Here is a 57186-nt window from a genome sequence, read left to right on the forward strand (position 1 = left end):
CCATCAACCACCTCAACGAGGAGACCTCCGGGGCAACCCTTCAAACTTACCCGCCACACCCCACCGAGTCAAACCCGCGAACCGTCCTCCAGGACGACCGGATCCGACCCGCTTGGTGTCAGCGGTCCTGCTCTCCGAAGCTACCCGATCAGGTCGAGCACTTCAGACGTTCGGTCACCCCCGGGGCCGGCCTGCTTCGCGTCGCGATGACTCGCTCGGCGGTGGTGTCCGGTGCTCCCTGTCGGGCTGACGAAGAGAACAGTAACCCGGCCCTCCGGAGAAACACAAATCCGCTGGCCCACGGGTGTCCGCTCCATGACGAAGGGGCGGATCACGTTGTCGCCCAATGGGATCCGCCCCGCCACGCACGTGCGGACACGTCGTTCGAGCCGAGCTCGAGCACCGCCCGGCCCCGACCCGCGCAGGGTCTCAGGTGCGTCGCGCCGCCGCCAGGTTGCGGCGACCCCGCTTGATGACGGCGACGCTGCCGTGCAGGAAGTCGCCCTCACCCAGGACCCGCTCCGGGTCGGTCAGCTTGACGTTGTTGAGCGAGGCTCCGCCGTCACCGATCGCCCGCCGCGCCGCGTTGCGCGAGTCGACGAGCCCGACCGCCACGAGGGCGTCGACGACCGACGTCCCCACGGACACGGTAGCGCCGGGCAGCTCGGCCGTGGCGTCCCTCAGGGTCGACGCGTCCAGACCGGTCAGGTCGCCCTTGCCGAAGAGTGCCTCGGAGGCCGCCTGGACCGAGGCCGTGGCGTCGGCTCCGTGGACGAGCGTCGTGACGTCCGCGGCGAGTGCCTTCTGCGCCGCACGGCGGAACGGCTCCTGCGCCACCTGCCGCTCGAGCTCGGTGATCTCGTCGCGGGACCGGTCCGACAGCGCCTTGAGCATGCTGATGACCGATGCGTCCTCGACGTTGAGGAAGTACTGGTAGAAGACGTAGGGGCTCGTCATGTCGGCGCTCAGCCACACCGCGTTGCCCTCCGACTTGCCGAACTTGCGGCCCGTCGAGTCGACGAGCAACGGCGTCGCGAGGGCGTGCACCGACGTGCCCTCGACCCGGTGGACCAGGTCGACGCCGGCCGTGATGTTGCCCCACTGGTCGCTGCCACCGATCTGGAGGGTGCAGCCTCGGCTCCGGTACAGCTCGAGGTAGTCGAGCGCCTGGAGCATCTGGTAGCTGAACTCCGTGTAGGAGATCCCCTGGTCGCTCTCGAGCCGGCGCGCCACCGCCTCCTTGCGGATCATCTGGTTGACGCGGAAGTGCCGCCCGACGTCGCGCAGGAAGTCGAGGGCGCTCATCGGCGCCGTCCAGTCGAGGTTGTTGACGAGCACCGCGGCGTTCTCGCCCTCGAAGTCGAGCAGCGGCCCGACGAGCTGCTGGATCCGGCTCACCGCGGACGCGATGGTGTCCTTGTCCTGCAGCACGCGCTCCGCGTCGGGCTTCGGGTCACCGATGAGTCCTGTGGACCCGCCGACGAGACAGATGACGTGGTGCCCGGCAACCTGCATCCGTCGCATGACCGAGAGCTGGACGAAGTTGCCGAAGTGCAACGACGGCGCGCTCGGGTCGAAGCCGCAATACAGCGTGAGGGGCCCCTCCGCGAGTGCTTCGCGCAGCGCCGCCTCGTCGGTGGTCTGTGCCACCAGGCCGCGCCACTGCAGCTCGTCGAAGATATCCGTCACGGGTATCGGTGTCCTCTCGTCCCGATGGGCTCCCTGCCCACCGGCACACAGCCTGCCGTATGCCGCCGCACCCCGGCCACCGAGTACCACCGGGTCCCGCACGGCAAGTGTCACGAGCGGTGGCCGGCGACCTCCGGACGGTACGGCGAGACGGTCGTCGCTCCGCGTCGATCCAGTAGCGCCACGGGTGGGATCTGCCGTCGCCACCGGAGCCGCTCACGCCCACAGGTCGCCGGGCGCGCACGACCGTCCCGTCCGGCATACGCCTCCGTCTCGGTGACGCGCACCGTGACCCCGCCGTACGTGCGGCCGGAGCAGGTCGGCGGCCACGTCGAGAACCGGCCTCGCGAAGAACCACCTCGACACGGGCCTCACCCTCGTCGGCGCCGGACGACGCCCGGCCGGTAGGTCGAGACGTTCGGGTCACCGTCGACCCAGAAGCGCCACGGGTAGACCGTGCCGTCACCACCCGGGCCGCTGACGCCGACGCGGGGGCCGACGCCGACGCGCTCCGGAGGAGTCGGCTCACCCTCGGACACGACGAGGTCGATCGGCTCCCCCACCGGGGGTCGGCAGAAGTCGAGGCCGGTGTGCTCCTTCGTCATCGCGAGCGCCTGCCCGAGCCGGCCCGGACCACGTGCCCAGTCGCGCTCGCGCACCGGCCCTCGCCGGGACCGGACGAGGTCATGGCCGGCGACGACCTCACCGGCCCGCACGAGCACGGCCGATGCCGCTCCCTGCTCGCCGACGACGAGGTTGACGCACCAGTGGTGGCCGTAGGTGAAGTACACGTAGGTGAACCCGGGTGGTCCGAACATCGGCTGCGTGCGCGGCGTCTCACCGCGATAGGCGTGCGACCCGGGGTCGAGTGCGCCGGCATACGCCTCGAGCTCGGTCAGGCGCAGCACGACGCCGCCGAACGCCAGGTGCCGCCCGAGCAGGTCGGGCGCGACCTCGACGGACGGCCTGGCGAAGAACGAACGCGGCAGGCGGGTGTCCTCGGGGCTCACCGACGACACGCTAACGGCAGGGTCAGACGGTCGCCCACGTCCACGTCCGGGCCTCGGCGAGACGCTCGCGCGCGAGCACCAGCTGCTCGGTGACCCGGACCGGCGCGGTCCCGCCCAGAGCGTCCCGCGAAGCCAGGGAACCCTCGACCGAGAGGACCGACCGCACGTCGGGCGTCAGGTGCTCGCTGATCCGGGCGAAGTCCTCGTCGGTGAGGTCCCACAGCTCGATGCCGCGCGGCTCGCACTCGCGGACGCACGCGCCGGCCACCTCGTGAGCGACGCGGAACGGGACGCCCTGGCGCACGAGCCACTCGGCGATGTCGGTGGCCAGGGCGAAACCCTGCGGCGCGAGGGACCCGAGGCGCTCGGTGTCGAAGACGAGGGTGTCGACCATGCCCGAGAACGCGGGGAGCAGGACCTCGAGCGTGTCGACGGCGTCGAAGACCGGCTCCTTGTCCTCCTGGAGGTCACGGTTGTAGGCGAGCGGCAGCGCCTTGAGGGTCGTCAGCAGCCCGGCGAGGTCGCCCACGAGACGGCCGGCCTTGCCGCGCGCCAGCTCGGCCACGTCGGGGTTCTTCTTCTGCGGCATGATGCTCGACCCCGTCGAGTACGAGTCGTGCAGCGTGACGAAGGAGAACTCCTTCGTCGCCCAGATGACGACCTCCTCGGCGATCCGGGAGATGTCGACAGCGGTCATCGCGGAGACGAAGGAGAACTCGGCCACGAAGTCGCGCGAGGCGGTGCCGTCGATGGAGTTCTCGACGGCGTGGGCGAAACCGAGGTCGTGAGCCACGGCCTCGGGGTCCAGACCGAGCGAGGACCCGGCGAGGGCGCCGGACCCGTAGGGCGAGGCGTTCGCGCGGACGTCCCAGTCGCGCAGCCGGTCGACGTCGCGCAGCAGCGCCCAGGCGTGGGCCAGGAGGTGGTGCGACAGGAGGACCGGCTGGGCGTGCTGCAGGTGCGTGCGCCCCGGCATGGCGACGCCGAGGTGGCGGTCGGCCTGCGACACGAGGGCGTCGACGACGTCGAGGACGAGGCCTCCGACGACGCGAGCGTGCTCACGCAGGTACATCCGGAAGAGCGTGGCCACCTGGTCGTTGCGGGACCGGCCGGCGCGCAGCCGCCCGCCGACGTCGGTGCCGACGCGCTCGATGAGGCCGCGCTCGAGCGCCGTGTGGACGTCCTCGTCGTCCTCCGCGGGCGTGAAGGCGCCCGACACGACGTCGGCCTCGAGCCGGTCCAGACCGTCGAGCATCGCCCGGAGGTGCTCGTCGGAGAGCAGCCCGGCAGAAAAGAGCACCCGGGCGTGGGCGCGGGACCCGGCGATGTCGTGCGGCGCGAGCCGCCAGTCGAAGTGGGTGCTCTTGGACAACGCGGCCAGGGCCTGGTCGGGACCGCCGGCGAAACGCCCGCCCCACAGGCTCACGCGTTCGGCCGGCGCGGTCGCGGAGCCCGGCGCACCCTCCACCCCCTCGGGACCGTCGGTGGAGCTCGGGTGGGTGGGCTCGGTCATCGCGGGGTTCTCCTCGTGGGTGGGGTGCGTCAGGCGTCGGCAGCTGCCGTGGGTCTCAGTCTCGCGTGCCGGCGAGGGCCTGTAGCCGTTCGGCCACGGCGCTCGCTCGCTCGGCGCTGCCGGTGACGAGCAGGATGGTGTCGTCGCCGGCGATCGTGCCGACCACCTCGGGGTCGCGGGTCTGGTCGATGGCCGACGCGAGGTAGTTGGCCGCGCCCGGAGGGGTGCGCAGCACGACGAGGTTGACGGCCGCCGCGGCCGACACGAGCAGCTCCTCGCACGTGCGGCGAAGGCGCGCCGAGGCGGGGTCACCGATGGACCCGACGGCAGCCACCTCACCTCCCTCCCCGGGGACGGCATACGCGAGGGCGCGACCGCGCCTCACCTTGACGGCGCCGAGCTCGACGAGGTCACGGGAGAGCGTCGCTTGCGTCACCTCGGTGCCCTCGGCGGCGAGGAGGTCGGACAGCTCGCCCTGGCTGTGCACCTCGTGGGCGCCGAGCAGAGCGGCGATGCGGCGCTGGCGCTGGGTCCGACTCACGGCGTCGACTCCCCCGCCGCTCGAGCGGCCTCGAGGATCGCCGGCAGGGCGTCGAGGAAGCTCTGGAGCTCGTCAGCCGAGATGACGAGCGGCGGCGCCAGGCGCAGCGCGGTCGGAGTCACGGCGTTGACGATGAAGCCCGCGTCGCGGGCGGCGGCCATGACGGCCGGAGCAGGTATGCCGTCCAGCTCGATCGCCCGCAGCAGGCCGCGTCCGCGCGTGCCGCTCACGCCCTCGATCTCGACGTCGTCCAGCAGCGCGGCGACGTCGCGGACGTGGTCGAGCAGGTGGTCGCGCTCGATCGTGTCGAGGACGGCGAGGCCCGCCGCGCACGCGAGCGGGTTGCCGCCGAAGGTCGTGCCGTGCTGGCCCGCGGAGAGCAGGGCGGTGACGTCGGGACCGAAGGTGACGAGCGCGCCGATCGGCACGCCACCGCCGAGGCCCTTGGCCAGCGTCATGGCGTCCGGGACGATGCCTGACTGCTGGTGAGCGAACCAGCCGCCGGTGCGGCCGATGCCGGTCTGGATCTCGTCGACGACGAGGAGTGCACCGTGGGCCGAGGTCGCCTCGCGGGCGAGGCGGAGGTAGTCGGACGACAGCTCGCGGACGCCTGCCTCGCCCTGGAGCGGCTCGACGAAGACCGCTGCCGTCGTGTCGTCGACGGCCGCACGCAGGGCGTCACCGTCGTTCGGCGGGACGAACACGACCTCGGGGATCAGCGGCTCGAAGGGCTCGCGGTAGGCGGCCTTGTGGGTCAGGGCCAGCGCCCCGGTGGACCGGCCGTGAAAGGACCCCTCGAGCGCGACCATCCGGGTCCGACCCGTGCGCCGGGACAGCTTGATCGCGGCCTCGGTGGCCTCGGTGCCGGAGTTGGCGAAGAAGACGCCGGAGCCCTCGGGCGCCGCTGCGACCCCGAGGATGCGCTCGGCGAGCGCGATCGCCGGCTCGGACGTGAAGAAGTTCGACACGTGGATGGCCGACTCGGCCTGCTTCGTCACCGCCTGCACGAGCGCCGGGTGGCCGTGGCCGAGGGCGTTGACGGCGATGCCGGACAGCAGGTCGAGGTAGCGCTTGCCGTCGACGTCGGTCACCCAGCAGCCGTGCCCGGAGGCGAGGACGAGCTGGGGCGTGCCGAAGACCTGGACCATCGAGCCGGCGTAGCGGCCGAGCAGGTCGCTCCCCGCAGTCATGAGTCCTCCTCGGTCGCGGGCGGTCCGGGTGTGCGCGGTGGCGTCGGCTCGGAGCCGGTGATGTCGGGCAGGACCATGGTGCCGATCCCTTCGTCGGTGAAGATCTCGAGCAGGATCGAGTGCGGCTTGCGGCCGTCGACGACGTGGGTCTGGGGCACGCCGCCCTCGACCGCACGGATGCAGGCCTCGAGCTTGGGCACCATGCCGTGGTCGACGCGCGAGAGCAGCTCCCGGGCCGCGCTGACCGTGATGGTCGAGAGCAGCGACCCCCGGTCGGGCCAGTCGGCGTAGATGCCCTCGACGTCGGTCAGGACGACGAGCTTCTCGGCCCCGAGAGCGATCGCGATCGCCGCAGCGGCGGTGTCGGCGTTGACGTTGAGCACCTGCCCCTCGACGTCGAGGTCGGGGGCCACGGTGGAGACCACGGGCACGCGGCCGGCGTCGAGGATGTCGATGATGGCGGACGGGTTGACGCTCTCGACGTCGCCGACGAGGCCCAGGTCGACCTCCTCGCCGTCGACGACCGTGCCGCGGCGCCGCGCGCCGAGCAGGGCCGCGTCCTCGCCGGACAGGCCCACCGCGATGGGACCGTGCTGGTTGAGCAGGCCGACGAGCTCGCGCCCGACCTGACCGGTCAGCACCATCCGCACGACGTCCATGACCTCGGGCGTCGTGACGCGCAGGCCTCCCCTGAACTCGCTCTCGAGCCCGACCCGCTCGAGCATCGCCTTGATCTGGGGGCCGCCGCCGTGCACGACGACGGGGCGCAGGCCGGCGTACCGGAGGAACGCGACGTCCTCGGCGAAGGCGGCCTTGAGATCGTCGTCGACCATGGCGTTGCCGCCGTACTTGACGACGACGAGCGCCCCGCGGAACCGCTCGAGCCAGGGCAGGGCCTCGACGAGCGTGGCGGCCTTGCCCGCGGCGACGCGGATGGCCGCCGCGTCGATGAGGCCCCGGAGGTCAGCGGGCTGTTCCGGGCGGGTGCTCGTGGTGCTCATGTGCTGTAGGCCGAGTTCTCGTGGACGTAGTCGTGGGTCAGGTCGTTCGTCCAGATCGTCGCGGTCTCGGGGCCTGCGTGCAGGTCGACGAGGACGTGGACCTCACGCGGGGCGAGGTCGACGAGGGTGCGATCCTCCCCGACGCCACCGCCGCGGCACACCTGGACGCCGTTCATCGACACGTCGAGAGTCGCCGGGTCGAAGGCGGCCTGCGTCGTGCCGACGGCCGCGAGCACACGGCCCCAGTTGGGGTCGTTGCCGAAGATCGCGCACTTGAAGAGGTTGTTGCGGGCCACCGACCGCCCCACCTCGAGGGCGTCGGCGACGCTCGCCGCGCCGACGACCTCGATGGCGATGTCGTGCGCCGCGCCCTCGGCGTCGGCGATGAGCTGGCGGGCGAGGTCCGAGCAGACGGCCCCGAGGCCCTCGGTCAGCTCGTCCCGCTCCACGGCGGTGCCGGAGGCCCCCGATGCGAGGACGACGACGGTGTCGTTGGTCGACATGCACGCGTCGGAGTCGATGCGGTCGAAAGAGACGGACGTCGCGGCCCGCAGGGCGGCGTCGAGGTCTCCCTGGTCGACGACGGCATCGGTCGTCACGACGACGAGCATCGTCGCCAGCGCCGGGGCGAGCATGCCGGCGCCCTTGGCCATGCCGGACACCGACCAGCCGGCGCCCCGGTGCGTCGACACCTTGTGCACCGTGTCGGTCGTCTTGATGGCGACGGCGGCCGCCTCGTGGCCCTCCGTGGACAGGGCGCTGGCGGCGGCCTCGACACCGCCGAGGACCTTGTCCATCGGGAGCAGCTCGCCGATGAGGCCCGTCGAGCAGACGACGACGTCGCCCGCCGAGACACCGAGCACCTCCGCCACGTGCTCGGCCGTGCGGTGGGTGTCGAGGAAGCCCGGGGCGCCGGTGCAGGCGTTGGCGCCCCCGGAGTTGAGGACGACGGCGTCGACCCGGCCGTCGGCGACGACCTGGCGCGACCACGTGACCGGCGCGGCCTCGACGCGGTTGGTCGTGAAGACGGCCGCCGCGTGGCGGTCCGGACCGTCGTTGACGACGAGGGCGAGGTCGGGGGTGCCGCTCGCCTTGAGGCCCGCGGTGACGCCGGCCGCGCGGAAGCCCGCGGGCAGGTGGACGGGCGGGGGGCCACTCACGGGGCGACTCCTGCGATCGGGAGGCCCAGGGTCTCCTCGAGACCCAGGGCGAGGTTGGCGCACTGCACGGCGGCGCCGGCAGTGCCCTTGGTGAGGTTGTCGATGGCCGACACCACGACGACACGGCCGAGCCGCTCGTCGACGGTCACCTGCAGCTGCACGTGGTTGCTGCCCACGACCGAGGCCGTGGCGGGCCAGGCGCCCTCGGGCAGGAGGTGGACGAAGGGCTCGTCGGCGTAGGCCGTCTCCCAGGCCGCGCGCACGGACGACGCATCGGTGCCGGGCCGCAGCCGTGCCGTGCACGTCGCGAGGATGCCGCGTGGCATCGGTGCCAGGGTCGGCGTGAAGGAGACCGTGACGGGCTCGCCCGCTGCCCGGGAGAGGTTCTGCTCGATCTCCGGCGTGTGCCGGTGGCCGCCTCCGACGCCGTACGGGGTCATCGAACCCATCACCTCGCTGCCGAGCAGGTGGGGCTTGAGCGACTTGCCGGCACCGGACGTCCCGGAGGCGGCCACGACGACGACGTCCTCGGGGTCGAGGAGCCCGGCCGCGAAGCCGGGCGCCAGCGCGAGCGAGATGCCCGTCGGGTAGCAGCCCGGCACGGCGATGCGGCGCGCGCCGGCGAGCCGTTCGCGTTGCACGGAGCCCGCCGGTCCGGGGAGCTCCGGGAGACCGTACGGCCACGAGCCGGCATACGCCGTGTCGTAGAAGGTGGTCCACGCCGACTCGGACTCGAGCCGGAAGTCGGCCCCGCAGTCGATGACGACGACCGAGTCGGGAAGCTCCGCGGCCAGCGCGCCCGAGTGACCGTGCGGCAGCGCGAGGAAGACGACGTCGTGGCCGGAGAGCGTCTCGAGGCTGGTCGCCTCGAGCACGCGGTCCGCGAGGGGGACCAGGTGCGGGTGGACGCCCCCGAGTCGTTCACCCGCACTGCTGGCCGCCGTGACGGCGCCGACCTCGAACTGCGGGTGGGCGAGCAGCAGCCGGAGGATCTCTCCTCCGGCGTAGCCGCTCGCCCCCGCCACTGCTGCCCTGATCACGATGCATGACTATACACGCTCATGCATATTCGTGCATGCAGGCTCTCAACGCTGGACGGCTCCCGTGGCTGCGGCTGCCGCCGCGACGGCCGCGTCGCGGAAGTCGTTGACCTCGTCGGTCGTCAGCGTGCGGTCGGGTGCCCGGAAGGTGAGGCGGTAGGCCAGCGAACGGTGCCCGGCCTCGATGCGCTCACCCTCGTAGACGTCGAACAGCGTGACCGACTCGAGTGACTCCCCCGCGCCGGAGCGCAGGGCCGTCTCGACATCGGCAGCAGCGACGTCGACCCCGACGAGCAGCGCGATGTCGGTCATCGCCGGCGGGAACGTCGAGAACGGCCGCGCCTGGACGGGCTCGGAGCTGGCGGCGACGAGCACGTCGACATCGAACTCGGCGGCCACCGTGCGCGCCGGCAGCTCGAGGGCGGCGACCACCTTGGGGTGCAGCTCGCCCGCGTGACCCACGAGCGTGCCGTCGGCGAGCGTGATCCGGGCGCAGCGGCCAGGGTGCCACGGGGCGTGACCGGGGTCGTTGGCGACTGACACCGGCACGGCGAGCGCGGCGGCGACCGTCTGCACGGCGGCGACCATGTCGCTCCAGTCCGCGGCTCGGCCGGGACCCCACCAGCCGGCCTGCTCCGCCTGTCCGGTCGCGAGGATGCCCGCGCGACGGGGCTGGGCGGGGACGGCGGCATACAGCTGCTCGAGCGTCTCGGCATCCGGTCGCGCAGCGACTCCCGGGATCGGTGCGGTGCCGATGGCACCGCCCGGGCGGAAGACGAGACCGAGCTCGTAGATCGCGACGTCCTTGCGCCCGCGGGCGACGTTGCGTCGCAGCGTGTCGACGAGGCTCGCGAGGACCGAGGTGCGCAGCAGCGGCCGCTCCTCCGACAGCGGGTTGGCCAGTCGGACGGCGTGACGACGGTCGTCGTCTGCCGGCAGCATCAGCTGGTCGGCGAGCTCCTCGGAGACGAAGGGATAGCTGAGGACCTCGGTGAGCCCGGCACCCGCGAGCGCGTCGGCGACCACCCGGCGCGCCTTCTGCGCGTGGGTCAGGCCGCGGCCGTCGCTCGGAGTCGGCGTGATCGACGGGATGTTGTTGTAGCCGTCGATCCGAGCGACCTCCTCGGCGTAGTCGGGCGCGTCGACGAGGTCGGGGCGCCACGACGGCGGGGTCACGAGGACGTGGGTGTCGTCGGTGCCCTCGCCGGACTCCTCGACCACACAGCCGAGGTCGCGCAGGATGCCGACGACCCGCTCGCGCGGGTAGTCGACACCCACGATGCGCGCCGGCTCCGTGACGTCGAGACGGTATGCCGTCCGCTCGCTCCTGCGATCGACGTCGGTGACGGCGTCGTCGACGGTGCCGCCCCCGTGCTCGACGAGCAGGTCGACGGCGAGCTGGGCGGCGGCCGCGGTCACCTTCGGGTCGACGCCGCGCTCGAAGCGCTTGGACGCCTCGGTGATGAGGCGGTGCCGGCGCGATGAGCGCGCCACGGTCGTCGGGTCGAAGTGTGCCGCCTCGATGAGCACGTCTGTCGTCGTGTCGGACACCTCGGAGGAGGCCCCACCCATGACGCCGGCGATGGCGAGCGGCTGCTCGCCACCGTCGGTGATGAGCAGGTCGTCGGTGTGCAGGGTGCGCTCGACGTCGTCGAGGGTCGTCAGCATCTCGCCCGCGCGAGCCCGGCGCACGACCACCGAGCCGGAGAGCCGGTCGACGTCGAAGGCGTGGAGCGGCTGGCCGACCGCCAGCATGACGTAGTTGGTGACGTCGACGGCGAGCGAGATGGGACGCATGCCCATCTGGGTCAGGCGCTTGCTCATCCAGGGCGGCGACGGCCGGGTCGGGTCGATGCCGCGCACGATCCGGGCGACGTAACGGTCGCACCCGTCGTTGCCGTCGATGGGCGAGTCGTCCTTGAGCTCGACCGCGTAGCCGCCTGCGGTGGCGGCCGGCGTCGCGACGTCGGCCGGGTCGCGGTAGCCGCCCTCGGGGCTGCCCTGCGCGTGCCAGTACTCCCGGGCGAGGCCACGCACCGAGAAGCAGTAGCCGCGGTCGGGCGTCACGTTCGTCTCGACGGTCTCGTCAGCGAGCCCGAGGAGGGTGATCGCGTCGTCGCCGGGGCTCAGGGTCGCCGCGCGCTCCTCGCCCAGCAGCCGGCTGAGCACGATGATGCCCTCGTGGTCGTGTCCCAGACCGATCTCGTCCTCGGCGCAGATCATCCCGTTGGAGACGTGGCCGTACGTCTTGCGCGCGGCGATCGCGAAGCCCCCGGGCAGCACGGCACCGGGCAGCACGCAGACCACGAGGTCGCCGACCTCGAAGTTGTGGGCACCGCAGACGATCTCCTGGTGCTTGCCCTCGGTCAGCATCTGGCCGTTCTGGCCGACGTCGACGGTGCACCAGCGGATCGTCTTGCCGTTCTTCTGCGGCTCGAGCTCGAAGGACAGGACCCGGCCGACGACGAGCGGACCGGTGATGTCGCCGCCGTGGAGGTCCTCCTCCTCGAGACCCACGCGGACGAGGCTGGCGGCCACGTCGGCACCCCGGGCCCCGGGCGCGAGGTCGGTGTACTCCGCGAGCCAGCTCAGTGGCATACGCATGTCAGACCCCCATCCCGAACTGCTGCGAGAAGCGGACGTCGCCCTCGACGATGTCGTGCATCCCCTGGACCCCGTGGCGCAGCTGGAGCGCCCGCTCGATGCCGAGCCCGAAGGCGAAGCCGGAGTACACGTCCGGGTCGATGCCGCAGGTGCGCAGCACCTTGCGGTTGACCATGCCGGAGCCGCCCAGCTCGATCCAGCCTGAGCCGCCGCAGGTGCGGCACGGCTCCGCACTGCCCCAGGTCTCCTCGCCGTGGCAGGCGAAGCAGAGGAAGTCGGTCTCCATGCTCGGCTCGGTGAACGGGAAGTAGTTGGCGCGGACGCGAGTGCGCGTCTCTTCGCCGAACATGATGCGCACGAACGCGTCGAGCGCGCCGCGCAGGTGGGCCATCGTCAGGCCCTTGTCGATGGCGAGGCACTCGATCTGGTGGAAGACCGGGGTGTGCGTGGCGTCGAGGTCGTCGGTGCGGAAGACCTTGCCGGGCGCCACGACGTAGATCGGCGGCTCCTGCTCGAGCATCGTGCGGATCTGGACCGGTGACGTCTGGGTCCGCAGCACGAGACCCGAGTCGACGGGGTCGAGGAAGAAGGTGTCCTGCATCTGCCGGGCAGGATGGTCGGGCCCGAGGTTGAGCGCGTCGAAGTTGAGCCACTCGCTCTCGAGCTCGGGGCCTTCGGCGACCTCCCATCCCATGCCGACGAAGGCGTCGACGAGTCGCTGGGCGACGAGCTCGATGGGGTGTCGCGCGCCGGTCGGGCGGCGCAGGGCCGGGACGGTGACGTCGACGCGCTCCTCCACGAGGATGCGCTCGTCGCGCTCGGCCTCGAGCTCGGCCTGTCGGACGGTCAGCGCCTGGCCGACGCGGCCTCGGGCCTGCCCGACGCGCTTGCCCGCCTCTGCCTTGGCGCTCGGCGGCAGGGCGCCGATCTCGCGGTTGGCGAGCGCCAGCGGGCTCTTCTCACCCTGGTGCGCGATGCGGGCGGCCTTGAGGTCGTCGAGCGACGTGGCTGCTGCGATGGCCGCGACGGCGTCCTCCACCGCTGCGTCGAGATTCGCCGGGTCGAGCGCGGAGACCTCGACCGGGTCGTAGTTCGTGTTGGGTCCGGACATCGGCGTGCGTTCGCTGCTCTCGCTCGGGTTCACGGGTGGCTGTTCGTGCGGGTGCCCAGTCTAGGGGCGGCGTCGAACCGGTTTGCCGCGCCATCCGCGCAGCGGAGGGTCAGCTGCCGACGACGTCGGGCAGGCCGGCCGGCAGCGTCACGACGAAGCGCGCGCCGCCGGCGTCGTTGTCGCCGACGAGCACGGAGCCGCCGTGGGCCTCGACGAGGCCCCGCACGACGTAGAGTCCGAGGCCCGTGCTCGCGTTGGAGGGGCCGTGCCAGAAGCGCCCGAAGATCTTCTCGCGGTCGGACGGGGGTATGCCGTCCCCCTCGTCGTCGACCTCGACGACCACCGACTCCGGCGCCTCGCCGAGGGCGCCGCCGCGATCGAGGGTCACCGTGACCTTGCCGGCCCCGTGCAGCAGCCCGTTCTCGATGAGGTTGAAGAAGATCTGCTCGAGACGGTCGGTGTCGGCCCACATCTCCGGCAGTCCGTCCGTGAGGGCGGCCTTCCCCAGCCCGAGCTGGACGACTCCGGACGACCGACCGAGCTCGTAGCGCACGACGTGGGTCGTGAGCAGGGCATGCAGGTCGACGGGCCCGCGGCGCAGGTTGAGGCTGTCGGAGTCGAGCCGCGAGATGTCGAGCAGCTCGGTGATGAGGCGGGTCAGGCGGGTGGCGTCGGCCTCGATCGTCTCGATCATGAGGCGCTTCTGCTCGTCGGTGAACCGGTCCCACCGGCGCAGCAGGCTGCTCGTGAAGCCGGTCACCGACGTCAGCGGCGCCCGCAGCTCGTGCGCCACGGTCGACAGGACGGTCGCCTGGTCCCGCTCGGCTCGCTGGCGGGCCTCGGCGTCACGCAGGCCGAGCATGACCCGCTCGACCGTGCCGCCCGGTCGGGTCCGCACGTAGCGCGCGGTGACGAGGACGTCCTGGCCCCGGGGCGCGACGAGCAGCTTCTCGCGGTGGCCGTCGCGGCTGGCGAGGCCGTCCCACGGGTCGGTGTGGGCCCACCAGTTCCGGCCGTACTTGTCGGTGAACGGGAGCCCCGCCTCGAGCGTGCGGCCGACGAGGTCGGCACGGTCGCAGTCGAGGATGCGCAACGCCTCGGCGTTGGCGAACCGGATGCGCTGGTCGGCTCCGACGACGACGAGCCCGTCGGGGAGCAGCTCGCCCATCATCGCGACGGGAGCCATCTCGGCCGCCGAGCCGGGCAGCCGAGCGCCGTTCCCGTCGACGGAGGTCATGGCCCGAGGATAGTCACGCAGACACCGGACGGGCCCGGTCAGCGGCGCGTGCGGCGTGCCTCGGCCGAGGCGTAGAGACAGATCGTCGCGGCCATGGCGAGGTTGAGCGACTCCGCGTGCCCGTGGATGGGGACGCGGACGACGTCGTCGCAGGCGTCGCGCACGGCCTGCGGCAGCCCCCAGGCCTCGTTGCCCATGACCCAGGCGTGGGCCCCGGAGAGGTCGGCGTCGTGGAGCAGCGTCGTGCCCGCGCCGTCCGCCGCGAGCAGCCTGACCCCGCGCTCGCGCAGGGCCGCGAGGATGTCGGGGACGGACGCGCCGAGGCTGAGCGGCAGGTGCCACAGGGACCCGACGGTCGAGCGGACGACCTTGCTGTTGTAGACGTCGACGCTGGCGTCGCTGACGATGACCGCGTCGGCACCGGCCGCGTCGGCGCCTCGGATGACGGTGCCGGCGTTGCCGGGGTCGCGGACGTTCGTCAACACGCACACGAGCGCGTCGGGCGGCAGGGCCGCGAGGAGGGTGTCCAGCGGCACGTCGAGGACACGGCACACCGCGGCGATCCCCTGCGGCGACTCCGTGTCGCACATCGCTGCGAGCACCTCGGAGGTCACCTCGTGCACCCAGAGCTCGGCGGACCGGGCGGCCTCGACGATGGCTGGATGCCGGTCGGCCGCCTCCGGCGTCACGTAGACGTCGCGGACGAGCTCGGGACGGAAGGCGACCGCCTCACGGACCGCCTGGGGTCCCTCGGCGAGGAACCCGCCCGTGCGGGAACGCACCGAGCGCCGGGACAGCGCCCGCACCGCCTTGACCCGATCCGATCGGGGGTTGGTCAGCACGGGGGTGTCCCGACGCTCGAGATGCTGGTGTGACGTCGGACGACGTCGCTCAGGCGGCGTCGCCGGCGACCTTCGCCTCGGCTGCATTGACAGCGGCCGGGACGTTGGCGCGGGAGAGCTCCACGAGCGCGGCGAAGGCCGGGGCGTCGTTGACGGCGAGGTCCGCGAGGATCTTGCGGTCGACCTCGACACCGGCGGCCTTGAGGCCCTGCATGAACCGGTTGTACGTCATGCCGTTGGCGCGAGCCGCGGCGTTGATGCGCTGGATCCAGAGGCGACGGAAGTCACCCTTCTTCGCGCGACGGTCACGGTAGGCGTAACCCAGCGAGTGGGTGACCTGCTCCTTGGCCTTGCGGTAGAGGCGCGACCGCTGACCGCGGTAGCCGCTGGCGCGCTCGAGAACGACTCGACGCTTCTTCTGGGCGTTGACCGCCCGCTTCACGCGTGCCACGTGAATACTCCTTCTCTGCTTGACGCAGTGCTTGCTGCTGCTGGCTTACCGGAGACCCGGCTGCTCAGCGAATCGCTGATGGGTGGGGGTCCCGGCTCACTTGCCGAGGAGCTTCTTGGCCTTCTTGGCGTCCGGCTTGGCGAGCTCGACGTCGCTCGCGATGGAACGCATCTTCTTGCTCGACTTGTGCTCGAGCAGGTGGCGACCGCCGGCCTGCTCGCGCATGACCTTGCCGGTGCCGGTGAGGCGGAAACGCTTCTTCGCACCGCTGTGCGTCTTCATCTTCGGCATGGGGGCCGATCTCCTTCGTGTTGCGTGCGCCAGTGGGCGCACGTGGTGTGTCGTGCCGGGGGCTCTCGCCTCCGGCGGGTCACCGCCCGCCGATCACTCGGCGGCGGCGGTGGCCTCGTCGGTCTGCGGGGCCTGGGCCTCCGGGTGCTCGCCGGCTGCGGCCGGCTCGCCGGTGGCGCGCTGGTCGTGCTGCTCGCGGGAGCGACGCTGCTCGGCCTTGGCCTCCGCCTTCTTCTTGGTCGGGCCGATCACCATGATCATGTTTCGGCCGTCCTGCTTCGGGGCCGACTCGACGAAGCCGAGCTCGGCGATGTCCTCGGCGAGGCGCTCGAGCAGACGACGACCGAGCTCGGGGCGCGACTGCTCGCGACCGCGGAACATGATCGTCACCTTGACCTTGTCGCCGGCCTTGAGGAACCGCTCGACGTGGCCCTTCTTCGTGCCGTAGTCGTGCGGGTCGATCTTCGGACGGAGCTTGATCTCCTTGATGACCGTGTTGACCTGGTTCTTGCGCGCTTCCCGTGCCTTCATGGCGGCTTCGTACTTGAACTTGCCGAAGTCCATGAGCTTGGCGACCGGCGGCTTGGCCATGGGGGCCACCTCGACGAGGTCGAGGTTCGCCTCCTCGGCCAGACGCAGCGCGTCCTCGACGCGGACGATGCCGACCTGCTCGCCGTTGGGGCCAACCAAGCGCACTTCCGGGACCCGGATGCGCTCGTTGATGCGAGGCTCGCTGATGTGGTGCTCCTAAGTTCGATGAATGATGTGACCAGACGGGGTGCTGTCTGTCCTGCTGCGACCACAACGAGAAAAGGGCTCCCCGTGTGTGCACGAGGAGCCCAAGGGTCGCGTATGCCGGACGGTCGCCGTCGCGTCACACGGCTCGACACTGGTGCCACGTAGGACACCGGGCCGAGCAGACCTTGACCCGGCGACCGTGAGGTCGGCGCGGGTGGAAGCGAGCTTCTCTTGCACGTCGTCACCCGCTTCCGCCGGAGCGGGAGCATGGGTGACGGCTGGTCAGTGCTCCATGCTAGCAGCCGAGACGCCGTGCTCCGAATCGGCGGAGGGCCCCCCGGCACTGGGCCGGTCCTGCGCCCTGCGGCTGGCCCCCGACCCGAGCAGGCCGACGAGTGCGATGAGGACGCCGAGGGCGGAGACGACGACGAAGCCCCACTGCCAGCCGCCTCGGTCGATGGCCAACCCGGCGAGCGGCGCACCGAAGGCCGAGCCCGCCGTCATGGCCGAGCCGTGCCACCCCATCATCTCGCCGCGGAACCGCTCCGGGACCTGTCGGCTCAGCTGCTCGACGGTGGCGGTGATCGTGGGGGCGCACAGGAAGCCGGACATCGTGATGAGGACGGCGAAGCTCGGCACGCCCGCGGCGAGGGCGACCGGGGCGGTCGTGGCAGCGAGGCCGCCGAGCAGCCAGAAGACGGAGAAGGAGCGGTGCCAGGCGCCGTAGAGGATGCCGCCGACGAGGGACCCGGCACCCCAGAGCGCGAGGACCCACCCGATCGAGCCGGTGGCCCCGAAGGACCTCAGGGCAGCGACGATGCCCACGTCGGTGCCGCTGAGGACGAGCGTCGAGCAGGCGGCGGCGAGGTAGACCGCCGCAACCGGCACGGTGATGAAGCCGCGGACGGCACGGCTCGGGGCGGCGGCGTCGTCGGGGACGGACGAGGCGGCGATGGCGTCCGCACGGGCGGCCTCGCCCTGCTCGTCGTGCGTCGTTGCCTCCCCGGCCGAGTCGCCGTGCGAGTGACCTTCGCCGGAGTCCGAGGTGAGGCGTGGGTTGACGACCCACAGCACGAACCCTGCTGCGACGGATGCGAGCTCGCACACGAGCAGGGCCCACGACGTGTCCCACGACGTCGCCAGCCACACCCCGATGGCAGGGCCTGCCATGAACGACAGCTCGGTCGCCGACGAGTCGAGCGACAGGGCGGTGCGCCGCTGCTCGCTCGGCACCGAACGGATGATGACCTGGCGCAGGATCGAGAAGGTGGGCACGACGAAGAGCCCGGCCAGCGCCGCGAAGGCGATGAGCGGGGCGTAACCGACCCACGGGGCGATCGACCAGCACACGACCTGCACGACGAGGGACGGGCCGACGGTGCGCCGCAGGCCGATGCGGTCGAGCAGCCGGCCGCGCCAGGGCCCGGAGACGGCGACCGCGACGGTCGAGGCGGCCGTGACCAGGCCGGCCGCGCCGTAGCTGCGGCCGAGCGACGTCACGACGTGGAGGGTGAGGATGACCCCGCCAGCCCACATGGGGACGCGGATGAGGAAGCCGAGCAGCAGCGCGGTGCGGGTGTCACGGTTGGCCAGCACCGGCCGGTAGGCCCCCAGATCCATGGCGTCAGCCTGTCACCTCGCACCGACGGTGCGCACCCGGGTTCCGCGCAGGCGGCAGCGCACGCGAGCGCGACCCTGGGCTGATCGATGGCGACGCGGGGTGACCCGGGAGCGACTCGGGGATGCCGCCTGAGCCGGCGGGCGGCATACGCGATGGGTCTTGTGACGGCTGGGCGACAGGAGTTGGGTGGGGGCATGGCAAAGACGCCCGGCAGATCAGATCTTCCTGCGGCCCCCAACCCCGCCTCGCCGCAGGACATCCGCAACGTCGTGCTGGTCGGACCCGGCGGGGCCGGCAAGACCGCACTCTTCGAGGCGCTCGTCGCGGCACGGGTCCCCGGTCAGCGCACCTCCCTGGGCGACCACGTCCGCACCACGACCCTCGTCGCCGCCTCGTTCGAGTCCGGCGCCGTCACCCTCAACCTCCTCGACACCCCGGGCTACCCGGACTTCGTCGGCGACCTCCGCGCGGGCCTCCGGGCCGCGGACGCCGCCGTCTTCGTCGTCTCGGGCGCCGACGACATCGACCGGCCCGTGTCGCTGCTGTGGCGCGAGTGCGCGGCCGTCGGGATGCCGCGAGCCGTCGTCGTGACCCACCTCGACCAGCCGCGCGCCGACTTCGCCGCGACGGTCGAGATGTGTCGTCGCACGTTCGGCGACGCCCGGGCCACCCACTGGCCCGTCGTCGAGGACGGCTCGGTCACCGGGGTCGTGGGCCTGCTGACCGGCGAGACGTCCGCCGAGCACGACGAGGCGCGGTCGGCCCTCATCGAGTCCGTCATCGAGGAGTCCGAGGACGCGACGCTGCTCGACCGCTACCTCGAGGGCGAGACCCTCGACACCGACTCCCTGCTCGGCGACCTGCGCACCGCGATCGCCCAGGGCACGTTCTTCCCGATCGTCCCGGTCTCGCCCCTGACCGGTGCGGGCACCGATGAGCTGCTCGGGATGATCGAGAGGGCCTTCCCCGACCCGACCGTGCACCCGCTGCCGACCGTCACGTCGCCGGTCGGTGGCCCCGTCAAGGGCGTGACGTGTGACCCGTCGCAGCCGCTCGTGGCCGAAGTGGTGCGCACGACGACCGACCCCTACGTCGGGCGCCTGTCGCTCGTGCGCGTCTTCTCCGGCACGCTCCGGGTCGACGAGACCGTCCACGTGTCCGGACACCTCGGTGACTTCGTCGGGCACGAGGTCGCCGGCCACCCGGCCCATGACGACGACGAGCGCGTCGGCCCGCTCGCGTCGCCCTTCATCGAGTCGCACCGCCCCCGCGGCACCGCCATCGCCGGCGACCTCGCGCTCGTGACGAAGCTGACCCATGCCGAGACGTCCGACACCCTGTCCTCCGTCGACCGGCCCGCGGTCGTCGAGCCGTGGCTGCTCCCCGAGCCGCAGCTGCCCGTCGCGATCCGCGCGGCGACGAAGTCCGACGACGACAAGCTCGGCGGGGCGCTGCAACGGCTCGTGGCCGAGGACGTCACGATGCGCATGGAGCACTCGCACGAGACGGACCAGGTCGTGCTCTGGACGATGGGTCAGGCCCACGTCGACGACCTCATCGAGCAGCTCGCCGAGCGCTACGGCGTCACGGTGACGGCCGAGCCCTACCGGACCGCGCTGCGCGAGACCTTCGTGCGCACGTGCTCGGTCCAGGGTCGGCACGTCAAGCAGTCGGGCGGTCACGGGCAGTACGCCGTGTGCTCGATCGTCATCGAGCCGCTGCCGCGCGGCTCGGGCTTCGAGTTCGTCGACAGGGTCGTGGGCGGGGCCGTGCCGCGCCAGTTCATCCCGTCCGTCGAGAAGGGAGCCCGGCTCCAGCTCGAGAAGGGGCTGCTCACCGGCCACCCGGTCGTCGACGTCCGCGTCACGCTCACCGACGGCAAGTCGCACTCCGTCGACTCGTCCGACGTCGCCTTCCAGACCGCCGCGGCGCTGGCTCTCAAGGAGGCGGCGAACGCCTCGACGATGGCGCTGCTGGAGCCCATCGACCGCGTCGACATCACCATCGCCGACGAGTACCTCGGCGCAGTCATGTCGGACCTGCGTGGACGTCGAGGGCAGGTGCTCGGGACCGAGCCGGCCGACGGGATGGGCCCGGAGGGCGGCTGGACCGTGGTGCACGCCGAGGTGCCTTCGGCAGAGCTGTCGCGCTACCCCATCGACCTCCGGTCGGTGTCGCACGGCACCGGGTCGTTCGTGCGCGAGCCGCTGCGCCACGACCTGCTGCCGGCCGACAAGGCCAAGGACCTGCTCGGGGGCTGACGTCGCGCAGGGACCCCAGCGACGGCGAAGGGCGGGTGCCGAAGCACCCGCCCTTCGTCCGACGTGCGGCGCCCTCAGAGGCGGACGACCATCTTGCCGACGTTCTCCCCGCGCAGGACCCCGAGGAAGGCGTCGACGGCGTGGTCGATCCCGTCGACGAACGTCTCGCGCGAGGTCAGAGTGCCGTCCGCGATCCAGCCGGCCGCGCGCTGGGCGTACTCACCAGCGAGGTCCCAGTGATCGCCGACGAGGAAGCCCGTGATGGTGCCACGGGTCTGGATGAGGCGCGCGAGGTTGCGCGGGCCCGGGGCCGGCTCGGTGTCGTTGTAGACCGAGATCGCGCCGCAGATCGCGATGCGGCCGCCGAGCCGCAGCGAACCGATGGCGGCCTCGAGGTGGTCGCCGCCGACGTTGTCGAAGTAGACGTCGACACCGTCGGGCGCGGCCTCGCGGAGCAGGTCGGAGACGCGTCCGTCCTTGTAGTTGAAAGCGGCGTCGAAGCCGAGGTCGTCCAGCAGGTGGTCGACCTTCTCCTGCGAGCCGGCGCTGCCGATGACCCGGCTGGCGCCCAGCGCCTTGGCCACCTGGCCGACGACGCTGCCGACGGCCCCGGCCGCGCCGGAGACGAAGACGACGTCCCCCTCCTTGATCTGCGCGACACGGGTCAGGCCGGCGTATGCCGTGAGGCCGGTCATGCCGAGCACGCCGAGGTACGCGGACGCCGGGGCCACCGACGTGTCGACGACACGGACTGCGGAGCCGTCGACGACGGCCTCCTCGCGCCAGCCGAGGCCGTGGAGCACGTGGTCCCCGACGGTGACGCCGTCGGCCCGCGACTCGGTGACGACACCGACCGCGCCGCCGTGCATGGCCTGCCCCAGCGCATACGGCTCGGCGTAGGACTTGGCGTCGCTCATGCGACCGCGCATGTAGGGGTCGACCGACATGACCTCGTTGCGGACGCGGACCTGGCCGTCGGCGAGGTCGACGGCTGCGCTCTCGACGAGGGCGAAGTCGTCAGGGGTGGGCCAGCCGACGGGACGGCTGACGAGCTGGACCTCTCGGGGGTTGGTCATCGGGTCTCCTTCTGGGACAGCGGTTCTGGTCGTGCGGATGGGATGCTTCTGCGGTCGGATGACGTCAGTCGACGACGATCTCGACGGGGATGTTGCCGCGCGTCGCGTTGGAGTAGGGGCACACCTCGTGCGCCGTGTCGACGAGCTCACGGGCCAGCTGCGGGTCGAGGCCCTCGGGCAGCTCGACATGGAGCACGACACCGAGGCCGAAGCCGGTGCCCGACGAGCCGGAGAGGCTGACGTCAGCGGTCACGGCGACGTCGAAGTCCTCGACGCGGCGCTTGCGCGCGACGAGCCCGAGAGCGCTCGCGAAGCATGCGGCATACCCCGCGGCGAAGAGCTGCTCGGGGTTCGTGCCCTCGCCACTGCCGCCGAGCTCGCGGGGTGCGGCGAGCGTGACGTCGAGGCGACCGTCGGACGTGACGGCGCGACCCTCGCGTCCGGAGGCGGTGGCCGAGGCGACGTACTGGGCGGTCTGGGTGGTGGTGCTCATCACGGCTCCTTGTGTTGCCAACAATTAGATTGTGCGCAATTTGATAGTACGCTTGAGTCATGAGCCCGTCCAATCCGACCTCCCCCGCCGGCGCCCTGAGCCTCGAGCAGCAGATCTGCTACGCCATGCACACGACCGTGCGGGCGTTCGACGCCGTCTACCGCGAGCTGCTGGCGGAGCACGGGCTCTCCTACCCGCAGTACATCGCCCTCATGACCGTCGGCGAGCACGGCCCGCTGACCGTGAGCGGGCTCGGCGAGCACCTGCGCCTCGACTCGGGCACACTCTCACCGCTGCTCAAGCGGATGGAGGCCGCCGGGCTCGTGGAGCGCGTCCGCGACCCCGAGGACGAGCGACGGGTGCTCGTGTCGGCCACCCCCGCCGGTCACGACCGCCTCGCCGCCCTCGGGGACGTCCCGCACCAGATCGCGGTGCGGAGCGGTCTGTCGCGCCAGGAGATGCTCGACCTGCACCGCACCCTGCGGCAGGTGACCGAGCGCCTCGACACCGGAGCCTGAGCGCGCCGGGTCGGGCGGCTGGGCCGCGTCAGGAGGGCAGGAGGATGGAGACGGCGTGGATGAGCATGCCGATGAGCCCGCCGACGAGGGTGCCGTTGATGCGGATGAACTGCAGGTCGCGGCCCACCTGGAGCTCGACGCGCTCGGCCGTCTCCTTGCCGTCCCACCGGTCGACGGTGTCGCTGATGATCCTCGTCAGCTCGGTGCCGTAGCGGTCGACGGCGTAGATCGTCGCGTCGCAGATGCGCGTGTCGATGCGGTCACGCAGCGCGGCGTCGGCGAGGAGCCGCTCGGCGAGTGCCGTCACCTCGGTCACGGCGCGGGCGCGCACGGGCCCGTCCTCGTCCTCGAGGGCGGCGACGACGACGGCACGGAACGAGGCCCACAGCGACATCGCCGTGTCGGCCACCTGCGGATGCGACAGCACGCGCTCCTTGAGGCGCTCGGCCTTGGCCTGCGTGACGGGGTCGTGCTGGAGGTCGTCGGCGAGGTCGATGAGCAGCTTGTCGAGCGCGAGGCGGACGTCGTGCCGTGGGTCGTTGCGGATGTCGGCCAGCCACTTGAGCGCCTCGACGTGGACCTTGCGGGCCACGATGTCGTTGATCGCGTCGGGCACCCACGCCGGGGCGCGCTGCGTGATGAGCGACTCGAAGACGTCCTCGTTGTCGACGAGCCAGACGCGCACCTCGTCGAGCGCGAGGTCGACGAGGCCGACGTGGGCCTCGTCGCGCACCACCTGGTCGAGCAGGCCGCCGGCCAGCGAGCTGATCGGCTCCTGCGCGAGGCGCGGGAGGAGCGCCTGCTCGATGACGGCGCGGACGTCCTCGTCGGGGATCCGGTGCAGCGCGTGGACCGTGACCGTAGCGACCTCGTCGACGAGCCGCTTGCTGTGGCCCGGAGCCAGCGCCCACTCGGCCGCCCGCCGGGTGGGCTCGGCGTCGAGCACCCGCTCGCGGATGATGTCCTCGCGCATGAAGTTCTCGCTGACGAACTCCTCCAGGCTGCGCCCGATCATCTCCTTCTTGCGCGGGATGAGGGCCGTGTGCGGGATCGGGAGCCCGAGCGGGTGCCGGAAGATGGCGGTGACGGCGAACCAGTCGGCGCAGGCGCCCACCATCGAGGCCTCGGCGCCGGCGTTGACGAAGCCGAGCAGCCCGTCGTCGTGCCCGCGCGTGAGGACGTAGACGATCGCGGCGAACACGAGGAGGCCGGTGGCGACGAGCCGCATCTGCCGCAGGTCGCGGCGACGCTGGGCGTCGAGGGCCGGGTCGACGATGAAGCCGAGAGGACCGCTCGAGCCGGTCGAGCCCCCGCCCGACCGTCCGCCCGACCGTCCGCCCGACCGTCCGCCCGACCGGGCACCGGAGCGGCTGGTCCCGCTCGAGCGGTCAGCGGCAGCTCCGGCGCCGGCCGTCGCGGGAGGCACCTCGGGGTCTCGCTCCCGAGTCGTCTGGGGTGTGGTGTCCACGTCCGGCACCTCCACGGGTGATGTGCTCAGCGCGCCGCTTCGAGCGCGAAGGTCAGAGCATCGATCCTCGCACGGGTCTCGCCGTCGGTCGCGATCCGCTCCCCGATCCGTGTCGCGACGGCCCCGACGACGTCGGCCTCGAGGCCGCGCTCGAGGGACAGCACGACCCTCAGCACGCCGGCGCCGGCGGGCTCCCCGGCCTCCAGGCGGTGGCCCACGACCTGCTGCTCGGCCTCGACGGCTGCTCGTACGGCAGCCGCGACATGGGCGTCACGGTGGCTGGGCTCCCACGCGCGCTCCTGCGCGAGCGCCCACAGCATGCTCGGCCGCAGCACCGTCGCGTGGGGCGAGGCGACGTCGACGAGGAGCACCTGGCACTCCTCGCTGATCGCTGCCTGGGCTGCGGCGGCCGCGCGGACCGGCACGGGCCGGGCGCTCGGGTCCCACGCGGCGAGGCTCTCGAGGGAGGTGAACATCGGCAGTGCTCGCGACCCGTCGGGGGAGGTCAGGGTCACGGCGGCCATGTCGCTGCGGGTGTCGACGGCGTGCGGTCCGGACTCGTCGACCTCGGACGCCACAGCGACCACGGGGACGAGCCATCGAGCCCGCGCGGCGTGCTCCATGATCGAGGTCTCCGCGTCGTCATCGGGGGCGTCGTGCGCCGCCGCCAGCGCGGCGACGAGGTCGGCGTCTGCTGCGCCGGTGTCGCCGGAGAAGCCGTGCGACGGGATCGACTTGCCCTCCCACGCCTGACCGGCAGAGTCGGCGGGGCGCCCCTGCTCGTCATGGCGACCGGAACCGGGAGCCGACGCGGTCATGACGCCGGGCGTCCGGCGACCTCGAGGGCCTCGGACAACGTGAACGCGCCCCGGTAGAGCGCCGAGCCGACGATCGCCCCCTCGACGCCCTCCCCGACGATCTCGCGGATCGCGGCGATGTCCTGCAGGGTGGAGACGCCACCGCTGGCGACCACCGGCCGGTCGGTTCGTGCACAGACGTCGCGCAGGAGCTGCACGTTGGGCCCCTGGAGCATGCCGTCCTTGTTGACGTCCGTCACGACGTAGCGCGCACAGCCCTCGGCATCGAGGCGGGCGAGCGTCTCCCAGAGGTCGCCGCCCTCGCGGGTCCATCCGCGGGCCGCGAGCGTCGTGCCCCGGACGTCGAGGCCGATGGCGACGCGGTCACCGTGCGCGGCGATGATCGACGCCGTCCACTCGGGATCCTCGAGCGCGGCGGTGCCGATGTTGACGCGGCGGCAGCCCGTGGCGAGCGCCGCGTCGAGCGACTCCGTGTCGCGGATGCCACCGGAGAGCTCGACCTGCAGGTCGAGCCGGCCCACGATCGAGGCGATGAGGTCGCGGTTGCTGCCGCGACCGAAGGCGGCGTCGAGATCGACGAGGTGGATCCACTCCGCCCCCTGCTCCTGCCAGCGCAGCGCGGCCTCCCACGGGTCGCCGAACTCGCCCCCCGTGCCGGCGACGCCCTGGACCAGCTGGACGGCACGGCCACCGGCGATGTCGACGGCGGGCAGCAGCTCGAGATGGGGCTGGGCGGCGTGGTGCTGGCCGGTCATCGGGTCGGCTCCTCGGGTCGTTCACGACCGTCGCGGTCGTGGTCGGTGTGTCGGTGTCAGGTGTGTCAGGTGTGTCCGGTAGTTTCCCGGATTCGGGACCCCGGACGTGCGACCACCGAGTATGCCGTGTGCCCGCGGCGGCGCTCCCGGCGTGTCGGTCCGTGGATCGCGCGCCCACCACGGCGCGGGCGCCTTCCCCGCGTTCTGCCCGTGCCCCGCAGTGGCGTCTGGTACACCGGGGTGACCCGAACCTCGCGACGCACGGGAGTCGACATGCAGCACCTGCCACAGCTGGCCGGTCGGCCGATGGTGACGGACGGTGGCCTGGAGACGGACCTCATCTTCAACCACGGGGTCGAGCTGGAGGAGTTCGCCGCGTACCCGCTGCTGTGGGACGCGGCCGGCCGCGCGCTGCTCACGGACTACTACGACGGCTACGCCTCCATCGCTGCCCGGGCCGGGGCCGGCCTGCTCCTCGAGTCACCGACGTGGCGTGCCAACCGGGACTGGGGCGCGCGGCTCGGGCACTCGACGACCGACCTGGACCGTGCCAACGCGGACGCCGTCGACCTGCTCCGGTCGCTGCGTCGCCGGTACGCCGCCGAGCTCGGGCTGCAGGACGTCGTCGTCGTGGGAGTGGTGGGCCCACGGGGCGACGGCTACCGCAGTGCCGGTGCGCCGAACCCGGCCGAGGCCGCGGAATACCACCACGCCCAGGTGGCGGCCTTCGCCGAGGCGGGCGTCGACGTCGTCACGGCCTACACGCTCACCACAGCGGGCGAGGCGATCGGGATCACGCAGTCGTGCCGGGAGCAGGGGCTGCCCGTGGCGATCTCGTTCACGGTCGAGGTCGACGGGCGCCTTCCTGACCGGACGACGCTGGCCGAGACGATCTCCGAGGTCGACGACCGGGAGGCACCTGACTACTACCTCGTCAACTGCGCCCACCCGGAGCACGTGCTCGCAGGGCTGGACGCCGACGACGGGAGCGCTTGGCGCAGCAGGCTGCTCGGGCTGCGTTACAACGCGTCGACGCGCAGTCATGCGGAGCTCGACGACGCCGACGACCTGGACGCGGGCGACCTCGAGACGATCTCGGCCGGACACGACCGGGTGGTCGGACGTCTCACGGGTGTCACCGTGGTCGGAGGGTGCTGTGGCACCGACGCCTCTCACGTCGCACGGCTCTGGGACGTCGATCCACGCGTCGTCGACCGAGACCGCCTGCGCTGATCGGCGCTACGGCTCCGGCGCGGCCGGCGGGGCGGGCCGGGCCGTGGGGGACGACGGGGTGGCCGGTGCGGTCGGCTCGTCGCCGCCCGGCGCGGGAGCCATGTCCGGAGCGGAAGGGCCGTCCGGTGTGATGTCAGCGCCTCCCCCGGCGGTGATCTCGGTCCGGTGATGCCAGAGGACGTACCCCAGGCCGGCGACCACCACCACGGCGACCAGGACGAGACGCACCGGCCAGGACAGGTCGAGCAGGGTCGTCACGACGAGCGTGCCCAGTGCCGTGCCCACCGTCGTCGGCAGGCCCGGGCGGCTGTTCCGGCGCCGCGGATAGAGCGCGCCGGACGAGGTCCGCCGGGTCGACGACGCGGTCCGCCCGGTCGTGCTCTTCGTCGCACTCCGAGACGTCCTGGCCGTGCGCTTCCTGCTCGCGCTGCCGGAGCTGCTCGCTGTCTTCCTCGTCGCCACGATCCACTCCTCGTCGAGGCCCCGCCCTCCGGTCAGTCGGCGGACGGCAACCCGGTCACAGGTCGCGGACCCAGTTCTCGAGCAGGTGCAGACCGGCGTCGCCGGACTTCTCGGGGTGGAACTGGGTCGCGCTCAGGGGCCCATTCTCGACCGCCGCGACGAACCTCGCACCGTGGCGCGCCCACGTGACCGCAGGTGCGACCCGGGCGAAGGCGCCGGTGGCCTCGAGCGTCCACTGCTGGACCGCGTAGGAGTGGACGAAGTAGAAGCGCTCGTGCTCGACGCCGGCGAAGAGGCGCGAGCCCTCGGCGACCTCGACCTCGGACCAGCCCATGTGCGGCACGACGTCGGCCGGGAGCCGCTCGACGGTGCCGGGCCACTCCGCGAGCCCCTCGAGGGGATGGTCGGAGGGCTCGGTCGAGCCGTCGAAGAGGGCCTGCATGCCGACGCAGACCCCGAGGACGGCTCGGCCGCCGCTGATCCGCCGGCCGATGATGCGGGGACCGTGCGCGGCCGCGAGTCCTGCGATGCAGGCGTGGAAGTTGCCGACACCGGGCACGAAGAGTCCGTCGGCCTCGAGGGCACGGACGGGGTCGGACGTCAGGGTGACCGTGGCACCGACCCGCTCGAGGGCACGCACGGCCGACCGGACGTTGCCGCTGCCGTAGTCGAGGACGACGACGCCGGCGCTCATCGACGAGCCACCATCGTCAGAGCGCTCCCTTGGCGCTCGGGATCCCGACGACGCGGGGGTCGGGTGCGATGGCCGCCCGGAGCGCGCGCGCCACGGCCTTGAACTGCGCCTCGACGATGTGGTGGGGGTCGCGGCCCGCGAGGACGCGCACGTGCAGGCACAGTCCGGCGTTGTAGGCGAAGGACTCGAGGACGTGCCGTGTCATCGAGCCGGTGAAGTGGCCACCGATGAGGGCGTACTGCTGGCCCTCCGGCTCGCCCTCGTGCACGACGTACGGACGACCGGCGACGTCGACGACGGCGTGGCACAGGGCCTCGTCGAGCGGGACCGTGGCGTCCCCGAAGCGGGAGATGCCGGCCTTGTCGCCGAGCGCCTCGCGCAGGGCCTGGCCGAGGACGATCGCCGTGTCCTCGACCGTGTGGTGCACGTCGACGTCGACGTCTCCCGTGGCCTTGACGGTGAGGTCGATGAGCGAGTGCTTGCTCAGCGAGTGGAGCATGTGGTCGTAGAACGGGACGCCGGTCGAGATGTCGGACGTGCCGGTGCCGTCGAGGTCGAGCCAGAGCTCGACGGACGACTCGGACGTCGCACGGCTGATCTTCGCGGTGCGGCTGGTGGGGCTCATGCGGGGGGCTCCTGCCGGTCGGCGCTGCTGGGGAGGACGTGGGCGGGGGCGAGGCGCGTCATGGCCTCGAGGAACGCGGTCGTCTCGTGGGGGTCGCCCGCCGTGACGCGCAGGTGGTGGGCGATGCCCATGTCGCGGACGAGGACGCCCTCGTCGAGCAGGGCCTCCCACGTGGCCTTCTCGTCTCGGAGGCCGCCGAAGAGGACGAAGTTGCTGTCGCTGGCGACGGGGCGCGCACCGAGCGCGGCGAGACGGTCGACGATCCGGTCGCGCTGGTGCTTGATGACCTCGACCGTGCCGAGCATGACGTCGGCGTGCTCGAGGGCAATGCGGGCGATCGTCTGCGTCGGGCTGCTCAGGTGGTAGGGCAGCCGGACGAGGCGCAGCGCGTCGACGAGCTCGGGGGCCGCCATGAGGTAGCCGAGGCGACCTCCGGCGAAGGCGAACGCCTTGCTCATGGTGCGCGTCACGACGAGCCTGGGGTGCTCGGCGAGCAGCGTCAGTGCTGACCGCGTGCCCGGTCGGGCGAACTCGGCGTACGCCTCGTCGACGACGACGACAGCGTTCGGGGCCGCCTCGAGCACGGCACCGATGACCTCGAACGGCAGCGCCGTGCCGGTCGGGTTGTTGGGCGAGCAGAGGAACACGATCGACGGGTCGTGCGCCCGGGCCTGCTGCGCAGCCGACTCTGCGGTCAGGTCGAAGGCATCGGGATCGGTTGCGGCAGATCGGAGCCCGTCGACCCATGTGGTGCCGTGCGTCTCGCTGATGATGGGGTGCATCGAGTAGCTCGGCGTGAAGCCGAGCGCGACCCGGCCGTGGCCGCCGAAGGCCTGCACGATGTGCGAGAGCACCTCGTTGGAGCCGTTGCCGGCCCACACCTGCTCGGGCGTCACCGACACCCCCGACTGCTTCTCGAGGTATGCCGTCAGGGCCTTGCGCAGGTCGGTGAACTCGCGGTCGGGGTAGCGGTTGAGCGAGGCGACGTCGTCGGCGAGCGCCGCGACGACGGCGTCGACGACGACCTGGGGCACCGGGTAGGAGTTCTCGTTGGTGTTGAGCCGGACCGGCACGTCGAGCTGCGGCGCGCCGTACGGCGTGCGACCGCGCAGGTCGGGCCGGAGCAGCCGCTGGACCTCGTCGGCGGCGCTCGGTCGGTCGGTCGGTCCGTCGTTCACCGGGGGACCTCGTCGCCGAAGCGCGCCGTCACGGCTTCGCCGTGGGCCGGGAGGTCCTCGGCCTGGGCGAGCGTGACGACGTGGCGGGCGACCCCGCGCAGGGCGGGCTCGTCGTAGTCGACGACGTGGATGCCCCGCAGGAAGGACTGCACCGACAGGCCGCTCGAGTGGCACGCGCAGCCTGCGGTGGGCAGGACGTGGTTGGACCCGGCGGCGTAGTCGCCGAGGCTCACCGGGCTGTGCGGACCGACGAAGACGGCACCGGCGTTGCGCACGCGCGCGGCGACGTCTGCGGCGTCGCGGGTCTGGATCTCGAGGTGCTCGGCGGCATACGCGTTGACGACCGCGAGGCCGGCGTCGACGTCGTCGACGAGGACGATGCGCGACTGCGTGCCCTCGAGCGCCTCGGTGACGCGCTCGGCGTACTTCGTGGCCGGCACCCGGCGGGCCAGGGCGCGGCGGGTCTCCTCGGCGAGCTCCTCGCTGTCGGTGACGAGCACCGAGGCCGCGAGCGGGTCGTGCTCGGCCTGGCTCACGAGGTCGGCGGCCACGTGGTCGGCGTCAGCGGAGTCGTCGGCGAGGATCGCGATCTCGGTGGGACCGGCCTCCGCATCGATGCCGATGAGGCCCTTGAGCAGGCGCTTTGCGGCGACGACCCAGATGTTGCCGGGCCCGGTGACGAGCGAGACGGGGTCGCACACGACCGGCTCGCCGTCGACCTCGCCCCACCGGGGGTCGTCGTCGACGAAGCCGTGCGCGAACATCGCGACTGCCTGCGCGCCGCCGACGGCATACACCTCGTCGACGCCGAGGAGCGCGCACGCCGCGAGGATCGTCGGGTTCGGGTAGCCGGCGAACTCGCCGACGTTCTCGCGCTGCGGCGGGGACGCGACGGCCAGCGAACCGACCTCGGCGAGCTGGGCCGGGACGACGTTCATGATGACGCTGCTCGGGTAGACCGCGAGTCCACCGGGCACGTAGAGACCGACGCGGTCGACGGGCACCCACCGCTCGGTGACGGTGCCGCCGGGGACGACCTCGGTCGTCGTGTCGGTACGACGCTGGGCGGCGTGGACGATGCGGGCGCGACGGATGGACTCCTCGAGCGCGGCGCGCAGGTCGGGGTCGAGCCGGTCGAGCGCGGACTGCAGCACGCCGCGCGGCACCCGCAGGTGGGTCGGCCGAACGCCGTCGAACCGCTCGCCGAGGTCGCGCAGGGCCACGGCCCCGCGATGCTCGACGTCCTCACAGATCGGCCGCACCTGCTCGAGGGCTGCCGTGACGTCGAACTCGGCTCGTGGCAGGGCCTTGCGCAGGAAGCGCACGTCGAGCGTGCGCCCGCGCAGGTCGAGGGAGGACATCATGGGTCACCAGTCTAGAAGGCGCGACTCAGGGCACGGACCGCGGTCTCACCGTGCGGAGCGAGGGGCGTGGCGCCCCCGGACGCGCCTGCCGAATCTTGGACCGGCACTGACGAAGGTCAGACCAACGACTGACCCGGTGTTCACGGCCGTTCCGACACGCTCGTGGGGCCACCGCCCGCCCCTGGCGGTGGGTTGCGTCATCCACCCGACTCCCCCGCCCGACAGGAGAACCCGTGCCCGTCGTCATCCCCAGGCGTCGCATCGCTGCCGTCGTCACCGGCCTCGCCATCGCCCTCGTCCCGCCGAGCGTCGCGCTCACCAGCGCTGCGGGCTCGCCGGCGACGGCCCTGCCGCTCCCCCGCGTGGCCGCGGCGCCCGCTCTGGCTGCGCCCGCCCCGCTCACGGTGTCACAGGCCATCGGGTCGCAGACGGGTCAGAGCGCGACCGTCCGTGGCTACGTCGTGGGACAGCCGACCGCGACGAGTACCGTCGTGCGCTCGAGCTTCCCCAACGACTACGCGCTCGCCATCGCCGACACCGCGTCGGAGACGTCGACGAGCCGGATGCTCTACGTCCAGATCCCGTCTGCGTTTCGGTCCTCGTGGGGCCTGCGGAGCAACCCCTCCCTCATGGGGCGACAGCTCGACGTGACGGGTGCGCTGGCGGCGTACTTCTCACACCCCGGCATGACCTCGACGAGCGCCTTCGCGTTCAGCGGCACGTCGACGACGACCACGACGACCAGCCCCACGAGCACGACGACGAGCCCGAACCCCACGGGCACGACGAGCCCCTACGACTCGACGTACTACGCGTCGGCCATCGGCCGGACCGGCTCGGCGCTGCACACCGAGCTGCACCGCATCGTCTCCAGCGGGGTCACGACCCTCACCTACGACCAGGTCTGGACCGCCCTGAAGGACACCGACCAGGACCCGAGCAACACCAGCAACGTCGTCGAGATCTACTCGGGCCGCTCGATCGCCAAGTCCGACAACGGTGGCGGCGTCGACCAGTGGAACCGCGAGCACGTCTGGGCCAAGAGCCACGGCGACTTCGGCACGGTCAACGGCCCGGGCACCGACGTGCACCACCTGCGGCCCGAGGACGTCACCGTCAACTCCACCCGCGGCAACCTCGACTTCGACCTCGGCGGGTCGGCGGTGTCCCAGTGCACCGGCTGCCTCAGCGACGCCGACTCCTTCGAGCCGCGCAATGCGGTCAAGGGCGACGTCGCCAGGATGATCTTCTACATGGCGGTCCGCTGGGACGGCGGTGACGGCTTCGCCGACCTCGAGCCGAACAACCTCGTCGGCAACGGGACCGCGCCCTCCATCGGCAAGCTCTCGGTGCTCAAGCAGTGGAACCTGCAGGACCCGCCCGACGCGTTCGAGAAGCGCCGCAACCAGGTCATCTTCGACACCTGGCAGCACAACCGGAACCCGTTCATCGACCACCCGGAGTGGGTGACCTCGATCTACGGCTCCTGACCGCCCGTCACCGTGGAGCCCGGGGACGGCCGGCTCACGACGTCTGGTCGATGAGCACGGCCGTCTCCCAGGCCCACTCGCGCCACAGGTCGTAGCGCCCGGACCTGCCACCATGGCCCGCAGCCATCTCGGTCCGGAAGAGGATCTGCGCGGGGTCGTCGACCTCGAGGTCGGCGTGCCGCAACGCCGCGACCCACTTGGCCGGCTCGGTGACGTAGACGCGGGTGTCGTCGAGGCCCGCCGTCACGAGCAGGCTGGGGTGGCGGGTGGGCCGGACGTTGTCGTAGGGGCTGTAGGACTTCATGAGCGCGTAGGCCGTCGGGTCCTCGAGCGGGTTGCCCCACTCCTCCCATTCGACGACGGTGAGCGGCAGGCTCGGATCGAGCACGGTCGTCAGCGCGTCGACGAACGGCACCTGCGCGTGGACGAAACGGAAGCGCTCAGGAGCGAGGTTGACCACGGCCCCCATGAGCAGTCCCCCCGCCGAGCCGCCCTCTGCCGCAAGACGATCCGGCGCGACGATGCCGCTCTCGACGAGGTGGTCGGCACACGCGACCAGGTCGGTGAACGTGTTGGGCTTCGCCTCGAGCTTGCCGTCGTCGTACCAGGACCGCCCCATCTCGGACCCACCGCGCACGTGAGCGATGGCGAAGACCCAGCCGCGGTCGAGGAGCGAGAGTCGCAGGACGGAGAACCACGGGTCGCTCGAGATGCCGTAGGCGCCGTACGCGTTGAGCAGCCCGGGAGCCGTACCGTCGGCCGTGACGTCGTGGCGGTGGACGACGGAGATGGGCACGCGGGTCCCGTCGGGCGCGGTGGCCCACTCGCGTCGCTGGCGGTACTGCGCCAGGTCGACGTCGCCGCGCACGTGCTGCCGCTTGAGCAGCGTGAAGGTGCGCGCACGGACGTCGTAGTCCTCCACGGTCCGGGGCGTGACGAGGGACTCGTGGACGACCTGGAGCGTGGGCGTGTCCGCCTCGGGGTTCACGCCGACGTGGAGCGTGCCGATGGGCTCCCCGACGGCGATGTCGTGCGACTCCCCCAGACCGTTCGGGGCCGTCGGGTCCCGCAGTACGACCCGCACTCCCGTGCCACCCTCCCGACGCAGCGAAACCGCGATGAAGTCGTCGAATCCCTCTGCGCCCGTGACGTACTCGTCCTCGGTCGTGACGCCGAGCGGCACCCAGTCGTCCGCCGTCGTGCTCGTCACGGGAGCCGTGGCCAGCTCGAAGTTCACGCGGTTGGCGTTGTGCGTGACGAGCAGCTGGTCGCCGAACGGCTCGATGTCGTACTCGACGCCCTGGCGACGCTCCGCCACGACACGTGGCGTACCCATCGGGTCGTCGGCCTCGAGGAGGCGGAACTCGCTCGTCGTCTTGGACCCGATGGCGATGATGACCAGACGGTCGTCCCGCGAGGTGCCGACGCCGACGAAGAAGCGCTCGTCGATCTCCTCGTGCACGAGCACGTCGGCCTCGGCGGGGGTGCCCACCTCGTGACGCCACACCTGGTGCGGCCGCCACGCGTCATCGACGCGAGTGTAGAAGAAGTGCCCGGCGTCCAGTGACCAGGCGAACGATCCGCCGGTGCGGCGTACGACGTCGTCGAGGACGACCCCGTCGTCGATCCGGCGTACACGCACGTCGTAGCGTTCGTCGCCTACGGCGTCGACGGCATACGCGAGCAGGTCGCCTGACGGCGACACCTCGCTCACGCCGACAGCGAAGAACTCGTGGTCCCGGCCCTCCTCGTTCTGGTCGAGGAGCACCTGCTCGCCGACCGGTGGCCGACCGGCGTCGAGGGTCGGGCGCTGCGGGTGGTCGGCGACGAGCACCCGCGCCTCGACCGCATACTGCTCGCCCTCGACCGTGCGTGAGTAGTACCACCAGCGGTCGTGACGCACGGGCACCGACAGGTCGGTCTCCTCGATGCGCGAGCGGAACTCCTCGAAGATCTGCTCGGCCAGCGGACGCAGGTGCTCGGTGCGCTCGGTCGCGTGGGCGTTCTCGGCAACGAGCAGCTCGCGCAGCTCGTCCGAGTCGCGGTTGGCCATCCACGCGTAGGGGTCGTCGAAACGGTCGCCGTGGTGCTCGCGGGCGACGGGATCGCGTCGAGCGGTCGGGGGGTGCTGCATCCGCGCAGTCTAGGTCGATGCCCCGGCCGCCCGACGGTGGCGCCCCGCACGACGGACGGCCCGGGGTCCGAGGACCCCGGGCCGACCACGTCGCGAGAGATCAGTGGATGACGATCTGACCCTTGACGGTCTGCGTACCGGAGTCGTAGACCGCGGAGCCCGACGCCGTCGTCACGACGAGGCGGAACGAGTCGCTCTTGCCCTGGTCGGTGACGGTGACGACCGCGCGGTAGCCGGCGGTCCCGTTGACCGTGACCGGCGCCGAGAAGGTCGCCGTCGTGCCGCTGACGACGAGCCAGTCGAACGTCGTCGTGGCGACGGAGAACGACGTGCCTGCGAGGCCGTAGGTGAACGAGCCGGACGGGACCGTGGCCCCCCTGCCGTAGGCGACGGACAGCTCCAGACTGCCCTTGCCGCTGTGCGACGGGTTCGAGGTCAGGGCACCGGCCGGGGACGCGATGGTGCCGCCTCCGGTGAGGAAGCCGGCCGCGCGGTCGTAGACCACGAGGCTCGTCGTGCCCGAGTCCGCGTTGCCCCACTGGTCGGTGACGGTGACGGTCACGGTGTAGATGCCCGCCGCCGTGTAGACGTGGCTGCCGGTCACCGTGCCACCGGTGACGGTGCCGGCCGACGTCGACCCGTCACCCCACGCGATGCCCGCCGTGTGGGTGTCGAGCGGGTCGGCGTCGGAGAACGTCGCACTGACGCCCGCCGGGGAGCCGACCGAGACGGCCGAGGTCGGGCCGGTGACCGTGCCGACGACCGGAGCGGCGTTGGTCAGGTCGAGCCCGACGACGACGGGGTCGTGGTCGGAGATCCGGAACTGGTCGGGCGCGTAGAGGCTCGTGACCTGCCCGGCCGTCTTGAACTCGGTGTTGTAGTCGAGGATCGCGGGCTCGTCGGCGTTGACGTGCCAGTCGCCGACCCCCGTCACCTGGCTGCTGATCGACGCCGAGCCGAGCGCGTGGTCGAGGTAACCCCACTGCCCGTCGAAGGCGTAGGAGTACGCCTCACGCCCGTTGCGCTGCTCGATGAGGTTGGTGAAGCCGGCCTTCTCGAGCGTCGTGATCGGGTCCTCCTTGGCGTAGGAGTTCATGTCGCCGAGGATGAGGACGTCGGGGTCACCGGTTCCCGTCGGGTCGCCGGCCAGCCAGGTGGCGAGCAGCTGGGCCGAACGGACGCGAACCGCGGTGCAGTTGCCCTGGCCGTCGCCGGCGTCGGGGGTGTCGCACGCGCTGCCCTTGCTCTTGAGGTGGTTCGCGACGGCGACGAACGTGCCGCCCGTCGTGTTGTCGCGGAACGCCTGGGCGAGCGAGGGACGGTTGCGCGGGCCGGAGTCGCCACCGTTGACGAAGTCGACCGAGTTGAGCGCTGCGGTCGTCCCGACGGGCGTCACCGCGGCCGGCTTGTAGAGCATGCCGACCTTGATCGCGTCGTTGCCGAGCGCGTCGGCCTGACCGGTGCGCGCGTCGGCGTCGATGAACGCCCACGTGCCGGCGCCGGCCCTCTCGTTCAGCTTGCCGACGAGGAACTGCTCGGCGCTGTCGACACCGTAGCCGTCGTTCTCCATCTCCATGAAGGCGACGACGTCGGCCTGCGTGCCCGAGACGGCTGCGACCGTCTTGCGCCACTGGCGGTCGAACTCCGTGGCCGAGTTGGCGCCGCGGCAGTCCATGACGGCACCCGTGAGCCCGCCACGGCAGTTGTTACCGGTCGTGTCGAGCGTGTTGAAGAAGTTGAGCAGGTTCATCCCCACGACGCGGGTGTCGCCACCCACGGCGGGCGGGCTCGCCGGACGCGGGTTCGTCGGCTGGAAGTCGACGGTCGCGGACGGGGAGACCGGGCGGATGCGGTACGCGTTGGCGCTGGCCGCGTTGCCACCCCAGGTGTAGTTGAGGACACCCGTCAGGTCGGTGACGGTGTCGCCACCGCGCAGCGTGTTGGCCGCGCTGAGCGGCTGGCCGCCGCGACCGAAGACGATCGGGTCGACGTTCTGGGCCTGCGTCGTGTCGTCGAGGATGATCTTGCGCAGGTCGTTGGACGCCTGGAGCGCGGCGGCGTCGGCGCCCGGGGCGACGACGTTCGTCGGCTGCTCGAGGCGGCCGCCCTGCGAGAGCGTGACCTGGCCGAAGCGGCCGAGCTGGAAGTGCTCGGTGACGGACATGTCCTGCGGGAGCGTGACGAGCATCCCCTCGTAGCGCTCGAGCGCCGTCGGGCCGGCCACGGGGAAGCGCACCTCGGTCGGGGCGACCGCCCCGGTGCCGCAGACCGTGACCGTGGCGGCGCTGACCTGGGTCTGGCCCTGGTTCTCGCCGGCGTTGCCCGTCACGGTGACGACGTCACCGAGCTGGACGGCGTTGGCGTTGCTGCCCTCGAAGACGAAGATGCCGTCGGACGTCGCGGCGTTCCCGTCGCCCTGAGGGTCCTGGAGGAAGAAGCCGCGCAGGGCGGGTGACGGGCCCTCGTAGTCGCCGACGACGACGCCGCGCGTCGTGACCGAGCCGGTGATGGCCGCGGTGTCGCCGCTGCCCTGGATGGCCGGGATCGGGGTCGCGGTGACCTCGCAGGGGTTGGCGGCCGGCACGGAGAAGCGCACGACGACGTCGGTCGCCGGGGAGTCCGGCGGGTCGATGGCGTCCTGGTCGGTGACGGCGGAGGCCGAGACCGTCAGGGTGCAGGCGTCGCCGAGGGCGAAGTCGGCCGACGGGTCGAGCGTGAAGGTCGTCGGACCGCCGGAGACGGTCAGCGTCTTGGGGCCCGAGAGGGAGCAGGAGACGGTGAAGGCTCCGGCGGCGGGGTCGACCGGCTCGGAGAAGGTCACCCTGGGACTCGCGTCGACCGCGACGTTGGACGAGCCGTCGGTCGGGGTCGTCGAGGTCACGCTGGGGGCGACGTCGGTGGCGGGTCCGCCGTCGACGGTGTGGGTCCCCAGGCCGTCGAAGGTGTCGACGGCGTAGCCGTCCCACTGGACGGCGGGGTCGAACGCATCGGCGCCGTTGGTGTCACCGGTGGTGACGGACGACTTGCGCCGCAGGGTGTTGTCCATGGTCGAGGTGAGCCCGGTGCCCCACTCGTTGACAGGGCGGACGCCGACCTGTCCGAACGCGTCGACGACGGCCCCGTCCTTGCGCAGGACGACGGCGTCGTCGCCGTTCCAGTTGGCGCTCCCACTCAGCAGGTCGGCCTGCGGGGTGATCCCGGAGCCCGCTGAGGTGTTGGCGAGGACGAAGACATCGCCCGAGGCCAGGTTGCCGCTCAGGGCGATGGTGTTCGTGGCGGTCGTCGCGCCGTTGGCGAAGACCTGGACGTTGTACTTGGCAGCCGCGAGGTCGACGGTCGCGCCGGTGCCGTTGTAGATCTCGAGCGCCTTGTTGTTGCTCGTGCCCTCGACGTACTCGCTGATGAACAGCTCCGTCGGGGCCGCCGCTGAGGCCGGTGTGGCCAGGGCGATGGGGGTGATGCCCACGGCGAGCGCAGCGGTGGTGACCGCGGCGACCCGGCGCAGGGCAGGACGAGATTGACGCATGGATTTCCTCCCTGGGACCGGCTCTTCCGCGCGGTCTGCGGGTCACCCTAGACCGGGGCGGTCCGTCTCGCGCGTCGAGATGGCCACCGGTTGCCGAACGCCCGGTGACATCCCGCCGTCGGCCCGTCGTCGGCCCGTCGTCGGCGCTCAGCAGGACGGCCACGGGCCGGGCCAGCGCGCCAGACGACGCCGCGTGACGAAACGGCGGGGTGTGCCGTCGACGGGGTCGGCGAAGGCCAGCACGGCGGCCAGCAGCTGCAGCGGGGTGCTGAAGTCGCCCACCGGCACGTCGCGCTCCACGGGGTAGAGGGGGTCGTCGACGATGGGGACGCCGAGGCCATGGAGCTGGCAGCGGAGCTGGTGGGTGCGGCCGGTGCGGGGCGTCAGACGGTAGAGCCCGAGGTCCTCCCCCGCCGGCCCGGCACCGGACGCCGTGTCGACGAGCTCGACCAGGGTCTCCGCGTTGGGCTCAGCCCCCTTGACCTCGTAGGCCTGGTGCGTGCCGTGCTCCTTGACGAGGTGCGTGCGCCGGACGAGGGGCAGGGCGAGCCCCTCGCGGACGGGTGCGACCGCGAGGTACTCCTTGTGCGCGAGCGACTCGGCGAAGACGCCTTGGTAGGCGCCGCGCCACCGCTGCTCCGTCGTGAACATCAGGACACCCGCCGTCGGCCGGTCGAGGCGGTGGGCCGGGGCCAGACGGTGCTCACCCGTCAGGACGCGGGCCCGGGCCAGGGCGCTCTGCACGACGTGCCGACCGCGGGGCATCGTCGCCATGTCGTGCGGCTTGTCGACGACGACGATGCGCTCGTCGCGGTGCAGCACGACGAGCTCCTCCGGGTGCACCACCTCGACCGGCAGGTCGCGGTGCGCCCAGACGGCCGACTGCGGCACGAACGGGGCGTCCGCGGGCACCGGCGCTCCCGAGGCGTCGACGAACTCCCCCGCCACGAGCATCCGGTCGACCTCGTCGGGCGTGAGGCCCGGCGCGAGCCGCTCGACGAGATGGTCGCGCAGCGACCCCCATGGTCCCGACTGTGGCACCCGGAAGCGCTGGGCGTCGACACCGTGACGCGGTGGCAGGGGCGAGGGCGGGATCGGCCCGCGTGCCACCTCAGGCTGTCCCGCCTGCCGGCGCGACGCGTACGACCTCGGCCTCGGTGCCGAGGAAGGTGCCGTAGGCAGCGGCTGCGGCCTCGACCTCGCGCCACCGGCGCGCGGACAGGTCGGCGAACGGCGAGACCTCGACGAGCACGTGCTCGCTCCTCTGGACGCGCCGCCAGGTGCCCGAGACCTCGCCGTCGACGACGAGCGTCGGCTTGAAGACCATGTTGCGGCCGGGCACGACCCTGACGAAGTGCTCGGGGGGCAGAGTCACCTCGCGGGACTTGTAGCCGAGGAGGAACTCGTCCCACTGCGGCAGCAGGTGCACGGCGCCGGGACCGTCGGGCACCGGGCGCGCATCGACGTGGGTGAGCCACGTCTGCCCGTCGAGCTCGGCGCGTACGATCCGGTCGCCGACGAGCGCGAGCGCCTCGCGCGTGAGTCCGAGCGGCTTGAGGAGCCAGCCTGCGAGGTCCTTCTCGGTCACGGGCCCGTGGCTGCGGACGTAGCGCTCGGCCACGGTCGCGAGGCCTTCCTCGCGGGACGGCTTGCGGGAGTGGGGAACCCACGAGTCGATGAGGACGAAGCTCGGCTGCTTGCCGATGACCGGCCCCTGGCAGACGAGGCCGCTCATGCAGTGGTGCCCGATGAGGTGGTAGTTGCGCTGGTCGGTGGGGTCGATGCCGTGCTCGACGAGGAGGGCGGCGACGTCGGGACGGCTCATCGGCTCGCGGAGGTGCTGCTCGAAGAGTCGTCCGGACAGCTCGACATCGGCCTCGGTGATGCCGAGCTGGGCGAACCGCGTGGCCAGCGTCGTGCTGCGGGGCGCCGCGAGCAGCTCGCACATCCACCGGGCGTCCTCGGCCGGGACCCAGTGGATGGTGCCGCGCATCGGCCACGTGCGCACCACCTCACGGTCGATGACAGCCTGCTCGACCTGCTCGAGCGTCAGTCCCGAGCGCACCCCGAGGGACCACACACCGCTGCCGTAGTCCTGGGCCTGGAGGGCGCCGAGCTCCCGGGCGACGGCGAGCGCCGACACCGCACCGTCGCTCCCGAGCGCGGGCGTCAGGCCGAGCGCGACCATCCGCGTCCGGCGCATCCGCCGGCGGTCCGCCTCGCGCATCAGCTGAGGCAGGCCGGACCGAGCAGGGCCTTGAGGTCGCCGAAGAGCGCGGAGGTGGCGTTGACCCGGAGCGAGTCGTCGAGGGACATGAGCACCGAACGCCCGGGCTGGGTCAGCTTGACCTGGACCTCGGTCGCGCCGGGGTGCTCCCCCAGGACGCGCTTGAGGCTCTCGGCCACGGCCGGGGTGGCCCGGCCGAGTGGCAGGGTCAGGACGACCGGACCGCGCGGGCCCTCCTTGATGTCGGGGATCGTCAGCTCCTGGGCGAAGATCGAGATCGAGTCGTCGCGCGCACTGATGCGGCCCTTGACCGCGCAGACGGTGTCCTGGGCGAGCATCGTCGAGTACGTCATGTAGGCCGACGGGAAGAAGAGGCACTCGATGGCGCCGTCGAGGTCCTCGACGGTCGCGATCGCCCAGAGGTCGCCCTTCTTCGTGCGCTTGAGCTGGAGGCTCGTGATGAGGCCTGCGACGGTGACGGGCGTGCCGTCGGCCTTGGGGTCGTCGCCCATGAGCGAGGCGATCGAGGTGTCGGCATGGGTGGCGAGGATGTGCTCGATGCCGAACAGCGGGTGGTCGCTGACGTAGAGCCCGAGCATCTCTCGCTCGAACGACAGCAGGCTGGCCTTGTCCCACTCGAGGGTCGGCACGGGAGGCAGGCCGTCGAACGCACCCGGTCCGTCGGAGGCGCCGGCGTCGTCGTCGTCGCCGAAGCTGCCGAAGAGGCTGTCCTGGCCGATCGCCTCCTGCTTCTTGACCTCGACGAGGGCGTCGATGTAGCGCTCGTGGACCTCGACCATGCCGCGCCGGCTCTCGCCGAGCGAGTCGAACGCGCCGCCCTTGATGAGGGACTCGATGGTGCGCTTGTTGCAGACGACAGCCGGCACCTTCGAGAGGAAGTCCTTGAACGAGGCGAAGGACCCCTTCTCCTCACGGGCCTTGATGATCGCCTGGACGACCGGCAGGCCGACGTTGCGGATGGCGGCGAGACCGAAGCGGATGTCGGTGCCGACGGCCGCGAAGTTGGCGATGGACTCGTTGACGTCGGGTGGCAGCACCTTGATGCCCATGTGCCGGCACTCGTTGAGGTAGAGCGCCGACTTGTCCTTGTCGTCGCGCACGCTCGTCAGCAGCGCCGCCATGTACTCGGCGGGGTAGTTGGCCTTGAGGTAGCCCGTCCAGTACGACACGAGGCCGTAGGCCGCCGTGTGCGCCTTGTTGAACGCGTAGTCCGAGAAGGGGACGAGGACGCCCCACAGGGCCGCGATCGACGCCTCGTTGAAGCCCTGGGACTTCATCCCCTCGGAGAAGGGGACGTACTCGGCGTCGAGGACCTCCTTCTTCTTCTTGCCCATGGCGCGGCGGAGCAGGTCGGCGTTGCCGAGCGTGTAGCCGGCGAGCTTCTGGGCGATCTCCATGACCTGCTCCTGGTAGATGACCAGGCCGTAGGTCATCCCGAGGATCGGGTCGAGCGCGTCGATCATCTCCTGCTGGAGCTTGCCCTTGAGCTGGGGGTCGAGCGGGACGACCTCCTGCTTGCCGTTCTTGCGCAGCGCGAAGTTCGTGTGGGCGTTGACGCCCATCGGGCCCGGTCGGTAGAGCGCGAGGGCCGCCGAGATGTCCTCGAAGTTGTCGGGCTGCATGAGGCGCAGGAGCGAGCGCATGCCGCCGCCGTCGAGCTGGAAGACCCCGAGGGTGTCGCCCCGACCGAGGAGGTCGTAGGTGGCACGGTCGTCGAGGGTCTTGGACAGCTCGTCGAGGTCGATGTCCTCGTCGCGGTTGAGCTTGATGTTCTCGATGGCGTCGTCGAGGATCGTCAGGTTGCGCAGGCCGAGGAAGTCCATCTTGACCAGGCCCAGCGACTCGCAGCTGGGGTAGTCGAACTGCGTGATGATCTGGCCGTCCTGCAGGCGGCGCATGATCGGGATGACGTCGACGAGCGGCTCGCTCGACATGATGACGCCGGCCGCGTGCACACCCCACTGGCGCTTCAGGCCCTCGAGGCCGAGCGCCGTCGCCACGACCTCCTGCGCCTGCGGGTCCTCGTCGTGGACGACGCGGAAGTCGCCCGCCTCGTTGTAGCGCTTGGAGTCGGGCTTGAAGACGTCGGCGAGGGGCATGCCCTTGCCCATGACGTCCGGCGGCATCGCCTTGGTGAGCTTCTCGCCCATCGCGAAGGGGTGGCCCAGGACGCGGCTCGCGTCCTTCAGGGCCTGCTTGGCCTTGATCGTGCCGTAGGTGACGATCTGCGCGACGCGCTCCTCGCCGTACTTCTCGGTGACGTAGCGGATGACCTCACCGCGCCGGCGCTCGTCGAAGTCGACGTCGAAGTCGGGCATCGACATGCGCTCGGGGTTGAGGAACCGCTCGAAGATGAGGCCGTGCGGGATCGGGTCGAGGTCGGTGATGCCCATGGCGTAGGCACACATCGAGCCGGCACCCGAGCCTCGGCCGGGACCGACGCGGATGCCGTTGCGCTTGGCCCAGTTGATGAAGTCGGCGACGACGAGGAAGTAGCCCGGGTAGCCCTTGGAGACGATGACGTCCTCCTCGAAGGCCGCCTGCTTGCGGGCGTAGTCGGGCACCCCCTCGGGGAAGCGGCGCGCGAGGCCGGTCTCGACCTCCTTGATGAACCACGACGTCTCGTCCTCGCCCTCCGGCACCGGGAAGCGCGGCATGAAGCGCCCCTCCCCCTCGGTGAAGGAGACCTCGCAACGCTCGGCGATGAGCAGCGTGTTGTCGCACGCCTCGGGCAGCTCGCGCCACAGGTGGCGCATCTCCTGGGCGGACTTGAGGTAGAAGTCCTCTGCGTCGAACTTGAACCGGTTGGGGTCCATCAAGGTCGAGCCCGACTGGACGCAGAGCAGGGCGGCGTGGGCCTTGGCGTCCTCGGCGCGGGTGTAGTGCAGGTCGTTGGTGGCCACGAGCGGCAGCTTGAGGTCGCGCGCCAGCCGGATGAGGTCCTTCTGCGTGCGGCGCTCGATGTCGAGGCCGTGGTCCATCAGCTCGACGTAGACGTTCTCGTTGCCGAAGATGTCACGCAGCTCGCCGGCGACCTCGCGGGCCTCGTCGTACATCCCGAAGCGCAGCTTGGTCTGGATCTCGCTCGACGGGCAGCCCGTCGTGACGATGAGGCCTTTGCCGTAGGTCGAGAGGAGGTCGCGGTCGATGCGCGGCCACTTCGTGTACACCTGGTCGAGGCTCGCGACGGAGCTCATCCGGAAGAGGTTGTGCATGCCCTGGTTGTTCTGGGCGAGCATCGTCATGTGGGTGTAGGCGCCGCTTCCCGAGACGTCGTCACGGCCGCCGTCGCCCCAGCTGACCTTGGTGCGGTCGGCGCGGTGCGTGCCGGGCGTGATGTAGGCCTCGACGCCGATGATCGGCTTGACGCCGGTGCCCTGGGCCTTCTTCCAGAACTCGTAGGCACCGAAGACGTAGCCGTGGTCGGTCGTCGCGAGGGCCGGCATGCCCATCCGCGCCGCCTCGCTGAAGAGGTCGCCGATACGCGCCGCCCCGTCGAGCATGGAGTACTCCGTGTGCACGTGGAGGTGCACGAAGTTCGGGTCGTTGCGCGGGGCGGCTTCGGTCGACATCGTGGACGAGTCTAAGCCTCCGCGAGGACACTCCTCGGCGTGTCGGTTGGGGTGTCGCGCGGTCGGCGCGAACCGATCCGGCACGAGCGGTGTTGAAGGGACGTCGGGGCGGCACCATGGGGCCGAGGCACGGTCGTCAGTGGGGACGGAGGCAGCGATCGACACGTCCGAGGAGGCAGCGGCACTGGCTCGCGTACGCGCCGGGGACGCATCGGCGTACGCGGTGCTCGTCACGCTGCATGCCCCGATCGCCAAACGGCTCGCGGTGCTCTCCGGCGCCGGGAGCGAGGCCGACGACGTCGTCCAGGAGGCGTTCGTGAAGGCATACCAGGCCCTGCCGCGGTTCCACGAGGGCGCGGGTTTCCGTCCGTGGCTGCTGCGGATCGTCGTCAACGAGACGCGCAACCTCCATCGCGGCCGGTCACGGCGCACCCTGCGCGAGCTCCGGGTGGCCGCGGAGCGGACCGCGACGGACCCCGTCCCGGACCCGGCCGACGCCGCGGTCTCGCGCGACCGGCGGGCCGGGCTCGTCGAGGCGGTGGAGGCCCTGCCCGACGACCTGCGCGACGTCGTGACGTGCCGCTACCTGCTCGAGCTGTCGGAGGCCGAGACCGCCGGGACGCTCGGCATCCCGCCGGGCACGGTCAAGTCCCGGCTCCACCGCGCCCTGGGCGCACTCCGGGAGGTGATGGCCGATGCCTGACCACGTCGACCTCGAGGCCGAGCTCGTCGCCCTCGGCCGCACGCTCGTCACCGAGCCGCCCCGGGCCGACCTCGCGACGCTCGTGCTCGCCCGCGTGGCCGCCGTGCAACCACCCGAGCCGCCCTCCGTGCGGCCGCTCCATGTCGTGGCGACGGTCCCCGGCACCGCACGCCGCGCCCGGGTCGTGAGGCGCCGGCTCGGCGCGGCGGCGGCCGCCGTCGTCGTGCTCGTGCTCGCTCTCGTCCCGCCGGTCCGTGCCGCGGTCCTCGAGCTGCTCCGCATCGGCGGCGTCGTCGTGCGGGAGGTCCCCACACCGCCGGCGACTCCCACGACGACATCGCCGACGTCCCCCGCGGCGGGCAGCAGCGCCGGGGAGGGCACGGGTGGGGCTCCGGCGACGTCCGTGACGCTGAGGCAGGCCGAGCAGGTCATCGGCGCGCACATCGGGGCTCCCACGGCGCTCGGCCCACCGACGTCCGTCACCGTCACGCACGACGGTCACGTCGCCGAGCTGGTCTGGGGGTCGGGCGCCGGCACGACCCGTCTCGACGTCTTCGTCGGCTCGTTGTCGTGGGGCTACCTCAAGACGGTGTGGGAGGCGGTCACGCCGACCCGGGTGGCCGACCACGAGGCGGTGTGGCTCGGGTCGCCGCACCGCGTCGAATGGGTGGACCGGACCGGGGACACGCACTCCGAGCCGCCGCGCCTCGCCGGGCCGACTCTCGTCTGGGTCGTGCCGTCCTCGGCGGGTGAGGTGACCTACCGTCTCGAGGGTGCGACCAGCCTCGAGGAGGCGCTCCGCGTGGCCCGGTCGTCGGGCTGAGCGCGAACCTCCGCGCCCGCAGCGGTGTTGAGGTGGTGTCGGCCCCGCGCGCGGGCCCCATCGACCCAGGAGAGCACCATGCGCAGACTCGCCCTTCTCGTCGCCACCGTCACGGCGATCCTGCTCGTCGCGGCCGCGCTGCCTGCCTCGGCCGGCGGCCCGACCTCCGTGCTCGCCGTCGACTACGACGGCTCACGGGCCGCGGGCGCGCTCACCGGGAGCCAGGCCTACGCGAACCTCGAGAAGGCCCTCGACGCGTACACCACCCCCACCGGTGACGTGATGCCTGCGGCGTCGTTCATGGACTCGCGGCTCCGGCTGACGTGGCTGATCCACGACGTCACGCCGTGGCGCGTCGACGCCGTCATCGTCGACGGCGACGACGTCTGGGTCGAGACGTCGATGAACCTCGCCGACGGCAAGGACCTCTTCCAGGCGCCCGCCGTGCTGCACCGGCCCAAGGACACCGCCCTGCTCCTCGCGACGCTGACCTCCCTCGGCGTCTACGGCAACAGCAGGCCCGCCTCGACCTCGGCGTCCTCGACTCCCGTCCCGCCGCCGGCGGCGGATGCCGCGGGCGCGGTACCCGTGACGCGCAGCACGGCCGCGGTCACGTCCCGCGGCGCGGTGCCGTGGTGGGCGACGACCGTCGCTGCCGTGCTCGCGCTCGGGCTCGGGGTCGCCCTCGGTCGGCGGTCACGGGCACGGCCTGGCGCCGAGGGCACCACGGACACGCGCCCGCCCGAACCGGAGCTCACCGCACCGGTCGGGTTCAGCACGGACGCCGCCCCACCACCCGGCCTACGGCGCGGACGGCGACCACCTTCACCCTCACGTCGAAGGTGAGGGTCACAAGGTCGCGATGATGTCGAGGGCGCGCTGGAGGTCCTCCGGGTAGGCGCTCTCGAAGTGGACGTACTCCCCCGTGCCGGGGTGCTCGAAGCCGAGACCGACGGCATGCAGCCACTGGCGATCGAGCTTGAGGCGGGCTGCGAGCGTGGGGTCGGCGCCGTAGGTCGGGTCACCGCAGCAGGGGTGGTGCAGTGCCGCGAAGTGAACTCGGATCTGGTGGGTGCGGCCCGTCTCGAGGTGGATGTCGAGCAGGCTCGCGTAACGGAACGCCTCGATGACCTCGTAGTGCGTCACCGACGGCTTGCCGCTCTTCATCACCGCGAACTTGTAGTCGTGACCGGGGTGGCGGCCGATCGGCGCGTCGACGGTGCCGACGACCGGGTCCGGCAGGCCCTGGACGAGCGCGTGGTACGTCTTGTCGACCGTCCGGCTGCGGAAGGCCTGCTTGAGCCGGGAGTAGGCGTACTCGCTCTTGGCGACGACCATGAGCCCGGACGTGCCGACGTCGAGTCGGCTGACGACGCCCTGGCGCTCCGGGGCACCCGAGGTCGAGATCCGGTAGCCCGCGGCGGCGAGCCCCGACACGACGTCCGGCCCGCTCCAGCCGACGCTGGGGTGCGCGGCCACCCCCACCGGCTTGTCGACGACGACGATGTCGTCGTCGTCATGGACGATCGACATCCCCGGGACTGGCTGGGCGATGACCTGCAGGCTCGGGCTGTCCTCGGCGCGCGGCAACGAGACCTCGAGCATCGAGCCGGCCGAGAGCCGCTCGGACTTCGCGACCGCCTTGCCGTCGATGACGACGTGGCCGTCGGCGGCGAGGTCGGCGGCCTTGGTGCGCGAGAGCCCGAACAGGCGGGCCACGCCGGCGTCGACGCGTTCGCCCTCGAGGCCATCAGGCACGAGCACGGTGCGCACGTCAGGCATGGTCGCCCCCCTGACGCCGCGCGTCGTGCGTCCCGGGAGCATCTGACGTCCCGTCGGTCTGCTGCGTCATGGGGGTCTCGCCGTTCGTGGTGGTCTCGTCGATGGTCTCGTGGATGGTCTCGTCGGTGCTCTCGCCGGTGGGCGGCGCGGTCTGGGCGGTGGCGGGGTCGGTCGCGGCGCGGGGGGCGGTCGCGGCCCGGCCGTGGTCGCGCCGGCCGTCGACGCCGATCCCGAGCAGGGCGAGGATCACGACGAGGCATGCTGCGGAGACGATCCAGATGTCTGCGACGTTGCCGATGAACCAGCGGTTGTAGTCGATGAAGTCCACGACGTGCCCCTGGCCGCCGCCCGGTGGGCGGACGAACCGGTCGGTGAGGTTGCCGATCGCGGCTCCGAGCAGCAGACCGAGCGCGATGGCCCAGGCTCGCGACCCGAGCTGGCGGGCGACGACGATGATCGCGACGAGCACCGCGAGGGCGATGCCGGTCATCACCCACGTGTTGCCCGCGCCGAGCGACAGGGCAGCGCCGGGGTTGCCGATCAGCTTGAGCCGGATGAAGTCCCCGACGAACGGGCGTGACTCGCCGTCGCCGAGCACGTCGAGGGCGACCACCTTCGTCACCTGGTCGCTGGCGAAGGCGAGAACGGCGACGACGCCGAGGACGATGAAGAGTCGCCTGCGCCGGTCTGGCGTCGGGCGGCTCTCGTCGGCGGGCGTCGTGCTCACGGTCTCGGTGGAGGTAGTGGTGGACACGCCGTCGACCCCCGCGCGGGGGGTCGACGTGGCGTGCGTGGGCGTCAGTGGCGGTCTTGCTTCTCCTGGCATGTCATGCACAGGGTCGCACGAGGACGGGCCTGAAGTCGAAGCTTGCCGATCGGGTTGCCGCAGTTCTCGCAGATGCCGTAGGTGCCGGCCTCGAGCTGCTCGAGCGCGTGCTCGGCCTGGCGCAGGCTCGCACGAGCGTTGGCAGCGACGGAGATCTCGTGCTCGCGCTCGGCCGTCTTGGCGCCGGCGTCCGCCTGGTCGTCGCCCGAGCCGTCACCCGAGGCGCGCAGCAGGTCGTCGAGCTCGTCCTCCGCGAGCTTGAGCTCGACGCGGTGCTGCTCGATCTCCTCGAGCAGGACCTCCCGCACCTCGCTGATCTCGTCCTCGCTCCACGGGCTCTCGTCGTCCTTGACCCGGAGCTGCTCGGCGATCTTGCGGGCGCTGGTGCGGTTCGTCGTGGTGCCCGCGGCCTTCTTCGTGGTCGCGCGGGGTCCTGCCGTGGAGCTCGTGGTCACTGATGCCTTCTTGGTTCGTGTCGCCGGGGCCTTGGCAGCGGACTTCGCGCTCGCGGCTCCTGCTCGGGTGGACGTCGTGGCGGGCGGCTTCGTCGCCGCCGTGGACCGGCTGCTGCTTCCAGCCGCCGGAGCGGACTTCTTGACCGGCGCAGCCTTGGTCGTCTTCTTCGCCGGCGCGGCTTTCGCCGTCGTCTTCTTCGCCGGCGCGGCTTTCGCCGTCATCTTCTTCGCCGGTGCGGCCGTGGTCGCGGACCTCGCCGTCGTCTTCTTCGCCGTCGTCGCCTTGGTCGTCGCCTTGGTCGTCGCCTTGGTCGTCGCCTTGGTCGTCGCCTTCGTCGTCGCCTTCGTCGCCGTCTTCTTCACCGGCGCGGCCTTCGTCGCCGTCTTCTTCACCGCGGCGGCCCTGGTCGCCGTCTTCGGTGCCGGAGCGGCTTTCGTCGCGGCCTTCTTCGCTGATGGAGCCGTGGTCGCGGTCCTCGTCCCAGCCTTCTTCACGGGCGAAGCCGTGGCCGATGAGGCCGTCGTCGCAGTCCTGCTCGCGGTCGCGGGCTTCGTCGCAGTCTTCGCCGCAGGCGCCGCCTTCCCGGCTGCGCCCGTCGTCCTGCTCGCGGTGGCCCGCTGGGCCCCGGTCGTCGCCGCTGCCGTCTTCTTCGCCGCCATCAGACCCTCCGTCGCTCAAGCCGTCGACGCTGACAAGTGGGGCTGACAATAAGCCCCGCACGGGTCGTTCACAAACGCGAAACGCTCATGCAGGCGAACTGTTCGTCCTTCGGATACACCTCAGGCCGCCCGGGACGATGCCCGGACGGCCTGCGTGCGTCTGTTCGAGGTGGGACTCAGCCCTGGTTGCCGTCCCCGGCTCCGGCGTGGGCGGGCTCCTGGACGCTCGAGTCGAGGTCGTGCAGCTGACCCTCGATGTAGGACTTGAGGTTGCTCCGGTAGTTCTTCTCGAAGCCACGCAGCTCGGCGATCTTCCGGTCGAGCAGCCCCTTCTGCTTGTCGAGCTCCTCGAGCAGGGCGGCCTTCTTCTGCTGCGCCTCGGCGACCATGCCGGTGGCCCGCTCGCGAGCCTCGGTGAGCATCTCGTCGCGCTTGGACGTCGCCTCGGCGATCATCTGGTCGCGCTGCGATGTGGCCTCGGCGATCATCTGCTCACGCTGGGCCGCGGCCGCGGCCGCGATCTGCTCAGCCTGCTGAGTGGCCTCGTCGTGACGGCTCTGACCGGTGTTGATGAGGTCGTCGTGGCGAGCCTGTGCGGCGGCGAGCAGCTCGCGGTGGCGGTTCTCGGCCTCGGAGATGAGCTCGTCGCGACGGGTCTCACCGGCGGCCACGTGCTCGTCGTGCAGGCGCTGGGCGAGGGCGATGACTCCCGCGGCGTCCACGGTGCCCGTCGGGGCGGCTGCGGCCGGAGCGGCAGCCGCAGCGGCGGCGGCCGGAGCCGGCGCCTTGGCGGCCTCCTCGCGCAGTCGGGCAGCGGTGGCTGCAGCAGCCTCGGCGTCGGCCTGGGCCTTGGCGGCCCGCTCCTCGGCGGCGCGGGCGTTCTCCTGCGCCTTGGTGAGCTTGCCCTCGGCATCGGCGACCTGGGAGTTGAGGCCGTTGAGCTTGGCCTGGGCGTCGTCGAGCGCCTGCGAGTCGACGGCGGACTTGGCGGCCGCCTCGGCACGCTCGGCCTCGGCCTTGGCGCGCTCGATGCGCTCCTTGGCAACACGCTCGGCGTTCTCGGCGTCGGCCTTGGCCTTGGCCGCGCGATCCGTGGCGGCCTTGAAGGCACGCTCAGCGTCCTGGATCTTCGCGGTGAGGCCGCCGAGCTTGGCGTCGTCACCGGGACGGCCCACGGCCGGCATGGCTGCCGTCGCACCGTCGGCACGGACGGCCGACTGGTTCTTGCTCGCGCGGCAGTCGTTGAGCTGCTTCAGGTAGTCGTCACGCTGCTCGATGAGCGAACGCATCTCCGCCACGATCTCGTCCAGGAAGTCGTCAACGTCCCGCTCCTCGTAGCCACGACGGAACTGCGTGGTCTGGAAGTGCTTGTTGAGCACCTGTTCAGGCGTAAGCGCCATGTGTCACCTCGATACAGACGTAATGGTTCGGGTCAACGGTATCTAACGTTCCGGTCACGAACCAAAGCCATGCTCACCGATCGGCGTGTGGACACCCGCCGCCCATGGTGCGGGAGGGGTGACCGCCGGTCGGTCAGAAGAAGCTCGGCACGTTGAGAGCGAGAGAGGTCAGCAACATCAGGACAAGGAAGCTGAGGTCGAGTCGGACGCCACCGAGGCTCGGTGACGGGATGACCTTGCGCAGGGCGCGCAGGGGCGGGTCGGTCACGGTGTAGACGGCCTCGGCGAGGACCAGGACGACCCCGGTGGGTCGCCAGGACCGGGCCAGCACCTGCACCCAGTCGATGACGAAGCGGCCGATGAGGGCGATGAAGAAGGTGAAGACCACCACCCCGTAGATCGTCCAGAACGCGTCCATGTCGGTCAGTGTCCCTGATGTCGGGGCAAGAGTGTGAACCGGGGCCCAGGTCGATGGTTCCGTGACCCCGGTTCGCGCTCACGGCGGTGGACGGGTGAGCTCAGCTCTGGTTGAAGAAGCCGCGCGTCGAGACGGCCGGCGTCTCCGGCTCGTCGGCGGAGATCTCGACGTGGGCGGGCGAGAGGAGGAACACCTTGGAGGTGACTCGCTCGATCGTGCCGTGCAGGCCGAAGACGAGCCCGGCCGCGAAGTCGACGAGACGCTTGGCGTCTGCGTCGTCCATGTCGCTGAGGTTCATGATGACCGGCACCTGGTCGCGGAACCACTCACCGATGTTCTTGGCCTCGTTGTAGGTGCGAGGGTGGATCGTCGTGATGCGGTTGAGTGAACCGACCTCGACATCGCGCACGACGGCGGCGACGGGCCGCTTCGTGGGCAGCTGCGTCACGGCAGCGGTGTGCTCGGTCTCGTCGTCGTAGCGGTCGGACTCGTCGTAGGCGTCGTAGTCGTCGTAACGATCGTGACGCTGGTCCTCCTCGCTCAGTCCGAGGTACACCATCGTCTTGCGCAGTGCCCCTGCCATGGCCAACTCCCAAAACGTCGGATTGTGATCGTTGACGACGTTACAGAAGTGACGGGCGTGAACCGAGGATTGCGGTGCCGACACGCAGGAGTGTCGCTCCGTGCCTCAGTCCGGCTTCGAGGTCGCCGCTCATGCCGGCCGAGATCCGGTCGGCACCGGGGTGCCGGCCACGGATGCCGTCCGCCACCTCCTGCAGCCGTGCGAACGCCGCGTCGGGGCCCGCACCGAGCGGCGCGACGGCCATGACGCCACGCAGGTGCAGGATCTGTTGTGCCGCAACGGCATCCGCGAGGGCGTCGACGTCGCCGGGAAGGACGCCGCCACGCGACGTGTCGCCGTCGAGGCTCACCTGGAGCAGCACCTCGAGGGTCCGGTCCGCGGCGTGGGCCCCCTTGGCGAGGGCCGCGACGAGCTTCGTGCGGTCGACGGACTGGACGACGTCGGCGTAGCCGGCGACGTGCGCCGCCTTGTTGCTCTGGAGCCGGCCGATGAAGTGGAGGGTCGGCGGCTGGGCGCCCGCCTCCGAGAGCGCGTGCCGGACCTCGCGGAACTTCTCGGCGGCCTCCTGGTCGCGGTTCTCGCCGAAGTGCCTGACGCCGAGCTCGTGGAGGAGCAGGACGTCGGAGGTCGGGAAGTACTTCGTGACGACGACGAGGGTGACGTCGTCGGGGTCGCGACCGGCATCCGCGCAGCCACGCTCGATGCGCTCGCGCACCGCAGCGAGGCCGTCGCGCAGCTCGTCGCGTCGCGCCTCGTCACCGGCCGACGGAGCGCCGGTCATGCGTCCACCGGCCGCAGCGCGACCAGGCCGGCGAACCGACCGGTGCGGCCGTCGCGACGGTAGGAGTAGAGGTCGCCGCTCTCGCGGGTGCAGCCCGGGACCCACTGCACGGCCACGTCAGCCGCAGCGAGCTGTTCGACGACGCCGGCGGCCACGTCGATGGCCGGCGTGCCGGTCCAGGACCGTGCGGCGGAGGCCGCGGAGGTCTCGGCGGCGGTGCGAGCCATCTCCGCCGGGACCTCGTAGCACCGTCCGCAGACGGACGGTCCCACGGTCGCCGAGACGGACGTCGCGCCGAGGTCGCGCATCGCGGTGACGGCCCGGCCGACGATGCCCGCGAGCATGCCGGGCCGGCCGGCGTGCACCGCCCCGACGACCCCGGCGCGAGCGTCGTGCAGCAGCACCGGGACACAGTCGGCGACCAGCACACCGAGCGCGAGATCGGTGGCGCGCGTGACGATTCCGTCGACCGCTGGTGGCTCCCCGACCCACGGCCCGTCGACCTGCACGACGTCGGCCCCGTGGACCTGGTTCATGAGGACGAGGCGATCGCGTGGGACGTCGATCTCGTGTGCGACGGCCGTGCGGTTGCCTTCGACGTCGGCAGGGTCGTCGCCGACGTGGCCGCCGAGGTTGAGACCGGCATACGGCCCGCTCCCCCTGCCGGCCGACCGACCCGTGAAGGCGAGGTCGACGGAGCAGGCGTCGCCGTCGCTCGCGGTGGTGGTGCGCCAGTAGAACACGACGACAAACCTATCCCGCAGTCCGGCGCGACCCGCGGCGACCGCACCGCGGCGGTCGCCGGGACGCCGACGGGCGGGAGACGCTGCATGCGTCTCCCGCCCGTCCGGGCCGATCTCGGCCTCAGCCGGCCGCGGTCCTACTTGAGGAAGTCGGGCACGTCGAGGTCGTCGCCCTCGTCGAACGTGACCTGGCGCGGAGGCTGCTGCACCGGCTGGGCCGCCGGGGCGGGAGCGTGGTGCTGGGGCTGCTGCGCCGGGACTGCGGGCTGCTGGTGGTGCACCGGGGCCTGCTGTGCCTGCTGGGGCGCCGCCTGCTGCGGAGCCGCCTGGGGAACGCCGTTGGAGTGCTGCGGCGCCGACTGCGGAGCCGGCGTGGCCGGACGCTGCTGGGCCGGCTGCGAGCGACCCATGACCTGCCCGAGGGCGCGGTCGTCGTGGCGCTGGCTGGGGCCCCCGCTGTCGAAGCCCGCGGCGATGACCGTGACCCGGACCTCGTCGCCCAGGGCGTCGTCGATGACGGCACCGAAGATGATGTTGGCCTCCGGGTGGGCGGCTTCCTGGACCAGGCGAGCGGCCTCGTTGATCTCGAAGAGACCGAGGTCGGACCCACCCTGGACGGAGAGGAGGACGCCGTGCGCACCGTCGATGGACGCCTCGAGCAGCGGGCTGCTGATCGCGAGCTCGGCCGCCTGGACGGCACGGTCCTCGCCGCGTGCGGACCCGATGCCCATCAGGGCCGAGCCCGCCCCCTGCATGACCGACTTGACGTCGGCGAAGTCGAGGTTGATGAGCCCGGGAGTCGTGATGAGGTCGGTGATGCCCTGGACACCGGAGAGCAGGACCTGGTCGGCCGAACGGAAGGCGTCCATCATCGACACGTTGCGGTCGCTGATCGACAGCAGCCGGTCGTTGGGGATGACGATCAGGGTGTCGACCTCCTCGCGGAGGCTGCCGATGCCGGACTCGGCCTGGTTGGCGCGACGACGGCCCTCGAAGGTGAACGGGCGCGTGACGACACCGATCGTCAGGGCACCGAGCTCACGCGCGATGCGAGCCACGACGGGCGCGCCGCCGGTGCCCGTGCCGCCGCCCTCACCGGCGGTGACGAAGACCATGTCGGCCCCCTTGAGGACCTCCTCGATCTCCTCGGCATGGTCCTCGGCGGCCTTCTTGCCGACCTCGGGGTCGGCGCCGGCGCCGAGGCCGCGCGTCAGCTCGCGGCCGACGTCGAGCTTGACGTCGGCGTCGCTCATGAGCAGCGCCTGCGCATCGGTGTTGATGGCGATGAACTCGACACCCTTGAGGCCGACCTCGATCATGCGATTGATGGCATTGACGCCGCCGCCGCCGATGCCGACGACCTTGATGACGGCCAAGTAGTTCTGCGGTGCTGCTGCCACGGGAGTGGGCCTTCCTGACTGGTGGTGCCGGTACTGCGGGTGGTCTGGGGGACGGGCGGTGCGTGGTGTGGGTGGAGCGGCTCGTTCCGAGCCTGTAGCCCTCAAACCTTAAACGTAGACATAAAGGTTACAGTTTGGTCACGAACCAGTGCCCTGACGGTATGACGAGGCACAAGGTCGATCAACCCACGTCGCGGCGTGTCGTCACGGGGATTGCCCCAATTCCGATGGCCGCGCCCCAAGGGCCACACCAGCACCACCGGCCACTCCGGTCCTGACCGCCGAGGATCACCCTCCCACGGCCGGTCTGCGACCCGTGACCGGGCCCCGTCCCGGAGAGTCGCCCCGACGCGGGTGTCAGCGGGTGACCGGTGACGACGGGACGCTGACGTCGATCGTCGAACCCGGCTCTGGCAGAAGGATCTTCACGAGGTCCGCCTTCCGCTTGCCATCGGCGGCGCCACCCCAGACGACCGTCTTGCGCTTCTCGCCCTTGGCCTTGACGGTGAAGGAGACCTGGTCCGCCGTCGACACCGACACCCCTGAGACGTCGGCGCGCAGGGACGGGTCGAGCGACCCGAGCGCGCCCAGGGCTGCCTCGACCCCGGCCTTGGTGACCTGCGCGGATCCCGAGCTGACGAGCGGCACGCCGTCGGGGGCGCTGCCGACGGTGCGGAACGCGACCCCGTCACGGTCCACGACGTCCACCTCACCTCGAGGGTTGCGGACGGCGAGGACGGCGACCCTGGGGGTCACGGTGATGACGACGGTGTCGGGCAGACCGCGGCCGACGGTGACCGCGCTCCACGCCTTGCCGGCGAGCAGCCGTTGCGCGACGGCGTCGGTGTCGACGCGCATGAGTGGGCCGCCGAGCGGCACCCGGGCGACGGCACGCACCTGCGCGGAGGTGGCCGCGCTCACGCCGTGGACCTCGACGCGAGACGCCGTGAGGGCGTTGCTGAACCACCCCACCCACACGAGCAGTCCGGCGCCCAGCACGAGGGCCGCGAGGACCCCCGCGACGAGGCGAGGACGTCGGCGAGCGGCGGCGGCGCGGCGCTCGAAGCGGGTGCGCGACGAGGCGAGTCCGGTGCCCGCGACGCGGCGGCGGGCGTTGCCGTGCTCGAGCATCATGGCGAGCCTCCCCCGAGGATCCGCAGCACCTCCGGGCCGATCATCGTGACGTCGCCCGCCCCCACGGTGAGCACGAGGTCCCCGGGACGGGCGAGGTCGGCGACCCGACCGGCGACCTCCGACCAGGAAGGCACGTAGTGGACCTCGACCTCGGGCCGGACCGCGGTCACAGCGTCGGCGACGAGCCGGCCCGACACTCCGGGCACGGGGTCCTCGCGCGCGGCGTAGACGTCCATGAGGACGACGACGTCCGCCGGGGACAGGCCGGCCCCGAGCTCGGTGGCGAAGTCCCGCGTGCGGCTGTAGAGGTGGGGCTGGAAGACGACGACGAGCCGGCCGGTGTCGCCGACGAGGTCCTTGGCGGTCTCGACGACCGCCGCGACCTTGCCCGCGTTGTGGGCGTAGTCGTCGACGACGACGACTCCGCCGGCCTCGCCCTTCGGCTCGAAACGACGGCGCGTCCCCGTGAAGGACGCCAGCCCGGCCAGGACCTGGTCCGGGGCCTGACCGAGCCCGTGGACGGCGGCGGCGTACGCGGCTGCGGCGTTGAGCGCGTTGTGGCGCCCTGGCACGCCGAGCGTCATGCGTCGCTCGACGCCCTCGTCGAGAAGCGTGACCGACGCCGTGACTCCGTCCTGCTGGTGGTGGTCCAGGACGACGTCGGACGACGGGTCGAACCCGTAGGTCAGCACGCGCGTGCCCGCGGCCCGGGCCCGCTCGGCCAACGCCACGGATCCGGCGTCGTCGGCGCACGTGACGAGCAGACCACCGGGACGGATCGTGCCGACGAACGCGTCGTACGCCGCCTGGACAACCGTGAAGTTCGAGTAGAAGTCGAGGTGGTCGGGCTGGACGTTGGTGACGATCGCGACCTCGGGACCGTAGACGACGAACGAGCCGTCGCTCTCGTCGGCCTCGACGACGAAGATGTCGTCGGAGCCGTCGTGCGCGTTGGTGCCGTGCTTGGCGAGCTCGCCGCCGACGGCGAAGGACGGATCGAGACCGCAGCCCTGCAGGGCCACGGTGAGCATCGAGGTCGTCGTCGTCTTGCCGTTGGCACCGGCCACCGCGACCGGCCGCCGTCCGTGCATGAGCGCGGCGAGTCCCTGCGCGCGGTGCAGCACGGGCACGCCTCGGTGCCGCGCTGCGACGAGCTCGACGTTGTCGTCGCGGATCGAGGAGCTCATGACGATGGCGTCGGCGCGCTCCTGGTGCGCCTCGTGGAAGCCGACCCACACGCCGGCGCCCTCGCTCTCGAGGGCCTTGAGGACGGGCACGTCCTTGGCGTCGCTGCCCGTGACGCGGATGCCACGCGCGAGCATGATGCGGGCGACGCCCGACATGCCGGCGCCGCCGATGGCGAGGAAGTGCACGCGCCCGAGCTCGTCGGCGCCGGGCACGTCGGCCCCGAAGTCGAAGCGCGCCGCCGCGAACGGGTCGTCGACGGTGGGGGTGCGCGGGGTCTGGGTCACGTGCGGTTCCTGCCTTCTGCGGCCCGGTCGACCAGGTCCGCGAGCTTCTCGT

The 57186-nt window shown here is 71.8% G+C and carries 51 protein-coding genes (1 of these 51 only partly in view); 8 read left to right on the plus strand and 43 right to left on the minus strand.

Going from position 1 to position 57186, the window contains the following annotated elements; translation table 11 throughout:
- Positions 1–429: 429 nt before the first annotated feature.
- The 16 genes from tyrS to NR112_RS16020 form a co-directional block, all read right to left on the minus strand.
- Complete coding sequence (tyrS, locus tag NR112_RS15945; RefSeq protein WP_256795298.1) at positions 430–1689, minus strand: tyrosine--tRNA ligase; 1260 nt, start codon at positions 1687–1689, stop codon at positions 430–432.
- A 371-nt stretch (positions 1690–2060) separates the two neighbouring features.
- Positions 2061–2699: a DNA-3-methyladenine glycosylase gene (locus NR112_RS15950; protein ID WP_256795299.1), complete on the minus strand. Its 639-nt coding sequence runs from the start codon at positions 2697–2699 to the stop codon at positions 2061–2063.
- 22 nt (positions 2700–2721) lie between these two features.
- Positions 2722–4212: an argininosuccinate lyase gene (argH, locus tag NR112_RS15955; RefSeq protein ID WP_256795300.1), complete on the minus strand. Its 1491-nt coding sequence runs from the start codon at positions 4210–4212 to the stop codon at positions 2722–2724.
- Positions 4213–4267: 55 nt separating this feature from the next.
- Positions 4268–4753, minus strand: coding sequence for an arginine repressor (gene argR / locus NR112_RS15960; protein ID WP_256795301.1), 486 nt, complete (start codon positions 4751–4753; stop codon positions 4268–4270).
- Entirely contained in the window at positions 4750–5943 is a 1194-nt protein-coding gene (locus tag NR112_RS15965) for an acetylornithine transaminase (RefSeq protein WP_256795302.1), read from the minus strand. The genes argR and NR112_RS15965 overlap by 4 nt, the downstream gene beginning before the upstream one ends.
- On the minus strand, positions 5940–6944 hold the full coding sequence (gene argB, locus NR112_RS15970; protein ID WP_256795303.1) for an acetylglutamate kinase: 1005 nt from the start codon (positions 6942–6944) through the stop codon (positions 5940–5942). The genes NR112_RS15965 and argB overlap by 4 nt, the downstream gene beginning before the upstream one ends.
- Complete coding sequence (gene argJ / locus NR112_RS15975) at positions 6941–8104, minus strand: bifunctional glutamate N-acetyltransferase/amino-acid acetyltransferase ArgJ (RefSeq protein ID WP_256795304.1); 1164 nt, start codon at positions 8102–8104, stop codon at positions 6941–6943. The genes argB and argJ overlap by 4 nt, the downstream gene beginning before the upstream one ends.
- Positions 8101–9144, minus strand: coding sequence for an N-acetyl-gamma-glutamyl-phosphate reductase (gene argC / locus NR112_RS15980; protein ID WP_256795305.1), 1044 nt, complete (start codon positions 9142–9144; stop codon positions 8101–8103). The genes argJ and argC overlap by 4 nt, the downstream gene beginning before the upstream one ends.
- Positions 9145–9189: 45 nt before the next feature.
- Complete coding sequence (pheT, locus tag NR112_RS15985) at positions 9190–11748, minus strand: phenylalanine--tRNA ligase subunit beta (RefSeq protein ID WP_256795306.1); 2559 nt, start codon at positions 11746–11748, stop codon at positions 9190–9192.
- A gap of 1 nt (position 11749) precedes the next feature.
- Positions 11750–12859, minus strand: coding sequence for a phenylalanine--tRNA ligase subunit alpha (pheS, locus tag NR112_RS15990; protein ID WP_256795470.1), 1110 nt, complete (start codon positions 12857–12859; stop codon positions 11750–11752).
- A 109-nt stretch (positions 12860–12968) separates the two neighbouring features.
- Complete coding sequence (locus NR112_RS15995; protein WP_256795307.1) at positions 12969–14096, minus strand: ATP-binding protein; 1128 nt, start codon at positions 14094–14096, stop codon at positions 12969–12971.
- A 38-nt stretch (positions 14097–14134) separates the two neighbouring features.
- A complete protein-coding gene (locus NR112_RS16000) occupies positions 14135–14938 on the minus strand; it encodes an RNA methyltransferase (protein ID WP_256795308.1) in 804 nt (267 codons plus the stop codon).
- Between the two features lie 49 nt (positions 14939–14987).
- Complete coding sequence (gene rplT / locus NR112_RS16005) at positions 14988–15389, minus strand: 50S ribosomal protein L20 (RefSeq protein ID WP_020144696.1); 402 nt, start codon at positions 15387–15389, stop codon at positions 14988–14990.
- A gap of 96 nt (positions 15390–15485) precedes the next feature.
- Positions 15486–15680: a 50S ribosomal protein L35 gene (gene rpmI / locus NR112_RS16010; protein WP_256795309.1), complete on the minus strand. Its 195-nt coding sequence runs from the start codon at positions 15678–15680 to the stop codon at positions 15486–15488.
- A gap of 93 nt (positions 15681–15773) precedes the next feature.
- Complete coding sequence (gene infC / locus NR112_RS16015; protein WP_374512643.1) at positions 15774–16370, minus strand: translation initiation factor IF-3; 597 nt, start codon at positions 16368–16370, stop codon at positions 15774–15776.
- A 330-nt stretch (positions 16371–16700) separates the two neighbouring features.
- On the minus strand, positions 16701–18038 hold the full coding sequence (locus tag NR112_RS16020) for an MFS transporter (protein WP_256795310.1): 1338 nt from the start codon (positions 18036–18038) through the stop codon (positions 16701–16703).
- 195 nt (positions 18039–18233) lie between these two features.
- Here NR112_RS16020 and NR112_RS16025 point away from each other — a divergent pair, with 195 nt between their 5' ends.
- Entirely contained in the window at positions 18234–20300 is a 2067-nt protein-coding gene (locus NR112_RS16025) for an elongation factor G-like protein EF-G2 (protein ID WP_256795311.1), read from the plus strand.
- Positions 20301–20374: 74 nt separating this feature from the next.
- Here NR112_RS16025 and NR112_RS16030 read toward each other — a convergent pair whose 3' ends face one another.
- A complete protein-coding gene (locus tag NR112_RS16030; RefSeq protein ID WP_256795312.1) occupies positions 20375–21376 on the minus strand; it encodes an NADP-dependent oxidoreductase in 1002 nt (333 codons plus the stop codon).
- Positions 21377–21440: 64 nt separating this feature from the next.
- Complete coding sequence (locus tag NR112_RS16035; protein ID WP_256795313.1) at positions 21441–21869, minus strand: organic hydroperoxide resistance protein; 429 nt, start codon at positions 21867–21869, stop codon at positions 21441–21443.
- Positions 21870–21928: 59 nt separating this feature from the next.
- On the opposite strand from NR112_RS16035, the gene NR112_RS16040 reads away from it, so the two are divergent.
- Positions 21929–22387 (plus strand): MarR family winged helix-turn-helix transcriptional regulator, encoded by a 459-nt coding sequence (locus tag NR112_RS16040; protein ID WP_256795314.1) that lies wholly within the window; start codon positions 21929–21931, stop codon positions 22385–22387.
- A 28-nt stretch (positions 22388–22415) separates the two neighbouring features.
- On the opposite strand, the gene NR112_RS16045 is transcribed toward NR112_RS16040, so the two are convergent.
- The 3 genes from NR112_RS16045 to priA are packed head-to-tail and all read right to left on the minus strand — an operon-like array spanning position 22416 to position 25428.
- On the minus strand, positions 22416–23855 hold the full coding sequence (locus tag NR112_RS16045) for a DUF445 domain-containing protein (protein WP_256795315.1): 1440 nt from the start codon (positions 23853–23855) through the stop codon (positions 22416–22418).
- A 26-nt stretch (positions 23856–23881) separates the two neighbouring features.
- Positions 23882–24673: an SseB family protein gene (locus tag NR112_RS16050; RefSeq protein WP_256795316.1), complete on the minus strand. Its 792-nt coding sequence runs from the start codon at positions 24671–24673 to the stop codon at positions 23882–23884.
- Complete coding sequence (gene priA, locus NR112_RS16055; RefSeq protein WP_256795317.1) at positions 24670–25428, minus strand: bifunctional 1-(5-phosphoribosyl)-5-((5-phosphoribosylamino)methylideneamino)imidazole-4-carboxamide isomerase/phosphoribosylanthranilate isomerase PriA; 759 nt, start codon at positions 25426–25428, stop codon at positions 24670–24672. The genes NR112_RS16050 and priA overlap by 4 nt, the downstream gene beginning before the upstream one ends.
- A 273-nt stretch (positions 25429–25701) precedes the next feature.
- On the opposite strand from priA, the gene NR112_RS16060 reads away from it, so the two are divergent.
- On the plus strand, positions 25702–26661 hold the full coding sequence (locus NR112_RS16060; protein ID WP_256795318.1) for a homocysteine S-methyltransferase family protein: 960 nt from the start codon (positions 25702–25704) through the stop codon (positions 26659–26661).
- 6 nt (positions 26662–26667) lie between these two features.
- Here NR112_RS16060 and NR112_RS16065 read toward each other — a convergent pair whose 3' ends face one another.
- From NR112_RS16065 to hisD, 5 genes are read right to left on the minus strand one after another with little or no spacing between them, the layout of a single operon-like run.
- Complete coding sequence (locus NR112_RS16065) at positions 26668–27123, minus strand: hypothetical protein (protein ID WP_256795319.1); 456 nt, start codon at positions 27121–27123, stop codon at positions 26668–26670.
- A 55-nt stretch (positions 27124–27178) separates the two neighbouring features.
- Complete coding sequence (hisH, locus tag NR112_RS16070) at positions 27179–27817, minus strand: imidazole glycerol phosphate synthase subunit HisH (protein WP_256795320.1); 639 nt, start codon at positions 27815–27817, stop codon at positions 27179–27181.
- Positions 27818–27833: 16 nt separating this feature from the next.
- Positions 27834–28442 carry an imidazoleglycerol-phosphate dehydratase HisB gene (hisB, locus tag NR112_RS16075; RefSeq protein WP_056776294.1) on the minus strand — a complete coding sequence of 203 codons (609 nt, stop codon included), beginning with the start codon at positions 28440–28442 and terminating at the stop codon, positions 27834–27836.
- The gene (locus NR112_RS16080; RefSeq protein ID WP_256795321.1) at positions 28439–29620 is read right to left on the minus strand and encodes a histidinol-phosphate transaminase; all 1182 of its coding nucleotides are present in this window, start codon (positions 29618–29620) and stop codon (positions 28439–28441) included. The genes hisB and NR112_RS16080 overlap by 4 nt, the downstream gene beginning before the upstream one ends.
- The gene (gene hisD / locus NR112_RS16085; RefSeq protein WP_256795322.1) at positions 29617–30984 is read right to left on the minus strand and encodes a histidinol dehydrogenase; all 1368 of its coding nucleotides are present in this window, start codon (positions 30982–30984) and stop codon (positions 29617–29619) included. The genes NR112_RS16080 and hisD overlap by 4 nt, the downstream gene beginning before the upstream one ends.
- Positions 30985–31217: 233 nt before the next feature.
- Here hisD and NR112_RS16090 point away from each other — a divergent pair, with 233 nt between their 5' ends.
- On the plus strand, positions 31218–32474 hold the full coding sequence (locus NR112_RS16090; protein ID WP_256795323.1) for an endonuclease: 1257 nt from the start codon (positions 31218–31220) through the stop codon (positions 32472–32474).
- Between the two features lie 34 nt (positions 32475–32508).
- On the opposite strand, the gene NR112_RS16095 is transcribed toward NR112_RS16090, so the two are convergent.
- The 5 genes from NR112_RS16095 to dnaE all read right to left on the minus strand — a co-directional run bounded on the left by NR112_RS16095 (position 32509) and on the right by dnaE (position 43954).
- Positions 32509–34608: a S9 family peptidase gene (locus NR112_RS16095; protein ID WP_256795324.1), complete on the minus strand. Its 2100-nt coding sequence runs from the start codon at positions 34606–34608 to the stop codon at positions 32509–32511.
- Between the two features lie 100 nt (positions 34609–34708).
- Complete coding sequence (locus NR112_RS16100; protein ID WP_256795325.1) at positions 34709–38134, minus strand: ExeM/NucH family extracellular endonuclease; 3426 nt, start codon at positions 38132–38134, stop codon at positions 34709–34711.
- 147 nt (positions 38135–38281) lie between these two features.
- On the minus strand, positions 38282–39244 hold the full coding sequence (locus tag NR112_RS16105; RefSeq protein ID WP_256795326.1) for a pseudouridine synthase: 963 nt from the start codon (positions 39242–39244) through the stop codon (positions 38282–38284).
- Between the two features lies 1 nt (position 39245).
- Positions 39246–40361 (minus strand): winged helix DNA-binding domain-containing protein, encoded by a 1116-nt coding sequence (locus tag NR112_RS16110; protein ID WP_256795327.1) that lies wholly within the window; start codon positions 40359–40361, stop codon positions 39246–39248.
- The gene (dnaE, locus tag NR112_RS16115) at positions 40361–43954 is read right to left on the minus strand and encodes a DNA polymerase III subunit alpha (protein ID WP_256795328.1); all 3594 of its coding nucleotides are present in this window, start codon (positions 43952–43954) and stop codon (positions 40361–40363) included. The genes NR112_RS16110 and dnaE overlap by 1 nt, the downstream gene beginning before the upstream one ends.
- A gap of 139 nt (positions 43955–44093) precedes the next feature.
- On the opposite strand from dnaE, the gene NR112_RS16120 reads away from it, so the two are divergent.
- The 3 genes from NR112_RS16120 (at position 44094) to NR112_RS16130 (ending at position 46326) form a co-directional block, all read left to right on the plus strand.
- Positions 44094–44657 (plus strand): RNA polymerase sigma factor, encoded by a 564-nt coding sequence (locus tag NR112_RS16120; RefSeq protein ID WP_256795329.1) that lies wholly within the window; start codon positions 44094–44096, stop codon positions 44655–44657.
- Positions 44650–45480: a hypothetical protein gene (locus NR112_RS16125; protein ID WP_256795330.1), complete on the plus strand. Its 831-nt coding sequence runs from the start codon at positions 44650–44652 to the stop codon at positions 45478–45480. The genes NR112_RS16120 and NR112_RS16125 overlap by 8 nt, the downstream gene beginning before the upstream one ends.
- A gap of 78 nt (positions 45481–45558) precedes the next feature.
- On the plus strand, positions 45559–46326 hold the full coding sequence (locus NR112_RS16130) for a hypothetical protein (protein WP_256795331.1): 768 nt from the start codon (positions 45559–45561) through the stop codon (positions 46324–46326).
- Positions 46327–46329: 3 nt separating this feature from the next.
- On the opposite strand, the gene NR112_RS16135 is transcribed toward NR112_RS16130, so the two are convergent.
- From NR112_RS16135 to NR112_RS23000, 3 genes are all read right to left on the minus strand, one after another.
- Entirely contained in the window at positions 46330–47262 is a 933-nt protein-coding gene (locus tag NR112_RS16135) for an RluA family pseudouridine synthase (RefSeq protein WP_256795332.1), read from the minus strand.
- Positions 47255–47989, minus strand: a complete 735-nt coding sequence (lspA, locus tag NR112_RS16140) for a signal peptidase II (RefSeq protein ID WP_256795333.1) — start codon at positions 47987–47989, stop codon at positions 47255–47257. Before lspA ends, NR112_RS16135 begins: the two co-directional genes overlap by 8 nt.
- Before the next feature lie 71 nt (positions 47990–48060).
- Positions 48061–48543, minus strand: coding sequence for a TraR/DksA C4-type zinc finger protein (locus tag NR112_RS23000; RefSeq protein WP_256795334.1), 483 nt, complete (start codon positions 48541–48543; stop codon positions 48061–48063).
- Between NR112_RS23000 and NR112_RS23005 the strand changes: the two genes are divergently transcribed.
- On the plus strand, positions 48536–49249 hold the full coding sequence (locus NR112_RS23005) for a hypothetical protein (RefSeq protein ID WP_256795335.1): 714 nt from the start codon (positions 48536–48538) through the stop codon (positions 49247–49249). The two genes, NR112_RS23000 and NR112_RS23005, sit on opposite strands and share 8 nt — an antisense overlap.
- 130 nt (positions 49250–49379) lie before the next feature.
- Here the strand turns inward: NR112_RS23005 and NR112_RS22675 are convergent, their stop codons facing one another.
- From NR112_RS22675 to murG, 9 genes are all read right to left on the minus strand, one after another.
- Positions 49380–50603 (minus strand): DivIVA domain-containing protein, encoded by a 1224-nt coding sequence (locus NR112_RS22675; protein WP_306217319.1) that lies wholly within the window; start codon positions 50601–50603, stop codon positions 49380–49382.
- Positions 50604–50736: 133 nt separating this feature from the next.
- Positions 50737–51021: a YggT family protein gene (locus NR112_RS16160; RefSeq protein ID WP_020144665.1), complete on the minus strand. Its 285-nt coding sequence runs from the start codon at positions 51019–51021 to the stop codon at positions 50737–50739.
- A gap of 100 nt (positions 51022–51121) precedes the next feature.
- A complete protein-coding gene (locus tag NR112_RS16165; RefSeq protein ID WP_256795336.1) occupies positions 51122–51604 on the minus strand; it encodes a cell division protein SepF in 483 nt (160 codons plus the stop codon).
- Between the two features lie 40 nt (positions 51605–51644).
- Positions 51645–52385: a YggS family pyridoxal phosphate-dependent enzyme gene (locus NR112_RS16170; RefSeq protein ID WP_256795337.1), complete on the minus strand. Its 741-nt coding sequence runs from the start codon at positions 52383–52385 to the stop codon at positions 51645–51647.
- Positions 52382–53128: a peptidoglycan editing factor PgeF gene (pgeF, locus tag NR112_RS16175; RefSeq protein ID WP_256795338.1), complete on the minus strand. Its 747-nt coding sequence runs from the start codon at positions 53126–53128 to the stop codon at positions 52382–52384. Before pgeF ends, NR112_RS16170 begins: the two co-directional genes overlap by 4 nt.
- A 137-nt stretch (positions 53129–53265) precedes the next feature.
- Positions 53266–54528 carry a cell division protein FtsZ gene (ftsZ, locus tag NR112_RS16180; protein WP_256795339.1) on the minus strand — a complete coding sequence of 421 codons (1263 nt, stop codon included), beginning with the start codon at positions 54526–54528 and terminating at the stop codon, positions 53266–53268.
- 357 nt (positions 54529–54885) lie between these two features.
- Complete coding sequence (locus tag NR112_RS16185) at positions 54886–55662, minus strand: cell division protein FtsQ/DivIB (protein ID WP_256795340.1); 777 nt, start codon at positions 55660–55662, stop codon at positions 54886–54888.
- On the minus strand, positions 55659–57134 hold the full coding sequence (murC, locus tag NR112_RS16190) for a UDP-N-acetylmuramate--L-alanine ligase (RefSeq protein ID WP_256795341.1): 1476 nt from the start codon (positions 57132–57134) through the stop codon (positions 55659–55661). Before murC ends, NR112_RS16185 begins: the two co-directional genes overlap by 4 nt.
- Positions 57131–57186, minus strand: partial view of an undecaprenyldiphospho-muramoylpentapeptide beta-N-acetylglucosaminyltransferase gene (gene murG, locus NR112_RS16195; protein WP_256795342.1) — the end only. 1057 nt of this gene lie beyond the right edge of the window; only the last 56 of its 1113 coding nucleotides appear in the window; the start codon falls outside the window, past its right edge; it ends in the stop codon at positions 57131–57133. Before murG ends, murC begins: the two co-directional genes overlap by 4 nt.

The organism is Terrabacter sp. Ter38 (assembly GCF_024519435.1).
In the GTDB taxonomy this organism is placed as follows: Bacteria; Actinomycetota; Actinomycetes; order Actinomycetales; family Dermatophilaceae; genus Terrabacter.

Excerpts from the sequence above, each read along its gene's own strand:
- dnaE (WP_256795328.1), bottom strand. The coding sequence starts at position 43,954 with ATGTCGACCGAAGCCGCCCCGCGCAACGACCCGAACTTCGTGCACCTC.
- NR112_RS22675 (WP_306217319.1), bottom strand. The coding sequence starts at position 50,603 with ATGGCGCTTACGCCTGAACAGGTGCTCAACAAGCACTTCCAGACCACG.
- NR112_RS16110 (WP_256795327.1), bottom strand. The coding sequence starts at position 40,361 with ATGCGCGAGGCGGACCGCCGGCGGATGCGCCGGACGCGGATGGTCGCG.
- NR112_RS16125 (WP_256795330.1), top strand. The coding sequence starts at position 44,650 with ATGCCTGACCACGTCGACCTCGAGGCCGAGCTCGTCGCCCTCGGCCGC.
- pheT (WP_256795306.1), bottom strand. The coding sequence starts at position 11,748 with ATGCGTATGCCACTGAGCTGGCTCGCGGAGTACACCGACCTCGCGCCC.
- NR112_RS15995 (WP_256795307.1), bottom strand. The coding sequence starts at position 14,096 with ATGACCTCCGTCGACGGGAACGGCGCTCGGCTGCCCGGCTCGGCGGCC.
- NR112_RS16165 (WP_256795336.1), bottom strand. The coding sequence starts at position 51,604 with ATGGCAGGGGCACTGCGCAAGACGATGGTGTACCTCGGACTGAGCGAG.
- NR112_RS16095 (WP_256795324.1), bottom strand. The coding sequence starts at position 34,608 with ATGCAGCACCCCCCGACCGCTCGACGCGATCCCGTCGCCCGCGAGCAC.
- hisH (WP_256795320.1), bottom strand. The coding sequence starts at position 27,817 with ATGAGCGCCGGCGTCGTCGTCCTCGACTACGGCAGCGGCAACGTCCGG.
- NR112_RS16035 (WP_256795313.1), bottom strand. The coding sequence starts at position 21,869 with ATGAGCACCACCACCCAGACCGCCCAGTACGTCGCCTCGGCCACCGCC.
- NR112_RS16050 (WP_256795316.1), bottom strand. The coding sequence starts at position 24,673 with ATGACCGCGTCGGCTCCCGGTTCCGGTCGCCATGACGAGCAGGGGCGC.
- hisD (WP_256795322.1), bottom strand. The coding sequence starts at position 30,984 with ATGATGTCCTCCCTCGACCTGCGCGGGCGCACGCTCGACGTGCGCTTC.
- NR112_RS16100 (WP_256795325.1), bottom strand. The coding sequence starts at position 38,134 with ATGCGTCAATCTCGTCCTGCCCTGCGCCGGGTCGCCGCGGTCACCACC.
- NR112_RS16160 (WP_020144665.1), bottom strand. The coding sequence starts at position 51,021 with ATGGACGCGTTCTGGACGATCTACGGGGTGGTGGTCTTCACCTTCTTC.
- NR112_RS16185 (WP_256795340.1), bottom strand. The coding sequence starts at position 55,662 with ATGATGCTCGAGCACGGCAACGCCCGCCGCCGCGTCGCGGGCACCGGA.
- NR112_RS16040 (WP_256795314.1), top strand. The coding sequence starts at position 21,929 with ATGAGCCCGTCCAATCCGACCTCCCCCGCCGGCGCCCTGAGCCTCGAG.
- rpmI (WP_256795309.1), bottom strand. The coding sequence starts at position 15,680 with ATGCCGAAGATGAAGACGCACAGCGGTGCGAAGAAGCGTTTCCGCCTC.
- NR112_RS16130 (WP_256795331.1), top strand. The coding sequence starts at position 45,559 with ATGCGCAGACTCGCCCTTCTCGTCGCCACCGTCACGGCGATCCTGCTC.
- NR112_RS16135 (WP_256795332.1), bottom strand. The coding sequence starts at position 47,262 with ATGCCTGACGTGCGCACCGTGCTCGTGCCTGATGGCCTCGAGGGCGAA.
- NR112_RS15965 (WP_256795302.1), bottom strand. The coding sequence starts at position 5,943 with ATGACTGCGGGGAGCGACCTGCTCGGCCGCTACGCCGGCTCGATGGTC.
- NR112_RS16030 (WP_256795312.1), bottom strand. The coding sequence starts at position 21,376 with ATGACCAACCCCCGAGAGGTCCAGCTCGTCAGCCGTCCCGTCGGCTGG.
- NR112_RS16060 (WP_256795318.1), top strand. The coding sequence starts at position 25,702 with ATGCAGCACCTGCCACAGCTGGCCGGTCGGCCGATGGTGACGGACGGT.
- argB (WP_256795303.1), bottom strand. The coding sequence starts at position 6,944 with ATGAGCACCACGAGCACCCGCCCGGAACAGCCCGCTGACCTCCGGGGC.
- hisB (WP_056776294.1), bottom strand. The coding sequence starts at position 28,442 with ATGAGCCCCACCAGCCGCACCGCGAAGATCAGCCGTGCGACGTCCGAG.
- NR112_RS16170 (WP_256795337.1), bottom strand. The coding sequence starts at position 52,385 with ATGACCGGCGCTCCGTCGGCCGGTGACGAGGCGCGACGCGACGAGCTG.
- NR112_RS16025 (WP_256795311.1), top strand. The coding sequence starts at position 18,234 with ATGGCAAAGACGCCCGGCAGATCAGATCTTCCTGCGGCCCCCAACCCC.
- argH (WP_256795300.1), bottom strand. The coding sequence starts at position 4,212 with ATGACCGAGCCCACCCACCCGAGCTCCACCGACGGTCCCGAGGGGGTG.
- NR112_RS16020 (WP_256795310.1), bottom strand. The coding sequence starts at position 18,038 with ATGGATCTGGGGGCCTACCGGCCGGTGCTGGCCAACCGTGACACCCGC.
- pheS (WP_256795470.1), bottom strand. The coding sequence starts at position 12,859 with ATGTCCGGACCCAACACGAACTACGACCCGGTCGAGGTCTCCGCGCTC.
- priA (WP_256795317.1), bottom strand. The coding sequence starts at position 25,428 with ATGACCGGCCAGCACCACGCCGCCCAGCCCCATCTCGAGCTGCTGCCC.